Annotated in this window: 48 protein-coding genes and 1 pseudogene (2 of these 49 only partly in view); 27 read left to right on the top strand and 22 right to left on the bottom strand. The window is 60.3% G+C overall.

Annotation, left to right across the window (positions count from 1 at the left end):
- The 5 genes from J0663_RS28175 to J0663_RS28155 all read left to right on the top strand — a co-directional run.
- Window positions 1–215 carry the final stretch of a transporter substrate-binding domain-containing protein gene (locus tag J0663_RS28175; RefSeq protein WP_207245718.1) on the top strand. 628 nt of this gene lie to the left of the window's left edge, so only the last 215 of its 843 coding nucleotides appear in the window; the start codon falls outside the window, past its left edge; the stop codon is at window positions 213–215.
- A gap of 105 nt (window positions 216–320) precedes the next feature.
- Window positions 321–1,046, top strand: a complete 726-nt coding sequence (locus J0663_RS28170) for an ABC transporter permease (RefSeq protein WP_207245717.1) — start codon at window positions 321–323, stop codon at window positions 1,044–1,046.
- A gap of 10 nt (window positions 1,047–1,056) precedes the next feature.
- Window positions 1,057–1,761, top strand: a complete 705-nt coding sequence (locus J0663_RS28165) for an ABC transporter permease (RefSeq protein ID WP_207245716.1) — start codon at window positions 1,057–1,059, stop codon at window positions 1,759–1,761.
- A gap of 27 nt (window positions 1,762–1,788) precedes the next feature.
- Complete coding sequence (locus J0663_RS28160) at window positions 1,789–2,565, top strand: ABC transporter ATP-binding protein (protein ID WP_207245715.1); 777 nt, start codon at window positions 1,789–1,791, stop codon at window positions 2,563–2,565.
- Window positions 2,562–4,055 (top strand): HAL/PAL/TAL family ammonia-lyase, encoded by a 1,494-nt coding sequence (locus tag J0663_RS28155; protein WP_207245714.1) that lies wholly within the window; start codon window positions 2,562–2,564, stop codon window positions 4,053–4,055. The genes J0663_RS28160 and J0663_RS28155 overlap by 4 nt, the downstream gene beginning before the upstream one ends.
- A gap of 14 nt (window positions 4,056–4,069) precedes the next feature.
- Here the strand turns inward: J0663_RS28155 and J0663_RS28150 are convergent, their stop codons facing one another.
- Window positions 4,070–4,615 (bottom strand): hypothetical protein, encoded by a 546-nt coding sequence (locus J0663_RS28150; RefSeq protein WP_207245713.1) that lies wholly within the window; start codon window positions 4,613–4,615, stop codon window positions 4,070–4,072.
- 192 nt (window positions 4,616–4,807) lie between these two features.
- Between J0663_RS28150 and J0663_RS28145 the strand changes: the two genes are divergently transcribed.
- The gene (locus tag J0663_RS28145) at window positions 4,808–5,545 is read left to right on the top strand and encodes a phosphatase PAP2 family protein (RefSeq protein ID WP_207245712.1); all 738 of its coding nucleotides are present in this window, start codon (window positions 4,808–4,810) and stop codon (window positions 5,543–5,545) included.
- A gap of 151 nt (window positions 5,546–5,696) precedes the next feature.
- On the opposite strand, the gene J0663_RS28140 is transcribed toward J0663_RS28145, so the two are convergent.
- The 4 genes from J0663_RS28140 to J0663_RS28125 form a co-directional block, all read right to left on the bottom strand.
- Window positions 5,697–8,258: a GcvT family protein gene (locus J0663_RS28140; RefSeq protein WP_207245711.1), complete on the bottom strand. Its 2,562-nt coding sequence runs from the start codon at window positions 8,256–8,258 to the stop codon at window positions 5,697–5,699.
- Between the two features lie 264 nt (window positions 8,259–8,522).
- On the bottom strand, window positions 8,523–8,762 hold the full coding sequence (locus J0663_RS28135) for a hypothetical protein (protein ID WP_207245710.1): 240 nt from the start codon (window positions 8,760–8,762) through the stop codon (window positions 8,523–8,525).
- A gap of 10 nt (window positions 8,763–8,772) precedes the next feature.
- The gene (locus tag J0663_RS28130; RefSeq protein ID WP_207245709.1) at window positions 8,773–9,033 is read right to left on the bottom strand and encodes a hypothetical protein; all 261 of its coding nucleotides are present in this window, start codon (window positions 9,031–9,033) and stop codon (window positions 8,773–8,775) included.
- Window positions 9,034–9,354: a helix-turn-helix transcriptional regulator gene (locus J0663_RS28125; RefSeq protein WP_207245708.1), complete on the bottom strand. Its 321-nt coding sequence runs from the start codon at window positions 9,352–9,354 to the stop codon at window positions 9,034–9,036. It abuts the gene before it with no gap.
- A 269-nt stretch (window positions 9,355–9,623) separates the two neighbouring features.
- Here J0663_RS28125 and J0663_RS28120 point away from each other — a divergent pair, with 269 nt between their 5' ends.
- Window positions 9,624–10,685 (top strand): class I SAM-dependent methyltransferase, encoded by a 1,062-nt coding sequence (locus tag J0663_RS28120; RefSeq protein WP_207245707.1) that lies wholly within the window; start codon window positions 9,624–9,626, stop codon window positions 10,683–10,685.
- 21 nt (window positions 10,686–10,706) lie between these two features.
- On the opposite strand, the gene J0663_RS28115 is transcribed toward J0663_RS28120, so the two are convergent.
- Entirely contained in the window at window positions 10,707–11,549 is an 843-nt protein-coding gene (locus J0663_RS28115) for an AraC family transcriptional regulator (protein ID WP_207245933.1), read from the bottom strand.
- A gap of 244 nt (window positions 11,550–11,793) precedes the next feature.
- Here J0663_RS28115 and melA (J0663_RS28110) point away from each other — a divergent pair, with 244 nt between their 5' ends.
- The 6 genes from melA (J0663_RS28110) (at window position 11,794) to melA (J0663_RS28085) (ending at window position 20,844) form a co-directional block, all read left to right on the top strand.
- Window positions 11,794–13,260 (top strand): alpha-glucosidase/alpha-galactosidase, encoded by a 1,467-nt coding sequence (gene melA / locus J0663_RS28110; protein WP_207245706.1) that lies wholly within the window; start codon window positions 11,794–11,796, stop codon window positions 13,258–13,260.
- 121 nt (window positions 13,261–13,381) lie between these two features.
- Window positions 13,382–15,469 carry an ABC transporter substrate-binding protein gene (locus tag J0663_RS28105; RefSeq protein ID WP_207245705.1) on the top strand — a complete coding sequence of 696 codons (2,088 nt, stop codon included), beginning with the start codon at window positions 13,382–13,384 and terminating at the stop codon, window positions 15,467–15,469.
- A gap of 158 nt (window positions 15,470–15,627) precedes the next feature.
- Window positions 15,628–16,635, top strand: coding sequence for an ABC transporter permease (locus J0663_RS28100; RefSeq protein ID WP_207245704.1), 1,008 nt, complete (start codon window positions 15,628–15,630; stop codon window positions 16,633–16,635).
- A 1-nt stretch (window position 16,636) separates the two neighbouring features.
- Window positions 16,637–17,773 carry an ABC transporter permease gene (locus tag J0663_RS28095; RefSeq protein WP_207245703.1) on the top strand — a complete coding sequence of 379 codons (1,137 nt, stop codon included), beginning with the start codon at window positions 16,637–16,639 and terminating at the stop codon, window positions 17,771–17,773.
- 10 nt (window positions 17,774–17,783) lie between these two features.
- Complete coding sequence (locus J0663_RS28090) at window positions 17,784–19,451, top strand: ABC transporter ATP-binding protein (protein WP_207245702.1); 1,668 nt, start codon at window positions 17,784–17,786, stop codon at window positions 19,449–19,451.
- A 22-nt stretch (window positions 19,452–19,473) separates the two neighbouring features.
- Window positions 19,474–20,844 (top strand): alpha-glucosidase/alpha-galactosidase, encoded by a 1,371-nt coding sequence (gene melA, locus J0663_RS28085; RefSeq protein ID WP_207245701.1) that lies wholly within the window; start codon window positions 19,474–19,476, stop codon window positions 20,842–20,844.
- Between the two features lie 124 nt (window positions 20,845–20,968).
- Here melA (J0663_RS28085) and J0663_RS28080 read toward each other — a convergent pair whose 3' ends face one another.
- The 7 genes from J0663_RS28080 to J0663_RS28050 form a co-directional block, all read right to left on the bottom strand.
- Window positions 20,969–21,982 (bottom strand): methyltransferase, encoded by a 1,014-nt coding sequence (locus tag J0663_RS28080; protein WP_207245700.1) that lies wholly within the window; start codon window positions 21,980–21,982, stop codon window positions 20,969–20,971.
- Between the two features lie 257 nt (window positions 21,983–22,239).
- Window positions 22,240–22,986 carry a ribonuclease activity regulator RraA gene (locus tag J0663_RS28075; protein WP_207245699.1) on the bottom strand — a complete coding sequence of 249 codons (747 nt, stop codon included), beginning with the start codon at window positions 22,984–22,986 and terminating at the stop codon, window positions 22,240–22,242.
- Between the two features lie 21 nt (window positions 22,987–23,007).
- Window positions 23,008–24,168, bottom strand: coding sequence for a mandelate racemase/muconate lactonizing enzyme family protein (locus tag J0663_RS28070; RefSeq protein ID WP_207245698.1), 1,161 nt, complete (start codon window positions 24,166–24,168; stop codon window positions 23,008–23,010).
- Between the two features lie 34 nt (window positions 24,169–24,202).
- Window positions 24,203–25,300 carry an ABC transporter ATP-binding protein gene (locus J0663_RS28065; protein WP_207245697.1) on the bottom strand — a complete coding sequence of 366 codons (1,098 nt, stop codon included), beginning with the start codon at window positions 25,298–25,300 and terminating at the stop codon, window positions 24,203–24,205.
- 11 nt (window positions 25,301–25,311) lie between these two features.
- Window positions 25,312–26,202 carry a carbohydrate ABC transporter permease gene (locus J0663_RS28060; RefSeq protein ID WP_207245696.1) on the bottom strand — a complete coding sequence of 297 codons (891 nt, stop codon included), beginning with the start codon at window positions 26,200–26,202 and terminating at the stop codon, window positions 25,312–25,314.
- Window positions 26,199–27,158, bottom strand: coding sequence for a carbohydrate ABC transporter permease (locus tag J0663_RS28055; RefSeq protein ID WP_207245695.1), 960 nt, complete (start codon window positions 27,156–27,158; stop codon window positions 26,199–26,201). The genes J0663_RS28060 and J0663_RS28055 overlap by 4 nt, the downstream gene beginning before the upstream one ends.
- Before the next feature lie 72 nt (window positions 27,159–27,230).
- Window positions 27,231–28,709 (bottom strand): ABC transporter substrate-binding protein, encoded by a 1,479-nt coding sequence (locus tag J0663_RS28050; RefSeq protein ID WP_207245694.1) that lies wholly within the window; start codon window positions 28,707–28,709, stop codon window positions 27,231–27,233.
- 204 nt (window positions 28,710–28,913) lie between these two features.
- Between J0663_RS28050 and J0663_RS28045 the strand changes: the two genes are divergently transcribed.
- The 4 genes from J0663_RS28045 to J0663_RS28030 all read left to right on the top strand — a co-directional run bounded on the left by J0663_RS28045 (window position 28,914) and on the right by J0663_RS28030 (window position 33,483).
- On the top strand, window positions 28,914–29,624 hold the full coding sequence (locus tag J0663_RS28045) for a GntR family transcriptional regulator (protein ID WP_207245932.1): 711 nt from the start codon (window positions 28,914–28,916) through the stop codon (window positions 29,622–29,624).
- Between the two features lie 52 nt (window positions 29,625–29,676).
- Window positions 29,677–30,843: a mandelate racemase/muconate lactonizing enzyme family protein gene (locus tag J0663_RS28040; protein ID WP_207245693.1), complete on the top strand. Its 1,167-nt coding sequence runs from the start codon at window positions 29,677–29,679 to the stop codon at window positions 30,841–30,843.
- Window positions 30,844–30,904: 61 nt separating this feature from the next.
- On the top strand, window positions 30,905–32,266 hold the full coding sequence (locus J0663_RS28035; RefSeq protein ID WP_207245692.1) for a mandelate racemase/muconate lactonizing enzyme family protein: 1,362 nt from the start codon (window positions 30,905–30,907) through the stop codon (window positions 32,264–32,266).
- Window positions 32,267–32,283: 17 nt separating this feature from the next.
- Entirely contained in the window at window positions 32,284–33,483 is a 1,200-nt protein-coding gene (locus tag J0663_RS28030; protein WP_207245691.1) for a mandelate racemase/muconate lactonizing enzyme family protein, read from the top strand.
- 91 nt (window positions 33,484–33,574) lie between these two features.
- On the opposite strand, the gene J0663_RS28025 is transcribed toward J0663_RS28030, so the two are convergent.
- Window positions 33,575–33,874, bottom strand: a complete 300-nt coding sequence (locus tag J0663_RS28025; RefSeq protein WP_207245690.1) for a hypothetical protein — start codon at window positions 33,872–33,874, stop codon at window positions 33,575–33,577.
- A gap of 232 nt (window positions 33,875–34,106) precedes the next feature.
- Here J0663_RS28025 and J0663_RS28020 point away from each other — a divergent pair.
- The 4 genes and pseudogenes from J0663_RS28020 (at window position 34,107) to J0663_RS28005 (ending at window position 38,244) form a co-directional block, all read left to right on the top strand.
- A pseudogene (locus J0663_RS28020) lies at window positions 34,107–36,229 on the top strand (carboxy terminal-processing peptidase).
- A gap of 81 nt (window positions 36,230–36,310) precedes the next feature.
- Window positions 36,311–36,607, top strand: coding sequence for a type II toxin-antitoxin system TacA family antitoxin (locus tag J0663_RS28015; RefSeq protein ID WP_207245688.1), 297 nt, complete (start codon window positions 36,311–36,313; stop codon window positions 36,605–36,607).
- Complete coding sequence (locus J0663_RS28010; protein WP_207245687.1) at window positions 36,604–37,098, top strand: GNAT family N-acetyltransferase; 495 nt, start codon at window positions 36,604–36,606, stop codon at window positions 37,096–37,098. The genes J0663_RS28015 and J0663_RS28010 overlap by 4 nt, the downstream gene beginning before the upstream one ends.
- 249 nt (window positions 37,099–37,347) lie before the next feature.
- Complete coding sequence (locus J0663_RS28005) at window positions 37,348–38,244, top strand: GGDEF domain-containing protein (RefSeq protein ID WP_207245686.1); 897 nt, start codon at window positions 37,348–37,350, stop codon at window positions 38,242–38,244.
- Between the two features lie 175 nt (window positions 38,245–38,419).
- Here the strand turns inward: J0663_RS28005 and J0663_RS28000 are convergent, their stop codons facing one another.
- Window positions 38,420–38,839, bottom strand: a complete 420-nt coding sequence (locus J0663_RS28000) for a hypothetical protein (RefSeq protein ID WP_207245685.1) — start codon at window positions 38,837–38,839, stop codon at window positions 38,420–38,422.
- A gap of 246 nt (window positions 38,840–39,085) precedes the next feature.
- On the opposite strand from J0663_RS28000, the gene ybiA reads away from it, so the two are divergent.
- From ybiA to J0663_RS27975, 5 genes are read left to right on the top strand one after another with little or no spacing between them, the layout of a single operon-like run.
- Window positions 39,086–39,634 (top strand): riboflavin biosynthesis intermediates N-glycosidase, encoded by a 549-nt coding sequence (ybiA, locus tag J0663_RS27995; protein WP_246590467.1) that lies wholly within the window; start codon window positions 39,086–39,088, stop codon window positions 39,632–39,634.
- Window positions 39,631–41,568, top strand: coding sequence for a hypothetical protein (locus J0663_RS27990; RefSeq protein ID WP_207245683.1), 1,938 nt, complete (start codon window positions 39,631–39,633; stop codon window positions 41,566–41,568). The genes ybiA and J0663_RS27990 overlap by 4 nt, the downstream gene beginning before the upstream one ends.
- The gene (locus J0663_RS27985) at window positions 41,565–42,692 is read left to right on the top strand and encodes a phosphoribosyltransferase-like protein (RefSeq protein ID WP_207245682.1); all 1,128 of its coding nucleotides are present in this window, start codon (window positions 41,565–41,567) and stop codon (window positions 42,690–42,692) included. Before J0663_RS27990 ends, J0663_RS27985 begins: the two co-directional genes overlap by 4 nt.
- Entirely contained in the window at window positions 42,692–44,611 is a 1,920-nt protein-coding gene (locus J0663_RS27980) for an ORC-CDC6 family AAA ATPase (protein WP_207245681.1), read from the top strand. Before J0663_RS27985 ends, J0663_RS27980 begins: the two co-directional genes overlap by 1 nt.
- A complete protein-coding gene (locus tag J0663_RS27975; RefSeq protein WP_221163061.1) occupies window positions 44,568–45,782 on the top strand; it encodes a hypothetical protein in 1,215 nt (404 codons plus the stop codon). The genes J0663_RS27980 and J0663_RS27975 overlap by 44 nt, the downstream gene beginning before the upstream one ends.
- Before the next feature lie 43 nt (window positions 45,783–45,825).
- On the opposite strand, the gene J0663_RS27970 is transcribed toward J0663_RS27975, so the two are convergent.
- The 7 genes from J0663_RS27970 to J0663_RS27940 form a co-directional block, all read right to left on the bottom strand.
- The gene (locus J0663_RS27970; protein WP_207245931.1) at window positions 45,826–46,584 is read right to left on the bottom strand and encodes an ABC transporter ATP-binding protein; all 759 of its coding nucleotides are present in this window, start codon (window positions 46,582–46,584) and stop codon (window positions 45,826–45,828) included.
- A 47-nt stretch (window positions 46,585–46,631) separates the two neighbouring features.
- Window positions 46,632–47,621 carry an ABC transporter ATP-binding protein gene (locus J0663_RS27965; RefSeq protein WP_207245679.1) on the bottom strand — a complete coding sequence of 330 codons (990 nt, stop codon included), beginning with the start codon at window positions 47,619–47,621 and terminating at the stop codon, window positions 46,632–46,634.
- A 1-nt stretch (window position 47,622) separates the two neighbouring features.
- Window positions 47,623–48,480, bottom strand: a complete 858-nt coding sequence (locus J0663_RS27960) for an ABC transporter permease (protein ID WP_207245678.1) — start codon at window positions 48,478–48,480, stop codon at window positions 47,623–47,625.
- 3 nt (window positions 48,481–48,483) lie between these two features.
- A complete protein-coding gene (locus J0663_RS27955) occupies window positions 48,484–49,488 on the bottom strand; it encodes an ABC transporter permease (protein ID WP_168296525.1) in 1,005 nt (334 codons plus the stop codon).
- 117 nt (window positions 49,489–49,605) lie between these two features.
- A complete protein-coding gene (locus J0663_RS27950) occupies window positions 49,606–51,510 on the bottom strand; it encodes an ABC transporter substrate-binding protein (RefSeq protein WP_207245676.1) in 1,905 nt (634 codons plus the stop codon).
- A 174-nt stretch (window positions 51,511–51,684) separates the two neighbouring features.
- The gene (gene arfA / locus J0663_RS27945; protein WP_207245675.1) at window positions 51,685–53,193 is read right to left on the bottom strand and encodes an arabinosylfuranosidase ArfA; all 1,509 of its coding nucleotides are present in this window, start codon (window positions 53,191–53,193) and stop codon (window positions 51,685–51,687) included.
- Window positions 53,194–53,403: 210 nt separating this feature from the next.
- Window positions 53,404–54,330, bottom strand: coding sequence for an ArsR/SmtB family transcription factor (locus J0663_RS27940; RefSeq protein ID WP_207245673.1), 927 nt, complete (start codon window positions 54,328–54,330; stop codon window positions 53,404–53,406).
- Window positions 54,331–54,716: 386 nt separating this feature from the next.
- Between J0663_RS27940 and J0663_RS27935 the strand changes: the two genes are divergently transcribed.
- Window positions 54,717–57,671 carry the 5' portion of a toxin TcdB middle/N-terminal domain-containing protein gene (locus tag J0663_RS27935; RefSeq protein WP_207245668.1) on the top strand. It continues 2,544 nt past the right edge of the window, so only the first 2,955 of its 5,499 coding nucleotides appear in the window; its start codon is at window positions 54,717–54,719; the stop codon falls past the right edge of the window.

Below are 57,671 nucleotides of genomic sequence, written 5' to 3'. Positions count from 1 at the left end.
CCAACGCCTTCCAAGCCGCTAACGGCGCACTCGCCTTCACCGGCCCTGAGATCGCCGGCTCGATCTGGGGCGAGGGCGAAGGTCTCGGCATCCGCAAGGCCGATACGGAACTGCGCGACAAGTTCAACGCGGCGATCAAGTCGGCTCTTGCCGACGGCACGGTCAAGACCCTTTCGATGAAATGGTTCAAGATGGACGTCAGTCCGCAGCAATAAGCCTCCGGCCATTTGGCCGCGGGCACCGGTCTCCGGCTTTATCGCCGGGGACCGCGTGTTATTCTCAAATCCATAAGACACTGCCACGGACGGGGAACGGACGATATGGCAAGCTTGGAACTGCTCGGCTTCGGCTCGACGGGATGGGGCGCGCTGCTCATCCTCGCCGCCTTAATGACGCTCGCCGTCACGGCGACGGCGCTTGCCATCGGCGCGGTGCTCGGCGCGATCGTCGCGGCGGCAAAGCTCTCCGGCAATCCCATTCTCGTTATGCTCGGCAATGTCTATACGACCGTCTTTCGCGGCGTGCCGGAACTGCTGATCATCTACCTCATCTATTTCGGCGGCTCCTCGGCCGTTACCTCGATCGGCAAGGCGATGGGTTACGAAGGCTTCCTCGGCCTGCCTTCCTTCGCCGCCGGCGCGCTTGCCGTCGGCATCATTTCCGGTTCCTATCAGGCGGAAGTGTTCCGCGGCGCCTTCCTCGCCATTTCCAAGGGCGAGCTCGAAGCCGCCTCCGCGATCGGCATGCATCGCGGCATGCGCTTTCGCCGCATCATCATGCCGCAGGTGCTGCGTCTCGCCATTCCCGGCCTCGGCAATGTCTGGCAGCTCAGCCTCAAGGATTCGGCGCTGATCTCCGTCACCGGCCTCGCCGAACTGATGCGCACCAGCCAGGTGGCGGCGGGATCGACGCGGCAATATTTCCTGTTCTTCATCGCCGGCGGCTGCCTCTATCTGATCCTGACCAGCCTGTCGGACCGCATTTTCAACGGCGCCGAACGCCGGGCCAACCGCAGCATGCCCGCCTCGGCCATGGGCCAGGCGTAAGGGGGCGACGATGGATTTCACCTTCCTCACCTCGACCATGGTCACGCTGCTCAAAGCAGTGCCGACGACGCTGATCCTGTTTTCGCTGTCGATCTTCTTCGGCGGCCTGCTGGCGCTCGTCATCGTCTGGATGCGGGTCAGCGGCAATCCGGTGCTGTCGGGCTTTGCCAAGGGCTATATCTTCGTCTTCCGCGGCTCGCCGCTCTTGATCCAGATGTTCCTGGTCTTCTACGGCCTCGGCCAGTTCGGCGTCATCCGTTATTCCTTCCTCTGGCCGTTCCTGCGCGAGCCGATGGTCTGCGCCATCCTGTCCCTGGCGCTCTGCACGGCCGGCTACACGGCGGAGATCTTCCGCGGCGGCATCCGCGCCGTCTCGCCGAAGGAGATCGAGGCGGCGCGCTCGATCGGCATGTCCGGCTTCCTGCTGGTGCGCCGCATCCTGGCGCCGATCGCTTTCCGCCACGCGCTGCCGGCCTATTCCACCGAGATCGTGCTGATGATGAAGTCGACGGCGCTCGCAAGCCTCGTCACCGTCTGGGAGGTCACCGGTGTGGCTCAGCGGTTGATCTCGCAGACCTACCGTACGATGGAAGTCTTCCTCTGCGCCGCGATCATCTATCTCATTTTGAACTTCATCATCCTGCAGGGCATGGCCCTGCTCGAATATTCGCTCTCCCGACACCGCCGTGCGATTCCGCAGGCGCTGAAGGCGTAAGCGGCTTTTGACCCGATTGGAGCTACCATGCCAGGCGTCACCCGACTTTCGGTCCGCAATATCCGCAAGAGCTTCGGCACGCATGAGGTGCTGCGCGGCATTTCCCTCGATGCTCAGGATGGCGATGTGATTTCGCTGCTCGGCGCCTCCGGCTCCGGCAAGTCCACCTTCCTGCGCTGTATCAACCTGCTCGAAACCGCAAGCGACGGCGAGATCTGGGTCGACGGTGAGCATATCGAGATGATTCACAAGAACGGCAAGACAAGGCCGGCCAGCCAGAAGCAGGTCGACCATATCCGCTCCGAACTCGGCATGGTGTTCCAGTCCTTCAATCTCTGGTCCCATATGACAATCCTGCAGAACGTCATCGAGGGTCCGATCCATGTTCTGAAGCGGCCGCGCGCCGATTGCATCGCCGAGGCCGAGGCCCTGCTCGAAAAGGTCGGCATCGCCGATAAGCGCCACGCCTATCCCGCCCATCTTTCCGGCGGCCAGCAGCAGCGCGCCGCGATCGCGCGCGCCTTGGCGATGAAGCCGAAGGTCATGCTGTTCGACGAGCCGACATCGGCGCTCGATCCGGAACTGGTCGGCGAGGTGCTGCGTGTCATGCGCGCGCTGGCTGAGGAAGGCATGACCATGCTCGTCGTCACCCATGAGATGAGCTTTGCCCGCAACGTCTCGAACCGCGTCGTCTTCATGCGCGAAGGGCTGATCGAGAGCAGCGGCACGCCGGACGAGATGTTTGCCGGCGGCGCCACACCCGCCTTCCGCCAGTTCATCGGACATTTCGGAACGGGTCAATGACCATCACTCTCGATAAGCTGCTGAGCTGGCGCGATGTCGCCCGCGTCGGCGCAGGGGAAAGTCTTGTCTTGTCGCCGGCTGCCTGGGCGCGGGTCGACGAGGCAAGCCGCATCGTCGCGCGCATCGTCGAAACTGGCGTGCGCGCCTATGGCGTCAACACCGGTGTTGGGGCGCTGGCCGATACGGTGGTCGACCGCGCCTCGCAGAGCCTGTTGTCGCGCAGCATCGTGCTCAGCCATGCCTGCGGCGTCGGCCCGCTTCTGCCCGCCCGTGAGGTGCGCGCCATCATCGCTGCTCAGATTGCGAACTTCGCCCATGGTCATTCCGGCGTGCGGCGCGAGATCGTCGAGCATCTCGCAGCCATGCTGGAACATGATTGCATTCCGGACGTGCCGTCCAAGGGCTCGGCCGGGTATCTCACCCATAATGCCCATACGGCGCTCGTCTTGATCGGCGAAGGCAGCGCGACGCTCGGCGGGCGGCGCATCAGCGGCCGCGAAGCGCTTGCGGCGATCGGCCTTGCACCGCTGGTGCTCGGCGCCAAGGAAGGCTTGAGCCTGGTCAACGGCACGGCCTGCGCCACGGGATTGACGGCAGTGGCGCTTTTGCGCGCCGAGCGGCTGCTCGACTGGGCCGATGCCATCGCGGCGCTGACGCTGGAAGCGGCCGGCTGCCAGATCGCCGCCTTCGACGCGACGGTGCTGGCGCTTCGGCCGTCTGCCGGAATCGAAAAGGTGGGCGCTGCGCTGCGCGCTCGGCTGCTGGGCAGCGGGCTTGTCGCCGCCGCCTTCGGCCGGCGCACCCAGGATGCGCTGAGCCTTCGGTCGGTGCCGCATGCCCATGGCGCGGCCCGCGATGTCTTCGACAATTCCGCCCGTATCGCCGATCAGGAACTGGCCTCGGTGACGGACAATCCCGCCGTCTCAGGCACTCCGGAAGAACCCGTCGTCTCCTCCGAGGCGCATGCGGTTGCCCCGGCGCTCGGGCAGGCGGCTGACAGCCTCGCCGTTGCAATGGCCCAGCTCGGTGCGATCAGCGAGAGGCGCATGGACCGGCTCGTCAATCCGCTGGTCAGCGGCCTGCCGCCGTTTCTCGCAAGCGATGCCGGCAGCCATTCCGGCTTCATGATCGCGCAATATACCGCCGCCGCCCTCAGCAACGAGAACCGCCGGCTTGCCGCGCCCGCTGCCATGGATGGCGGGCTGACCTCCGGCCTGCAGGAGGATTTTCTCGCGCATCCCACAGCCGCCGCCGGCAAGCTGCTCGCCGTCATCGACAATGTCGAATATATTCTGGCGATCGAACTGATGGCCGCGGCCCAGGCGCATGATTTCCTGGCGGCGACGGCGCCGCGGGCGGCCGGCACGGACCTCGTTTACAAGGCCGTGCGGGAGCAGGTTTTCCACTACGGTGACGAGCGGCCGCTCAATGGCGATATCGAGGCGGTGCGCAGCCTGATCCAGTATACCATGCCGCCGCCGATCAGCTGAGCTGGACGAGACTCTCAGAACGGCTTGCTGGTTGCCGAATCCTCTTTGGCCTTTTCGCCGGCCTCCAACCGCTTGAGGCATTGAGAGAAGGTTGGATAGAGCTGATCCACCCGCGAAAGCGGCAGCGTCCAGTCGCCTTCGTCGCCGGCAAAGGTCAGTTGCACGTCAGGGGTTCCGGCAAAGGAATTCTTGATGATCTTTTTCAGCCCGGCGCTTCCCTTGCTGCCGATGGGCCAGAGCCGAAGCGTGTTCTTGTCGAAGAATTCGGCGGCGACCACCTTCGTCACCTGGCGATCGATCAGCGTCACCTCGGTTTTGGTATCGGCCGGGATGTCCCAGCTGTTCTTCGCGACGAGCCAGAAGGTCTCGTTCGCGCTCTGGCGGAATTCCATGGTCTTGCCGATCTCGCTGTCCCAACGCAGACGGCAGTATGGCTGCGGGCCGGCGCTTTCAAAGCCGACCGACCATTGCCTTGCGCCGCCCATCCATTCGGTCTCGCCCAAGGCTGAAACCGGCTGCAGGACGGCTGCCATCAGAACCATCGCGGTCAGGATTTTCATCGCCGAAACCATCTCCAGGACAATCGGCTTTAGCCATAGCAAAAGAAGGTTGAGCTTTTGCTACCGTGCTTCCGAGACCTGCCGACGACATCGCCTCGAATTGTTCCCAAGTGCCGCAAAGCCTTGAATTTACGGCTTGCATTGCCAATCTGGCGGAGATCGACATGATGCGAAGGGAGTTCGATGGTCGGGATGAGTGAGATTCAACGACGCGGATTTTTGGCGAGGCTTACGGCATATGAGCCGCTGACGCTGATCACGCTGGCGTCGGTCGCGGGCGGGCTGTTCGTGCTGCAGCGGCTGACGAGCGAGGTTCTTGAGGGCGAGACCTTTCGTTTCGACGAGGCGATCCTGCTGGCGCTCAGACAACAGGGTGATCTTGCGGTGCCGATCGGTCCCGCCTGGTTGACGCATGCGATGGACGACATCACCAGCCTCGGAGGCGTCACCGTACTCGCCTTGCTGACGGTTCTCATCACCGTCTATCTTCTGCTCGACCGGCGCTGGCAGATCGCGATCTTCGTCTTTTCCTCGGTGCTGACAGGCTGGCTCGCGAGCACGCTCCTCAAGATCCTCGTGGCGCGTCCGCGTCCGGACATCGTGCCGCATCTCGTTGAGGTCAGCGATCTCAGCTTCCCCTCCGGACACGCCATGGTCTCGGCGGTGACCTATCTGACGCTCGGCGCGCTCGTGGCGCGCACGCAGCGTTACCGCTCGACGCGGATCTTCGTCATGGTCGCCGGCGTCTTCCTTGCCGTCATCATCGGCCTCAGCCGGATCTATCTCGGCGTCCACTATCCCACGGACGTCTTCGCGGGATGGTGCGCGGGCGCGCTCTGGGCGCTCGGCTGCTGGCTGATCTCGAAGCGTTTAATTCCGAGCCGCGCCTCTGAGGATGGCGTGGAAACCGAAAACGGCGACAGCAAATAGCGCTCGCCGGGGGGAACGGCGGTCCTTGCGGCGCCACCGTGCTTCAGTAGGTAGAGCGCCCGTGCATTCTTTCGGACGCACGGCGCTTCAACACTTTCAATTCCCGTATAGGGCTTACCGAAAATCGATTCCGATTTTCGGGCCTGTGCGCTTAGGTGCGCGGCTTCAGGTTTTCTGGGTCGTAGATCGGCTTGTAGCCGACGCCGACAACCTCCACCGGATAGCTCTCGGCGAAATACTCTACCTCGAGCTTGCGGCCGACCTGGCAATGCGACCACGGCAGATAGGCGAGGGCAATGTTCTTGCCGACCGTCGGGCCGTAGGCGATCGAGGTCGTGTAGGACCGGCGGCCAAGCTCGTCGACCAAGACCTCTCCCGTGGCGGGATCGACGACCGGCAGGTTGCCGACGGGATAACGCTTAACGCCCGTCTTGTCGGTATTTTCCGTCATCACAAGCGTGCATAGCATGGCCGGCTGGTGCTCACGCGCCTTGTATTCCAGATGTTTTGCCTTGCCGCGGAAATCGGCTTCCTTGACCTTCGGACGGGCGAGATCGGCTTCGATCAGGTTGTACTGGGTCAGGAGGTCGGCATTCTGAAGGCGCAGGCTCTTTTCCATGCGGCGCGAGTTTGCATAGGTCTCGACGCCGAAGGCCATCACGCCGGTCGCGCGCAGCGCATCCCAGACGGCGAGGCCGTCCTCGTATTTCATGTGCAGTTCCCAGCCCTGTTCGCCGACATAGGAGATGCGGAAGGCGGTGACTGATTTGCCTGCGATCTCGATCGGCTTGATCGCCGCAAAGGCGAAGTTTTCCTGATCGAGCCCGGCCGGATCGGCGACGGCCTTCTTCAGCGTGTCGCGTGCGTTCGGACCCCAGATACCGATCGTCACGAATTTTTCCGAGACATCGGTGATGGTCACGTCAAGGCCGCGGTCCTGGGCGACGCGCTTCATGTAGTGCAGGTCGCGCGGGCCGGCATCGGCGCCGTTTACGAGACGGCAGCGGTCGGCCATGCGGAAGACGGTGAAGTCGGCGCGCACCATGCCTTCGTCGTCGAGGAAATGGGTGTAAATGCCCTTGCCGATGTTGGCATCGCCGCCGATCTTGGCGGCGCAGAGCCATTCCATCAGCTCGACATGGTCAGGTCCCTCGATATCGACCATGTGGAAGTGGCTGAGATTGACGATGCCGCAATCCTCGCTCATCGCCAGATGTTCGGCATTCGACACGCGCCAGAAATGGCGGCTGTCCCATTCGTTCTCGCGAACCGGAACACGGTCGGCATATTTCTCCAGAAGGTGCTCGTTGGCGGCATAGCCGTGCGCACGCTCCCAGCCGCCGAGTTCCATGAAGTAGCCGCCAAGCTCCTTTTCGCGCTCGTAGAAGGGCGAGCGCTTGACGTTGCGGCCGGATGCATAGGGTTCGCGGGTGTGAACGGCCGGGAAATAGATCTTCTGGGCGGCTTCGAAGCAGCGGCCCTCGATGAACTCTTCCGTCAACTGATGCGGATAGAAGCGGGCGTAGTCGATGCTGTTGTGATCGATTTCAGTACGGCCATCGGTCATCCAGTCGGCGATCAGCTTGCCGTAGCCAGGGCCGTCCTTGACCCAGATGGCAACGCAGTACCAGAGACCGCGCACCTTCTGGCTCTCGCCGCAGGATGGGCCGCCGGCGGCGGAAACCTGCAGAAGACCGTTGAAGGAGTGGCCTTCGTTGTAGCCGAGTTCGCCGAGGATCGGCGTCAGTTCCATGGCGCGCTCGAGCGGCTCGAGGATCTGCTCCATCTCGAGGTCACGCTGCGAGGGCGAAAGGCGAGCTTCGTGTTTTTCGAGAAGATCGCGCGGATGGCACATCCGCGGATTGGTGGCTTCGTAATAGCCCCACTCAATCTGTCCCCCTTCCGTCGTCGCCGGGTCGCCGGTGTCGCGCATATAGGCGGAGTTGCCCTGGTCGCGCAGCAGCGGGAAGCCGATTTCCTTGCCGGTGCCTTCAAACTCGTTATAGGGGCCGAAGAAGGTGAGCGGATGGTCGACCGGCATGACCGGCAGGTCTTCGCCGACCATCTCCGCGATCAGGCGACCCCAGAGGCCGGCGCAGACTATGACGTGGTCGGCCATGATCGTGCCGCGGTGAGTGACGACGCCCTTGATGCGGCCGCCTTCGACGATCAGCGACTTCGCCGGCGTGTTGCCGAACACCTTGAGCTTGCCTGCCTTTTCGGCGGCATCGACCAGCTTGCCGGCAACGGTCTGCGAGCGCGGAATGACGAGGCCGGCATCCGGATCGAAAAGCCCGCCCATGACCTGATCTTCCTCGATCAGCGGGAACTTCTCCTTGATCTCGGAAGGGCTGACATAATGGGCGCGCGTGCCGAAGGCGCGGGCGGAGGAAAGCTTGCGCTTGATTTCCTCCATCCAGGCATGATCGCCGGTCCGCGCCACTTCGAGGCCGCCGATGCGGGCGTAGTGGCCCATCTTCTCGTAAAAATCGATCGAATATTGCGTGGTCCAGACCGACAAATAGTCGTGGCTCGTGGTGTAACAGAAGTCCGAGGCATGGGCTGTCGAGCCGATATCGGTCGGTATGCCCGACTTATCAATGCCGACGATGTCGTCCCATCCCCGCTCGACGAGATGATGCGCGATGGAGGCGCCGACGATGCCGCCGAGCCCGATGATGACGACCTTTGCCTTTTCCGGAAATGCTGCCACGTGCTGTTCCTTCTACTGCCGCACGAATTAAAACTACCGAGCCACGCTTGGCTTACGCTTCGCCGGAGATGCAGGGAGTCGTGTCAGCCTCGTGCGTGTCACATTGCCGAAGCTGCAAAACTCCCAGACCTCCATGCGAAGCTGGATAAGCCATTATGCATAAGGCTCGCAATCGTCATTGGTCCTACGCCGTCGAGTAACGACGTAAATGCGCCAGTCGGGATCGCAGCTGAAGTTATTCCAGGTAGAACACGCCTGCCCGGATCACGGCGCTGAAATCGCGCTGAGGCGGTCGATGTCTCCCAGCACTATATCGTCGGAAACCGGCTCGCGATTGTGCAGGCGAAACCATTCAGCCGCTTCGCGCACGCGGTCTCCATGCGGCGGGGGATAGGCGCCCAGCCGAAGGACCCATTCCCGGACGGTCTCGCGCTCCATTCGGCCGGCCCGGTATCGCTCGCAAACGGTTTTCGCCGAGGTGACGAGATCATTGATGCTTTTCACGGGCTACCCCTCAATGCACGGAAGGTTCTTCGTCGTCGAGAAAGGATCGGATGCCGTCCCGCGCCACGACCGCGAGGAATTCGTCGAAAGCTTCGCGGTCGGTCGCGAAAGGCTCGTCCCACTGGATCAGGTCCTCTGCCTGGGTGACGACTTCCATCGTCCAGTCTCCATTGCTGCCGGCGGCTCGAAAGATATCGACGAGCACCGTAACCCCGTCTTCGGTGAATTCCCCCGCCAACTCGGAGTGCTCAAGCTTCTGTTTCTTTGCCATTCAACCGCCAGCGCCGGGAGGGGCGTCGTTTTTGAGATATTCTTCGTATTGGACCATCTCGGTCTCGTCAGTGTCTATAGAAGCCGATGCCGGTCTTGCCAAGCGAACGCCGGCGCCGCCGCCATTCTCCGGGATGAAAACCACGCCGGCATCCTCCAAATTCTGCTTCATGGCCTGCAGGGTCTGCGCGTCAGGGGAAAGCGTCCCTGCCTCGAAACCGGCGATCGTCGCCCTGGCGATTGCCGAGGCTGACGACAGATCGTCCTCAGACCACGCGATGAGGGCGCGTGCCGCGCGGCACTGTGCTGGGGATAGATACAAATCGCTACCTGGCATTGAACCACTGATTGTTGCTCTGGGTTGGCAATATGAGAGATGTAACCGGCGGGGAAGAAAGCAAGCGAGCGTGCTTCCGACGCGGAACAGGGATCGCTGTCCGCGTCCCCCATGCCGGGTGGAATCCGTGCCTTGTCCAGTCCCGAGATTTTCGACCTCTGACGTCTACCCTCATTGGGCGATAGGGAGGTTGATTGACTGAATATCATGAAAGCCTAATTCAAGGCCGCGTTGTCCCACGCCGGGAGGTAACAATGCGTGAGCCAGATATGCAGAAACTCGATGCGCTTGTTGGTCGGCTTGTCGGCGACGTCGGCGCGGCGATGTCAGGCGCCTTGGTGGTGCTCGGCGATCAGGTGGGAATCTTCAGGGCGATGGCCGACGGAAAACCCATGAGCGTCAAGGACCTTGCCGCGAAGACGGGGATGAAGGAGCGCTATCTCAGGGAGTGGCTGAGTGCCCAGGCGGCCGCGGAGTATGTCAGCTACGACGAAAAGTCGGATCGTTTCAGCCTGACGCCGGAACAGGCGATGGTCTTCGCCGATGAAAACAGCCCCGCCTTCTTCGTGGGCGCTTTCGAGGTCGTCCAATCCATGTGGATGGACGAGCCCAAAGTCGCCGAAGCCTTCCGCACCGGCAAAGGTCTCGGCTGGCACGAACACAGCGCCTGCTTGTTCCGGGGAACCGAACGGTTCTTCCGGCCGGGCTACAACAGCCATCTCGTCAACGAATGGATTCCGGCTCTTTCGGGAGTGGAGGAAAAGCTCAAGGCCGGCGCCAACGTCGCCGATGTTGGCTGCGGTCACGGCGCCTCGACCATCCTGATGGCGCAGGCCTATCCTGCCTCCCGCTTTACCGGTTTCGACTATCACGGTCCGTCGATCGAGAAAGCAAAGGCCGCCGCCAAAGATGCCGGTGTTGCCGATCGCGTGACCTTTGAGCAGGGCTCGGCGGCGGAATTTCCGGGGCGCGGCTACGATATGGTCGCCATGTTCGACTGCCTGCACGACATGGGCGATCCGGTCGGCGCCGGCCGGCATGTCAAGGAAACGCTTGGTCCAAACGGGATCTGGCTGATCGTCGAACCCTTTGCCCATGACCATCTGAAAGACAATCTCAATCCGGTCGGCCGCGTCTATTACGGCGCATCGACGATGATCTGCACGCCTGCATCACTATCCCAGGAGGTGGGGCTCGGGCTCGGCGCCCAGGCGGGAGAAATGAAGCTGCGGAAGGTCGCGCTCGACGCCGGCTTCACGCATTTCCGCCGCGCAACGGAAACGCCGTTCAACATGGTGTTCGAGGTCCGGGCGTGAGGAAAGGGGCCTGGCGTTAAGCTATCTCGGCCTGCCGATGCTGGCATACATGCCGGTCGTGCGGAATTCCGTGGGATTGGTGCCGTAGACGCGGCGGAAGACCTTGGAGAAATAATTGGCGTCTTCGAAGCCGCACATGATGGCGACTTCCTTGACCGGCAGGAAATCCGCCTTGGTCAGAAGCTTGACGGCGCGCTGCAGGCGCTGCTGCAGCACGAATTCGGCCGGCGGCATGCCCTCGCTCTCGGCGAAGCTGCGCGAGAAATGGGCGCGGCTGAGCCCGACGATGCCGGCAAGCTCGCTGACCGGCAGCGGCTTGTCGAGATTGGCGTTGATATGGTCGATCACCGGCTGCATCAATCTGAGTTCGGCGGTAAAGGCTGGCGAGCCGAAGACGTCGTCATAGAGCGCCATTGCCGCTTCATAGGCAATGGCCGAGGCCGCGCCCGGCGATGTCGCCCCTTTGAGGAGGCGCAGACTGCAGTCGGCGAGGTGGTCGATCGTCGAGGGCTGCAGCTTCAACACCGGGCCGGCGGTCGCAAGCACCAGCTTGTGGATGCGCAAGGTCTCCTCGCCGTTCATCGAGATCCAGAAATATTCCCACCGGTCGCCCTTTTCCAACCAGTAGCGGTGATTGTGCGGCACCAAAACGAGCAGCGTATCGCCGCCTTGGAGGCGGTGGTTGCGGTTCTGGTAACGCAGCCGGCCGGTGCCGCTGATCGTGTGCTGCAGCACGGTGAAAGGCGTCTGGCCGCGCCTGCGGCCGTCCCAGTCATAGGTTTCGTTCTCGCGTACCTCATAACCGGCGCTGGTCGGCATGGCATGCAGCCGCTGACCGCCGCGGGGCAGCGAAACCGTCCTCATCGACTGTCCGTTGGCAATCAAATCCTGCAGCACAAAATTACCCCTGAAAGCATAATCCTTCTCTGGTCGGCCTGTCGATTTCGGGCATAATCCCGCTCGACAAGAAAGAAGAGACCGCGGCCGATGGAGCGGCCGGGAGGAAAACAGGCAGTTTTACGGCTTTTTCAACCACATGCGCCGGCATGCGGCTTGGTCCTCCATATCAATCTTTTCTCTAGCATTCGATTGAGCCGAGGTGAAGATCATGAGTTTCAAAATCGCTATCATCGGTGCGGGCAGCGTCGGCTTCACCAAGAAGCTGTTTACCGACATATTGTGCGTTCCCGAGTTTCGCGACATCGAATTCGCGCTGACCGACATAAGCGAACATAACCTCGAGATGATCAAGGCGATCCTCGACCGTGTCGTCGAGGCAAACAAGCTGCCGACCAGGGTGACGGCGACGACCGACCGCCGTAAGGCACTGGAAGGCGCGCGTTACGTCATCAGCTGCGTCAGGGTCGGCGGGCTCGAGGCCTATGCCGACGATATCAGAATTCCGCTGAAATACGGCATCGACCAGTGTGTCGGCGATACGATCTGCGCCGGCGGCATCCTCTACGGTCAGCGCAACATTCCGGTCATCCTCGATTTCTGCAAGGACATAAGGGAGGTCGCCGAGCCGGGCGCCAAGTTCCTCAACTACGCCAACCCGATGGCGATGAACACCTGGGCGGCGATCGAATACGGCAAGGTCGACACCGTCGGCCTCTGCCACGGCGTGCAGCACGGCGCCGAACAGATCGCCGAGGTGCTCGGCGCCAAGTCGGTGAGCGAACTCGATTACATCTGCTCCGGCATCAACCACCAGACCTGGTTCATCGACCTTCGCCTCAATGGCCGCAAGATCGGCAAAGACGAGTTGGTTGCCGCCTTCGAGGCGCATCCCGTGTATTCGCAGCAGGAGAAACTGCGCATCGACGTGCTGAAACGTTTCGGCGTCTATTCCACCGAAAGCAACGGCCATCTCTCGGAATATCTGCCCTGGTACCGCAAGCGGCCGGAGGAAATTACCCGCTGGATTGACATGTCCGACTGGATTCACGGCGAGACCGGCGGCTACCTTCGTCACTCGACGGAAATCCGCAACTGGTTCGAGACGGAATTCCCGCAATTCCTGGAATCCGCATCGAAGCCGATCGATCCCGCCAAGCGCTCGAACGAACATGCGAGCCATATCCTCGAGGGGCTGGAAACGAACCGGGTCTATCGCGGCCATTTCAACGTCAAGAACAATGGCGTCATCACCAATCTGCCGTCCGATGCGATCATTGAATCGCCCGGTTTCGTGGATCGCTTCGGCATCAACATGGTTTCGGGTGTCACCCTGCCGGAAGCCTGCGCTGCCACCTGCATTGCCTCGATCAACGTCCAGCGCATGTCGGTGCACGCGGCGATTTCGGGCGATATCGACCTGTTGAAGCTTGCGGTGCTGCACGATCCGCTGGTCGGCGCCGTCTCGACGCCCGAGGAGGTCTGGCAGATGGTGGACGAGATGGTCGTTGCGCAGGCCCGCTGGCTGCCGCAATATGCCGATGCCGTGCCGGCCGCCAAGGAGCGGCTGTCGAAATCGAAGGTGCAGACCCGCGACTGGGCGGGCGCTGCCCGCCGCAACGTCCGCTCGATCGAGGAGCTGCGTGCCGAAAAGGCCGCTCTGAAACAGGCCGTGTAAATTCGTGAAGGATGGATCGTCATGGGTTTCCGGGAGGGAAATCCATGACATCAAACCCGCTTTCACAATCGTGCGAGGAAAGGAGCCGGCGTGACCGCGCTCCGAAACAGAGGGAGAAACGATGATGAATTTCCGCAAAACAGGCATCCTGGCCGGCTTGGCGCTCGGCGTCTCCGTCATGGCGCTGAACGCCTATGCCTCGGAGCCGACTGTCCCGCCGGTGCCGCCGAACTTTCCGGCCGAAGGCAAGATCAATTATGTCGCACGCGACTCCATTCTGGAGTTCAAGGCGCTGCCCGAATATCACGAGCCGGACTGGGTCACCAAGAATTTCGTCGCCGCCGGCAAGCTGCCGCCGGTCAAGGACCGGCTGCCGAAGGAGCCGCTGGTCTTTAAGACCGGCAACATGCCCGACGGCATCGGCGTCTACGGCGATACGATGCGCCATGTCATCGGTGGCCGGCCGGAGGGCTGGAATTATGGTGCCGGCCAGACGCAGGGCTGGGGCGGCATCGATATCGGCCTTTCCGAATGCCTGACGCGCACCGCACCGCTCTTCCAGGTGGAAGCCAAGGATACGGAGCCGCTGCCGAATCTCGCCAAGGGCTGGGAGTGGTCCGAGGACGGCCATAAGCTCACAATGCATCTGATCGAAGGCGCCAAATGGTCCGACGGCGCGCCGTTCAATGCCGACGACATCATGTTCTATTGGGAGGACGAGGTCATCGATCCCAACGTCTCGCCGCTCGGCGGCGGCGCCTCGCCGGAAGCCTTCGGTGTGGGCACGACGCTGAAGAAGATCGATGACTACACCATCGAATGGACCTTCAAGGAAGCCTTCCCGAAGCAATATCTCTACACGATGTCCTACCCGAACTTCTGCCCGGGTCCGTCGCATATCCTCAAACCGCAGCATCCGAAATATTCGAAGAACACCTACGACCAGTTCAAGAACGCCTTTCCGCCGGAGTTCATGAACATGCCCGTGATGGGCGCCTGGGTGCCTGTGGAATATCGCCCCGACGACATCATCGTCCTGCGTCGCAACCCCTACTACTGGAAGACCGACGAGAAGGGCAACCAGCTGCCCTATCTCAATGAGCTGCACTACAAGCTCTCGACCTGGGCCGACCGTGACGTTCAGGCGGTGGCCGGATCCGCCGATTTCTCCAACCTCGAGCAGCCGGAGAATTTCGTCGCTTCGCTGAAACGCGCCGCCGAAAAGACCGCGCCCGCCCGTCTTGCCTTCGGACCGCGCCTGATCGGCTATAACTTGCGCATGAACTTCTCCGCCAATGGCTGGGGCAACCCGGACGAGCGCGGCCAGGCGATCCGCGAGCTCAACCGCAACGAGGATTTCCGCAAGGCCGTCACCATGGCGCTGGATCGGAAAGCGATCGGCGACTCGCTGGTCAAGGGGCCGTTTACGGCAATCTATCCGGGCGGGCTTTCGTCCGGCACCAGCTTCTACGACCGCAACTCCACCGTCTACTATCCCTATGATCTCAAGGGCGCCAAGGCCGAACTCGCCGAAGCCGGGCTCAAGGACACCGATGGCAACGGCATCGTGAACTTCCCGGCCGGCACGGCGGGCGGCAAGGATGTCGAAATCGTCATGCTGATCAACAATCAGTACACGACCGACAAGAGCCTTGCCGAAGGTGTCGTCGGCCAGATGGAGAAGCTCGGCCTGAAGATCGTCATCAATGCCCTCGATGGCGCCAAGCGGGACGACGCCCATTATGCCGGCCGCTTCGACTGGCTGATCCAGCGCAACACGACGGAGCTGTCGTCGGTGGTGCAGAATACCGAGCAGCTTGCCCCCGTCGGTCCGCGCACCAGCTGGCATCACCGCGCCGGCAAGGATGACCAGCTCGATCTGATGCCCTTTGAAACGCAGCTCGTCGATGTCGTCAACAAGTTCAGGACGAGCCAGGACAATGACGAGCGCGTCGATCTGATGAAGCAGTATCAGAAGATCTCGACGGAACACGTCAATACGGTCGGCCTGACGGAATATCCGGGCGCGCTGATCATCAACAAGCGCTTCTCGAACGTGCCCCAGGGGACGCCCATCATGATGTTCAACTGGGCTGAAGATTCGGTGATCCGCGAACGCCTGTGGGTGGCTGCCGACAAGCAGGGCAAATACGAGCTGTTCCCCGAGCAGTTGCCCGGCAAGCCCGGCGACAAGGGCCCGATCAATTGATGTGAAACAAAAGCGCGTCGCTGATCGGGCGACGCGCTGGAGAGTTCCCTCCCAGCTGAAACGAGATCCAGGCCGCGCGTGACGTGCGGCCTGATATGACCAACGAGCCGGCCGCGCTGACAAGGAGCGACTGGCGGCAGAGAGAAGCGAACCGTTCGATGTTACGATTCCTGCTCGTGCGCATAGCCTCCGCGATCCCCGTTCTCTTCATCCTGAGCGTGGTGACCTTCGCGATCATCCAGGCGCCGCCCGGCGACTATGCCGATTACATAAGATCGCAGCTGATCAATCAGGGCGGCGCATCCTATGCCCAGGCCGAAGCGCAGGCGCAGGCCTACCGCGTCGAGCACGGCCTCGACAAGCCGATGGTCGTCCAATACGTCAACTGGATCGGCGGCATCGTCACACGCGGCGATTTCGGCTACAGCATGTTCTACAACAAGCCGGTCGCCGACGTCGTCGGCGAGCGCCTGCCGCGCACCTTGCTGCTGGCACTCGTCTGCCACATCTTCGCCTCGGTACTCGGCATCGGCTTCGGCATCTGGGCGGCGACGCGGCAATATAGCTGGATCGACAGCACGCTGTCGGCAGTCTCCTTCCTCGGCATGACGGTGCCGCGTTTCCTGATGGCGCTGATCATCGTCTATCTCCTGGTTTTCCAATTCAACGTGACTGAGATCGGCAGCTTCTTCTCGCCGCAATATGGCGGGGCTCCGTGGTCCTGGGCGAAATTCGTCGATCTCGTCAGCCATGTCTGGCCGGTTGTCGCGATCGCCACTTTCGGCGGGCTCGCCTACAACATGCGCGTCATGCGCGGCAATCTGCTCGATACGCTGAATGCGCAATATGTCGAGACGGCGAAGGCCAAAGGTCTTCCCGGCGGCGCAGTGGTGATGCGCCATGCGGTGCCGAACGCGCTGCATCCGCTGGTCATGTATCAGGGCGTCGTGCTGCCCTACATGCTGACCGGCGAGATCGAAACCGCGATCATCTTTGCCCTGCCGACCGTCGGCCCGGCGATCGTCGGCTCGATGGCGATCGGTGACGTCTATGTCACGGCGACCTTCATGATGGTGCTGTCGGCAACGCTGATCGTCGGCAATATCATCGCCGACATGTTGCTCGCCTTGCTCGATCCGCGCGTGCGCCAGTTCGGAGGAGCCTGAGATGCTTGCTTTCGATTCGTCCGACACGCCTCCGACAACCGAACCTGCGATCAGGAAGCCTTCGCATGGCAGCGAAAGTTATCTCGCCCTCGTTTGGCGCCGGCTGCGGCGCTCCTGGACCGGCGTTGCCGGGCTCGTGCTCGTCGGGCTCTTGCTCATCATGGCCGTCTTTGCCGATTTCTTCGCACCGATGGACCCGAAGGCGACCGATGTCGGCTTCGCGCCGCCGCAGGTGATGAGCTTCCACGACAAGGACGGAAACTTCGTCTTCCAGCCGCGCGTCTACGCGCTGTCGGATTCCGAGGAGCTGGATCCGGTCACCTTCCAGCCGATTGTCGGCATGGATTACGACAATCCGCGGCTGCTCGGCTTCTTCGTCGAAGGCGCGGAGTATAAGCTGTTCGGCCTCATTCCGGCGAACCGGCACTTCTTCGGTTCGACCGATGGCCAGCCGGTGCATTTCCTCGGCACCGACAAGTTCGGCCGCGACGTGCTGTCGCGCGCCATCATCGGCTCGCGGATTTCGCTGATGATCGCGCTGACAGTGGTCTTCATCGTCACACTCATCGGTACGACGGTCGGCATGGTCTCGGGTTATTTCGGCGGCACCTTCGATAACTGGCTGCAGCGCTTCGTCGAGCTGGTGCTCGCCTTCCCACAGCTGCCGCTCTATCTCGCATTGACCTCGCTGATCCCGGTGACGGCGCCGACCAATGTCTTCCTGGCCTTCGTCATCGTCGTGATGTCGGCGCTTGGCTGGGCGCAGATGTCGCGCGAGGTGCGCGGCAAGACCCTGGCGCTTGCGCGCATCGATTATGTCCGGGCGGCGATGGCCGTCGGCGCCACCGACCGGCGCATCATCATCCAGCATATCCTGCCCAACGTGATGAGCCACGTCATCGTCGCGGTGACGCTGCACATACCGAGCGTCGTGCTGTTGGAATCCTTCCTCGGTTTCCTGGGCTTTGCCGTCAAACCGCCGCTGATCTCCTGGGGGCTGATGCTGCAGGATACGGCGACCTATTCGGTCATCGGCTCCTATCCCTGGATCCTCTCCCCTGTCGCCTTCGTGCTTGTCACCGTCTTCGCCTTCAATGCGCTTGGCGACGGACTGCGCGATGCGGTCGACCCCTATTGAGGTGATTGATATGGCTCTCGCACTGGTCAATTCCTTCGCCCCGCCGGTCCGTCACGATCATGGTGGCCGCTCGGAAATGCCGATCATCGACGCCCGCAACGTGGCGGTGAATTTCAAGGTCGAGGACGGCATGGTCGAGGCCGTCAAGGACGTCTCCTTCCAGCTCTATCGCGGCGAGACGATCGCCATCGTCGGCGAATCCGGCTCCGGAAAATCGGTGACGGCGCGCACGGTGATGGGGCTGCTGTCGAAACGCGCCGTCGTATCCGACAAATCGACGGTCTCCTATGACGGCAGCAACATCCTGAAGTTTTCCGAGCGGGCGCGCCGCAAGCTGCGCGGCGACCGCATCTCGATGATCTTCCAGGAGCCGATGAGCTCGCTGAACCCGATCTATACGATCGGCAGCCAGATCGTCGAGGCAATCCGCGTCCATCGGCGGATGAGCCGGAAGGATGCGGAAAGGCGGGCGCTCGAGCTGCTCGAACATGTGCAGATCCCCGATCCGGCCGCGCGGCTGAAACAATATCCGCATCAGCTTTCCGGCGGCCAGCGCCAGCGGGTGATGATTGCGATGGCGCTCGCCAACGATCCCGATGTCCTGATCGCCGACGAGCCGACCACGGCGCTCGACGTCACCGTGCAGGCGCAGATCCTGAACCTCATCCGCAACCTGCAGAAAGAGCTGGGGATGGCGGTCATCCTCATCACCCATGATCTGACGGTGGTGCGGCAGTTCTCCGACTACGTCTATGTGATGCAGCATGGTGAGGTGCGCGAACACAACGTCACCGAGGCGCTCTTTGCCAATCCGCAGCACCCCTACACCCGGCATCTGCTCGCCTCCGAGCCGCGTGGACAAGCCAATCCGCTGCCGGAGGGCTCCGACATCATCCTCGATGCCAAGGGCGTGCGGGTCGGCTTCATGCTGCGTCACGGCACCTTCCTGAAACCCGAGATGCGCGAGCTTGTCGCCGTCGACAGCCTGAGCCTGACGCTGCGCCGTCACGAGACCCTCGGCCTCGTCGGCGAATCCGGCTCCGGCAAGACCACCTTCGGCCAGGCGATCTTGCGGCTGAACACGCCGCAGGCGGGCGAGATCCATTTCGACCGCCAGCCGATCCACGGGCTTTCCAGGGCCGAGATGCGGCCCCTGCGCGCCCGCATGCAGGTGGTGTTCCAGGACCCGTTCTCCTCGCTCAATCCGCGCATGACGATCGGCCAGATCATCGAGGAAGGCCTTGTCGTCAACCGGCTCGGCGCGACGCGGGCCGAACGGCAGGACCGAGTGCGCGAGGCGCTTGTTGCCGCCGGCATGCCCGGCAATATCCTGTCGCGTTTCCCGCATGAATTTTCCGGCGGCCAGCGACAGCGCATTGCGATCGCCCGCGCCATAGCGCTGGAGCCGGAATTCATCCTGCTCGACGAGCCGACATCGGCGCTCGACCTTTCGGTCCAGGCCCAGATCATCGAGCTCCTGCGCAAGCTGCAGGACGAGCGGGGCTTGAGTTACCTCTTTATCTCCCACGACCTCAAGGTCGTCCGCGCTCTCTGCCATCGCGTCATCGTCATGCAGCATGGCAAGATCATGGAAGAGGGGCCCGTCAACGAAGTTCTCACCAATCCCAAGACCGCCTACACCGAACGGCTCGTCAAGGCCGCTTTCGAGGTAGCATGATTATCGAATGCCGGAGGCTATAATGGCAGGAAATCCCAAAATTACTTTCATCGGAGCAGGCTCCACCGTCTTCATGAAGAACATCATCGGCGACGTGCTGCAGCGCCCCGCGCTGTCGGGCGCGACGATCGCTCTGATGGATCTCAATCCGCAGCGATTGGAAGAAAGCGCCATCGTCGTCAACAAGCTGATCTCGACGCTCGGCGTCAAAGCCAAGGCCGAGACCTATTCCGACCAGCGCAAGGCGCTTTCAGGCGCCGATTTCGTCGTCGTCGCCTTCCAGATCGGCGGCTATGAGCCCTGCACCGTCACCGATTTTGAGGTGCCGAAGAAATACGGCCTGCGCCAGACGATCGCCGACACGCTCGGCGTCGGCGGCATCATGCGGGGCTTGCGCACCGTGCCGCATCTCTGGAAGGTGTGCGAGGACATGCTCGCCGTCTGCCCCGAGGCGATCATGCTGCAATATGTCAACCCGATGGCGATCAACACCTGGGCGATATCGGAGAAATATCCGACAATCCGCCAGGTGGGCCTCTGCCACTCGGTGCAGGGCACAGCGATGGAGCTGGCGCACGATCTCGATATTCCCTACGAGGAAATCCGCTACCGCGCCGCCGGCATCAACCACATGGCCTTCTATCTCAAATTCGAGCATCGCCAGGCCGACGGCTCATACCGCAACCTCTATCCCGACCTCCTGCGCGCCTATCGCGAGGGCAGGGCGCCGAAGCCCGGCTGGAACCCACGCTGCCCGAACAAGGTGCGCTATGAGATGCTGACGCGGCTCGGCTATTTCGTCACCGAAAGCTCGGAGCATTTCGCCGAATACACGCCCTATTTCATCAAGGAGGGCCGCGAGGACCTGATCGAGAAATTCGGCATTCCGCTCGATGAATATCCGAAGCGCTGCATCGAGCAGATCGAGCGCTGGAAGGGCCAGGCGGAAGCCTATCGCACCGCCGACAAGATCGAGGTGAAGCCGTCGAAGGAATATGCCTCCTCGATCATCAACTCTGTCTGGACCGGCGAGCCCTCGGTGATCTACGGCAATGTCCGCAACAATGGCTGCATCACCTCGCTGCCGGAAAATTGCGCCGCCGAAGTGCCCTGCCTGGTCGACGCCTCCGGCATCCAGCCGACCTTCATCGGCGACCTGCCGCCGCAACTGACGGCGCTGATCCGCACCAATATCAACGTGCAGGAACTGACGGTGCAGGCGCTGATGACGGAAAATCGCGAGCATATCTACCACGCCGCGATGATGGACCCGCATACGGCGGCCGAACTCGACCTCGACCAGATCTGGTCGCTGGTCGATGACCTGCTCGCCGCCCACGGCGACTGGCTGCCCGAATGGGCCCGCACATCCAAGAAAGTTCAAGCCGCCTGATCCCCTCTCCCGGGTGAGGCGTCGAGAGCCCCGCGGTGGCAACGGCCGCGGGGCTTTTGCGTGAAAAATTTTCGCGGGACGTGAGTCTTCGCGAGAAAAACAAAGTCGAACGAGCGTTGGGCGCTCACCCGGGCTTGATTCCGATCACCATCGAGTCCGGCCCCAGCAACGGCTCGACGCGCGTGGACACAAACCCGGCGTCGCGCATCCAGGCTTGGCAGTCGGCGCCGGTGTAGTCGAACCCTCCGCGGGTCTCGATCAGCATGTTCAGGCTCATCAGCAGGCCGAAGGCGTTGCTGCGACGCTCATCGTCGATGACGGCGTCGTAGACGATCAGGGCGCCGCCTTTCGGCAGCGCGGCGAAGGCTTTTTCCAGCAACATCCTCTTCTCGGCAAGATCCCAGTCGTGGAGGATATGCCCCATCACGATCACATCCGCATTGGGCATCGGGCCTTCGAAGAAGTTGCCACTTTGGAAGCGGATGCGGTCGGCAAGGCCGTGCCGGGCGACGAACTCGTCAAATATTGGCTGCACGGCGGGCAGGTCGAAGCCGAGGCCTCGGAGATGTGGATGAGCTCGGGCGATCACCACCGGTACCATGCCCTGCGCCGCGCCAACATCGGCGAAGGTTGTGTATTTCGACCAGTCGAACTTGGCGGCGATCGCCTGCGCCGCACCGGCGCTGACCCCGCTCATCGCCTCGAGGAACCCGCGCAGACGTGCCGGCTCCGCATAGATCGCCGCGAAGAAGTCCTCGCTGTGCTTGGCTTCGTTCTGCGGCTCTCCCGTGTGCAGGGCTTCGGTAAGCGAGCCCCAGAAACCGTAGAGCCGGGCATTGGCCATTTCGAGGATGCCGCCGATATAGGATGGCTTCGCCTTGTCGAGGAAGAGGTCCGTATCAATGGCATTGCGATAGCGGCCGTCCTCGCGTTCGAGCAGCTTCAGGGCCACCAGGGTGTCGAGGAAGTCGCGGGCCGAGCGGGGATGCAGTTTCAGCCTGGCCTGCAGTTCGGGCAGGTCGGCCGAGCCGGCTGCGAGCTCGGTGAAGACGCCGAGCTCGACTGCGCTGAGCGTGGCTTTGGAGGCCCAGAACCCCATGCCAAGCTGCATGATGTTGTCCGGCGTCGCTGCGGCCATCGCTCGTCTCCTCACAGATCGCGTCGTCGACCGGCACCGGGCATTGGTACGGTAACCGAAGTGGTCCGACGGCGCTGCGAAGCAGAACGTTCCGTCTCGTCGAGGCATCCCGCAAGAAAAATAGAGCGTTTTACGATGGGGGACAATTAATCAAGAATCACTAGCCAAGAGCCCGCGGTTGAGCGGTGATTCCGACATCTGACCTTCACTGCGACAACGCCTCACAAAGTTCGTCGCCCTCTGGAGCAATCCATTGTCTAGATTGTTCCAAGGCGATGTATTTTGCGCCACTCTTCGTATTCTGTGCGGGCATCGTCATGCAGCGGATAGTAGCGCTGCAACGACCCGCCCTCCATAAGCTTCGCCCGCGAAAACTCCTCCCAATCGTGATGCTTTTGCGATTCTTCGATGACCTTCGGGGCCATTGCGACTGGAAGAACCACCACCCCGTCATCGTCGGCGACGATGATGTCTCCGGGGATGACCGTGACACCGCCGCAGGCAATCGGAACGTTGACGGCGTTGGGATAGATGCTGGTCTGGACATGGTAGTTGGGTGTCCAGCCGCGCAGCCAGAGGGCGAGATCGAGCTTTTCGACATTAGGCCGATCGCGCATGCAGCCATCGATGACGATGCCAGCGCCGCCTCTGCCCTTGAAATAGGTCGACATCATATCGCCGAAGACGCCCGAGCTCATATCGCCGCGCGCGTCGACCACGACCACGTCGCCCTCCTGCACATGATAGAGCACGTGCCGGTGCAACTGCGTCTCCGGATCGGCATATTCTCCCTCGGTGAAAAGGTCCGGCCGCTGCGGCAGGAACTGAAGCGTCAGGGCCGGGCCGACGATCGACTTCCCGCGGCTCTGCGATACCGGGCCGACCATATGCGGATTGCGGAAGCCCATATGGCCAAGCGTTCCGGCAATGGTCGCGGCGCCGATCTCCTTCAGCGCGTCGATCATGTCTCTGGGCGGTCGCGTAATATCGGGCGTATGCGTCATTTTAGGCTCCGGTGATTGAAGCTACCAATTAGTGACAGAACCGTCGCGGCGCTTCAGGTGAGGCGCTTCCCAGAAACGAAAGCTTTCCGCCTTGACCGCCTCTTCATTGACCTCGACGCCGAGCCCCGGCAGATCGCTGACTGGATAGTCGGGGCCGTCGAGCCGTGGTTGCACGGGGAAGAAGTCGGAATTGTCGAAGCCGAGCTTTGCTTCGGGAGCCCTGGTCTCGAGCCAGGCGAAATTCGGGACCGCGGCGGCGAGATGGATGGTCGCCGCCGTGCAGATTGGGCCGAGCGGATTGTGCGGCATCAGATCGACATAGTGCGCCTCGCTCCAGCCAGCGACCTTCATCGCTTCTGTGAGCCCGCCCACGTTGCAGACATCGAGCCGGTTGAACTGATGAATGCCACGTTCGACATAGGGCAGGAATTGCCACTTGCTGGCAAATTCCTCGCCGATCGCAAACGGGATGTCGGTCATCCCCCGCAGGGATTCGTAGGCTTCGGGTGTCTCGTCTCGTATCGGCTCCTCGAGGAAATCCAGGACGCCACGGCCGAGCTTGTTACAGAAGCTCGCCGCCTCTGCGACCGACAGCCGGTGATGATAGTCGATGCCGAGGACGACGTCGTCGCCGAGCGCCTCGCGCGCCTTGTTCAGCATCCGTGCGGTAGGTCCGATCGACTCCCGCGGCTCAAAGATCTCCTTGCTGCTTTGCCCGATGGGGAAGAAGCGGATCGCCTGCCATCCCTGCGCACGCAGTTCGCGGGCTCGTTCGATGGCAACATCGCCCTCGGCCTCGTCGCCGGTCGAGGCGAAGGTCGGAATGCGGTCGCGCTGCTTGCCGCCCAAGAGGTCGTAGGCCGGCACCCCCAGCGCCTTGCCCTTGATATCGTGAAGGGCAATGTCGATAGCGGAAATCGCCGCCTGCAGAACGCGCCCGCCTTCGAAATATTGGCTGCGATAAATTTCCTGCCAGATCCGACCGATCTGCATCGCGTCACGGCCGATGAGAAATTCGCGATAGTGCTCGATCGCACCGGCGACGGCCTTCTCGCGACCGCTCAAGCCGCTCTCGCCCCAGCCGAAGATGCCATTGTCGGTTTCGACCTTGACCAGCATCTGGTTGCGCGTTCCGACCCATACCGGATAGGGCTTGATCGCCGTGATGTTAAGCTTCGTCATCCACGCCCTCGTTTCACCCGCATCCGCCAGGGTCTCAGTTGGCCTTCAGCGCCATTTCCGTTTCGCCGTCGAACAGGTGCATCCGCTCCTGATCGAACTCGAGCCAAATCTGTTCGTCGGGTGCGACGGCAATGGTCGGCGGCACGCTGACATTGACGACGGCGCCTGACAGGAACGCCTGCACGAAGGTGACGTCTCCGGTCGGCTCCACCGTGTAGGCCTTGGCGGGGACGCTTCCAGGCGTCGCACTCTTGTGCAGCTTGATCGTCGAGTGGCGTGCGCCGAGCACGACTTTCCGGGTTGTTGCCCTCGCGACCTTCTGGGCGTTCTGCGGCGAGAGCTCGAGGTGCCAGCCCTCCGCGCCGGTCAAGACGGTGTTACCGTTTGCCGTTGATGCCTGCAGCGGAATAAGGCTCATCGCCGGGCTGCCGACGAAGCTCGCGACGAACATGTTCACCGGATGGGCAAAGACCTGCGCCGGTGAATCATATTGCTGCAGATAGCCGCCATTCATCACCGCCATCCTGTCGGCCATGGTGACCGCTTCGAGCTGGTCGTGGGTCACGTAGATGATCGTCGCCTTGAGGTCCTGGTGAAAACGTTTGATCTCGGAGCGCATCTGCACGCGCAGCTTTGCGTCGAGATTGGAGAGCGGTTCATCCATCAGGAACACCGCCGGATCGCGAACGAGGGCACGCCCAAGCGCCACGCGCTGCTGTTGCCCGCCCGAAAGTTCGCGCGGCTTGCGCTCGAGCAGCTGCGTCATGTCGAGCACGCGCGCTGCTTCCTTGACCTTCCTGTCGATCTCGTCCCGTGGCAGTTTTCGCATCTGCAGCGGGAACGCCAGATTCTTGTAGACCGATTTCTGCGGATAGAGTGCGTAGTTCTGGAACACCATCGCGATGTCCCGGTCCTTGGGGTCGAGGTCGTTGACCACCCGGTCGCCGATGACGATGTCGCCGGAGGTGATAGGGATAAGCCCCGCCACAAGATTGAGCGTGGTTGTCTTGCCGCAGCCGGACGGGCCGACGAGCGCAACGAATTCGCCGTCGTTGACCGTCAGCGAAACATTGTTGACAGCTTTGAAGCTGCCGTAGGTCTTGACCAGATCTTTGAGGACCACGTGGGCCACCGCAAACTCCCCTAGTGCTTGACTGCGCCTTCCGTAAGCGCCCGTACGAAGTATCGCTGCAGGACGAGGAACAGGACGACGACGGGCACGCTCATCATGAAGCTGGCCGCCATAAGGCCTGGAAAGTCCGTTGTATTTTCCGAGAAGAAGCGCTGGATGCCGACCGGCAGGGTCAGCTGCTCGTTCTTGGAGAGGAAGGTGTAGGCGTAGATGTACTCGTTCCACGCGCCGATAAAGGAATAGATCGCCGTGGCGATGATTCCTGGCGCCGAGAGCGGCATGACGATCAGGAGAAACGCCTGGAACCGCGTTGCCCCGTCAATGCGTGCCGCCTGCTCCAGTTGCACCGGGATGTTGTCGTAGAAGCCCTTGAGGAGCCAGATTGCCAGCGGCAGACCGAATGTAAGGTAGGTGAGGACGAGCGACCCATGTGTGTTCACCAGCCCGACCGCGCGCATTAGGATGAAGAGCGGCACGAGAAAGATCACTGCCGGGAACATGTTGCGAAGCAGGACGGCGAAGAACAGGAAGTTCCGGCCAGGGAAGGTGAAGCGCGAAAAGGCGTAGGCCGCAGGAACTGCCACGATCACCGAAAGGATGGTCGTGGCGGTGGAGACGAAAAGGCTGTTCCAGAAGAAGCGCAGGAAGTCCTGGCCGACGCTGTTTTGCGGATCAAGCAGCTTCTGGTAGCTGTCGAGGGTCGGTTGGTCCGGCCACCATTGCGGCGGGAATTGCATGGCCGCGAAGCCGGATTTGATCGAGGTGATCAGCATCCAGATCATCGGCAAGGCGGTGTAAAGCAGCATGAACACGAGGAAGATGCGTCCGCCCCACCGCCATCCATCGATGCGCATACGGCGATGGGTCAGGCGTCGATGCGTGGTCTCGGCAATGGTGCTCATGCGCTCCCATCCTTCCGTTCGTTGCCGCTCAGCGCACGGACGTAGAAGTAGCCAAGCGCCATCAGGATCAGGAACAGCAGCACCGAATAGGCCGATGCCACCCCCCAGCGCTGACGGCCGAAGGCAAGTTCATAAATGTGAGTGATCCAGATATGCGATGCGTTCGAGGGTCCGCCGCCGGTCATGATCCAGGGGATGATGAAAGAATTGAAATTGGCCACTGCGAGCAGAAGGATCGTCACCGTCGAGACGTTTCTCAAGTGCGGAAAGGTGACGTGCCAGAACCGCTGCCATGCATTGGCGCCGTCGACTTTTGCGGCGCGCAGCAACTGGTCGGGAACCGTCTGCAGGCCAGCCATCATCATGATCATTGCAAAGGGAAACTCGCGCCAGATATTGACGACGATCAGCGAGGGCAGCACCGTGCCGACACTGTCGATAAAATTCGGCGGCCGGTCGGCCCATCCGAGGCCGACCAGCACGGCGCCGATTATTCCAAAGTCCGAATGGTAGATCCACTTCCAGATATAGGATGCGGCGACCGCGCTGATGACCCAGGGAATGATCAGGATGGCGCGCAGGATGCCCCGGCCGACAAACTCGCCATGGAGCGCGAGCGCACAGGCAAAGCCAAGGACAAATGCGATCAAAGTGGATGCCACTGTCCATATGAGAGTGTTCGAGGTGACTTTCCAGAACACCGGACTTTTGAGGATGGCGGTGTAGTTGTCGAGGCCGATGAAAATCTTGTCCCGGAGCTGCAGGCCGGGCGGTGTGTTAAAGAACGACAGCTCGATCGTGTAGTAGATGGGGTAGGCGATGACGATGAGCATCACGGCGATCGAGGGAAGCACATACGCGTAGTCGGCGCGATGCTCCCAGATCTTTCGCAGCACGCCGGACCGATCGGATTGCAGTCTTGGGTGAGCCTCGGCCTTGCCAGTCAAGATCGTCACTGTGCGGTGCCCTTGTTCTTCGGAATGAACCGGCTGCAATCGAGGTGCAGCCGGTCAGATCGTCAGGATTGACTAGAGACCGCCATCCATCAGGGCTTTGACCTTGTTGGCCGCGTCGTCGGCTGCTTGGTCGACGGACATCGCCCCGGTCAGGGCATTCTGCAGCATGTCCGGTATGATGATGTTCATGATTTCCGGCGACTGTGGCAGCGCCGGGAACGGAATGCCGTAGGGCAGCATCGAAGTCGTGACATCAAGGAACTTGATGCTATCAAGACGTTCCTTCATCCATTTGGTCTTGAAGCCGTTGAGGTTTCCCGGGTTAGAGCCGGCATAGGCCATCTTCAGCGACCATTCGGGGCTCGTCCACATGCAGATGATCGCCTTTGCAGCCGGCTCGTCCACCTTGCCGCCCTCGACATATTCGGGCTTCAGGATGTGAATGTTGGAGCCGCCGAACACGACGGCACGCTTGCCATCGGGACCAGTCGGGATCAGGCCGTAGCGCATATTGTCGATGACGGTCTGCGCCTTGTCCTTGTCGCTGCCCGTCGTCTTCTTCTGCAGGTCGAGCATGACGTTGTAATCGGACGGGTGCGAGATCATCATGCCAAGCTGGCCAGCGAGGAAGAGGGGCTGGTTGTCGGCCTGCTGGTTGGTGAGCGCCGAGACCGGAACCGACTTGTCGCGAACATACATATCGTAGGAGGCTTGCAATGCCGCCTTGCTCTGCGGGCTATCGAGCTGGACCTCTTTATAGGTCGGGTTGGCAGTGGCCTCGTCGAAGACGCCGCCGCCATAGGCCCACAGCTGCGGCATGAAGCGGTACGGCGTATTGCCGGCATTCTTGCGAGCCACGAGGCCGTAACCGGCAACGCCGAGCTTGTCGTGGATCTGCTTGGAATATTTGACGACGTCGTCCCAGGTTGCCGGAGCCTTGTCCGGATCGAGGCCTGCACGCTTGAAGATGTCGGCGTTCCAGATGAACGCCATCGTCTCATTGTTGGTAGGGATGCCGTAGGTCGTCCCTTCCCAGGTGACGGCCTTCATCGCGCCGGGCCAGAAATCCTCGGTCGAATAGCCCACATCCTCGGGTTTGAGCGGCTCCAGATAGCCCTTTGCGGCGAATTCGGTGCCGCCGAGGATTTGCAGGCGGACCGCCATGGGCGCTGCATTGCCGAGCAGCGCGGTGCGGAACTTGTCCAGCAGGTCGTTATAGGTGAGGGCTTGTTCTTCAAGCTGGATGTTCGGATAGGTCTTGCGGAAGGTCTCGAAGAACTCCTTGTAATACTGGCGCAGGAGGTCGGGGTCGCCCTCGAACACGCCCTGATACCAGAAAGTCAGTCGCCCCTTGTAGTCGAGCGGGGTGACCTTGCCGCAATCGCCCGCCGTGTCGAAATCCTGCGTGCCGGCAATGGAGCGCACATATTCCGGCGACCACTTGCTCAAGTCGACCGGCGCAGCCAGCGCCGAGGCGGACATCAACGAAACCATCAAAGCAGTCGAGACAGTGCCGCGCAGAACGGCACGGCCGAGTGAAATCCTCGTCATAGGTAACCTCCCAGGTTCTCTCCCATGCCGCTCAGCGTCAGGCGAGCGGTCTTTGCTCCCGGCCGAGGGACCCTCCCAATGTATCCCTTTGACCTGATCATACGTTTTCAGATCATAGATTAGCTGTCAATGAAAGAAATCGTACATTGTTTGCGGAAGCTTGGCATGATATCCGAGAAAGACGTGTATGGATTGGAGACAGCTTTGGCCGAAACAAGCGATTTTAAAGCACAGCCACCTGAAGGGATCGACGCGACCGGGGCCTCCAGCGAGGGCGCCTCGCTTTATCAGCTGATCAGGGAAGACATCATCGAAGGGCGGCTCGCTGCCAACGAGCGGCTTGTGATCACCGATCTCGCCCGGCGCCACGGCACCTCGACCAACCCGGTGCGCGAGGCTCTGCAACTGTTGCGCGGGGAGGGCTTTGTCACCTTCGTTCCCAACCGCGGAGCGCGTGTGAGGCCGATAGATCAGGATTTTGTTCGCGACATCTACGAGATCGGTGTCTTGATCGAACCGGCCCTGACGCGATGGTTCGTGAATATGGCCACCGCCGAGGACATTGCTGAACTCGAACGCATCCAGGGCCTGATCGAAGAGAACGATTTTGCCGACACGTTCAGGCACAGCGAACTGGACACCGCCTTTCACACCGTCATGTACCAGAAGCACTACAACCGCCATGCCGCCGAGCTTTGGTGGAAGCATCGCGAAGTGCTGCGCGCCGTGAGCCGGCGTTTCAACTTCACGCTCGCCCGCCGTGCCGCGATCCTGAGCGAGCATCGCGAGCTCATCGCGCATGTCAAAGCGGGAAATGCGAACGAGGCAGCCGACCTCATTGCACGCCATGTCGAGGGCTCCGGCCGGCACATCCTCGAGCACATGCGTGCGCGTAACGCCGCTCGGGCAGGATAGATACCCAGCCCGGAATTCGCTTTCCCGACCACTTCAGACAAAGGCAGTTGAGATGAAAATCACCAGCGTTCGACCGTGGCTGATCAAGTCCGATGCTTCCTATTGGGGAGAGTTCCTGTTCGTCGAAGTGACGACCGACGAGGGGGTGAGCGGCTGGGGAGAGATCACCACCACGACGAGGCTCGCCAATCGCGCCCTCTGCACGATCCTGCGGCAGATCGGCGCCGCCGTGACCGGCGAAGACCCGGCGCGTATCGAGTATCTATGGCACAAGATATTCCGCAGCTTCACCTACATGGGCAGTCGCGGCGCAGCAGTCGAATGCGTCAGCGCCATAGACATAGCCCTCTGGGACATCCGCGGCAAAGTCCTTGGCAAGCCGATCTACGAGCTGTTGGGTGGCGCGGTGCGCGATGAAATCGCGCTCTACACCCATCCCGACCAGCGCAAATTCACCGGCAAGGAGGCTGTGGTCCGGGAAATTCGCGACATCGTCGAGTCCGGCCACACTGCGCTCAAGTTCGATCCTTTCCCCTACCAGGGCCGCTCGGCGGATGGAATGCCGCGCGAACAGCGGGACGGCTACCTCGATGGCAGCATGACCCGCAAGGATGAGCGCGAAGCCGCCGAACTCACGGCCCTGATCCGCGAAACGGCGGGCGCCGATGTCGACATCCTCATCGATGCGCATGGCCGCTTCGACGTTCCCACCGCCATTCGCCTTTGCCGGAGCCTCGAGGAGGCTGGTCAGATCGACTGGTTCGAGGAGCCCTGTCCACCCGAGAGCCTCAACGCCCTCAGGCAGGTCCGAGAGAAGGTCAGCGCCGCGATCTCGTGGGGCGAGCGCGGCCACACGAAGTGGGATTTCGTGCCGGTGCTCGAAAACAGGCTCGCCGACTACATCATGCCGGATGTGACCTGGACCGGCGGCATTACCGAACTCAAGAAGATTTCTGCCCTGTGCGAAGCCTACTACATCCCGGTCTCGCCGCATGACGCCGCCGGGCCGATCAACGTCGTTGCCGGAGCGCAGGTGATGATGACCGTTCCCAACTTCTACAAACTCGAAACGTCGGAGTGGAACCTCGGCAAATACGATCACCTCATCGACAGACCGCTCGATGTTTCGAACGGCAGCCTGAAGCTTACGCCGAAACCCGGTCTCGGCGTCGAAATGAACCGAGACTACCTTCAAAGCCACGAGATAGAGCTGGACTAGCAACGCTCTCTGCCGCCCCAGCGTGCGTGCCGAGCCCGCCCCACCGAAACGAGGATAAATCATGCCAGAGGCATATGGAGCCGACGAGGCGCTCAATCGGGTGAATACGCATTCCAGGCCTTCCGACCTTCGCATCACCGACATGCGGGTCGCCGAAATACTCGACGCGCCGTTCACCTCGGTGCTGCTCAAGATCTATACCAACCAGGGCATTGTCGGGCTTGGCGAGGTGCGCGACGGCGCCAGCGCCACCTACGCGCTGATGCTGAAGAGCCGGTTGCTGGGTGAGAACCCTTGCAATATCGATCGACTGTTTCGCCGGATCAAGCAGTTCGGCGGCCACGGCCGGCAGGGCGGCGGCGTATCGGCGATTGAAATCGCCTTGTGGGATCTTGCCGGCAAGGCCTATGGCGTCCCTGTCTACCAGATGCTCGGCGGCCGTTTTCGGGAGAAGGTGCGCGTCTACTGCGATACCGACGCCACCGTGCCGAGCGGCACCGAGACCGGCAAGCGCCTCAAGCAGCGCATGGAACTCGGCTTCACCTTCCTCAAGATGGATTTGGGACTGATGCAGATCGCGGATGTGCCCGGTGCGGTCGTATTTCCCGCCGGCTCACTGGAAGGATACCGCGACCGTCCCAGTCGCGGGCCGCTGAAGACCATCGAAGAGCGGCTTGTCCGCAACGCTTCCTACGATCTGCATAACGTCCAGCACCCGTTTACCGGACTCCATTTTTCCGACAAGGGCCTCGACCTGCTCGAGCAATATATCGCCGAGGTTCGTGAGGTGATCGGCATGCAGGTGCCGCTGGCGATCGACCATATCGGCCATATCTCGATGCAGAACGGCATTCGCCTTGCCCGGCGCATCGAGAAATACGTGCCGGCCTGGCTCGAGGATGTGATCCCCTGGCAGTATACCGAGCAGTACCGACAACTGCAGGACTCCACCACGGTGCCGATCTGCACCGGCGAGGACATATACCTCAAGGAGGGCTTCGAGCCGCTGCTCAGGAGCGGCGGCGTCTCCGTCATCCACCCGGACCTGCTCACCACCGGGGGCATCCTCGAGACCAAGAAGATCGGCGACATGGCGCAGGACCGTGGTGTCGCCATGGCCATCCACATGGCGGAAAGTCCGATCGCCGCAATGGCCGCCGCACACGTCGCGACGGCGACCGAAAACTTCATGGCGCTCGAATACCACGCCTGCGATGTCGGCTGGTGGGACGATATTGTCACCGGCCTTCCCAGGCCGCTGGTGAAGGACGGCTTTATCACCGTTCCCGATAAGCCGGGGCTGGGGATCGACGACGTCGTCGACGAGGTGATCTCGCAGCATCTGCAGCCCGGGGTTACCGGCATCTGGCAGCCGACGGATCACTGGGATGATGAGTATTCCTGGGATCGCACCTGGAGCTGAGGCTGACGGAGCTTAAGATGAAGATCACCGACCTGCGCTGTGCCGTTATCGGCAGACACCCGATCGTCCGCATCGTCACCGACGAGGGCCTCTACGGCCTGGGCGAAGTCGAATTCACCAAGACCTATCTCAAGCCCTTTGTGCTGCATTTCCGTGAGGCGCTGATCGGCGAGGATCCGACCGATGTCGAAAGAGTGATGCTGAAGATCCGCCAGCGTGGCTCCTTCAAGCCGTATGGCGCGGCGGTGAGCGCGATCGAGCATGCGCTCTGGGATATCGCCGGCAAGGCTGCGGGCGTGCCGGCCTATAAACTGCTCGGCGGCAAGGTGCGGGACAAGGTGCGCGTCTACAACGGCTCGGTCCGCCAGAAACGCACCGGTGACCGCCCGGAAGATTACGCCGCTGACGTCAAATGGATGATGGAGCAGCCGCAGAACTTCTTCATGATCAAGCAGGGAATCTCCTTCCATTCCAACATGAAGGACACCATCGAGGACTTCCATTACGGCGTGACGCAGAAGAAGGCCGGCTATCACGGTGCCATGGACCAGGGCGTCATCAGCGAGCGCGGCTTCAACCACATGCTCGACTGCGTGATCGCGATGAAGGAAGTGCTGGGCGACAAGGTCAGCCTGGCGCTCGACTGCGGCCCGGGCTGGATGCTGCCGGATGCGATCAGGTTCGCTCGCGCCGTCGAGAAGTACAATTTGATGTGGCTCGAGGACATGCTGACAGGCGACTACGTGCCATGGGTCAACCCGCAGGCCTATCGGGAGCTGACAACCTCCACGTCGACCCCGATCCATACCGGTGAGCAAATCTACCTCAGGCACAATTTCAAGGAGCTGATCGAGACGCAGGCGGTTCGCGTCATCGGCCCCGATCCGGCCGATATCGGCGGCATGGCCGAGCTCAAATGGGTCGCCGAGCACGCCTACATGCACTCGATCCTGATGGCGCCGCACGGCACCGCCAACGGCCTGCTCGGCCTCGGCGCACTGATCAATGTCTGCGCCACCTTGCCGGCAAATTACGTCGCCTTCGAATATCCGACCGCGTCTGACCCGTGGTGGGAGGATCTCGTGATCGGCCTGCCGCCGCAGATCGTCAAGGACAGCATGGTGGATCTGCTGGAAGCGCCGGGGCTGGGGCTCGACATCGACGCCGAAGGCGCCAGGAAATATCTCATGGAAGAGGATGCGGGCTTTTTCGACTAAACCGCCCTCCACCTGCCGTGCCGATCTTGTCGGTCGCCAGGAACAGGGCTTGCCGAAGTCGCAGGACGATTCTTCTGTGGCTGCCGAGTCTTCAAATTCCCGACCCGTCCAGCTGCTCGTCTTCGTCGCCTTCCCAGGGCGAAGGCATCGAGGTGCGGTTGGCCGAGGGCATCGGCATCCAGCACTTCAACTCCGGTTCGGCATATTCGATGATGTGGCCGGGCGAGGAATCCGACGCCCGCCAGCCTTCGGCACCGAACTGATCGCCATGCGACCAATAGACGAGGTCGACTTCCGCCGGCCCCTGTTCGGAGGCGCGGATCGTCACCAGGATCCGGCTGCCGTCTTTCGGTGCGCTTGCCATGTGGCGCCAGCGGTCTTGCTCGTCCATCGTGCTCCTCCTGCCTTGCTGCGGATCAACTGTCGCTTCGCCATCGAAAGCGGTCAACCCAAACTTTGCCGCGCCGGTGGGACGGTCTGTGCCCGACGCCGCAATATTCATGGCCGGATGGTTTTTTCCCGGCTTGACCGGCCAACAATTCTCCCCTGCTTGCCAAAAAACCACAATTGCCTCACTTAGTTCACACATCCACCCTCGGCATTAAGAATTGGATCAAGACTGAATGCGCATAGCCTATGTTATTCTCGGTGCATTTCTTGCACTCGCCCCGTCCGCCTATGCCGAGGTCGCATCGCCGCCTGCTTTGAAACCGTTGACGCGGCAGGCGCAGGCCGCCGAGTTGAGTGCGCAGTTTCTCTCCCGCTACAGCTACAAGCCGGTTCCGCTCGACGACGCCCTGTCGGCGAGGGTCATGGACGGCTTCATCAAGTCGCTCGATCCGGACCGCATGCTCTTCCTGCAGGCCGATATCGACAAGTTCATGGCCGACCGCAGCGAGATCGACGATGCCATAGAGCGGCAGGACCTCAAGATCCCCTTTGCGATCTTCAACGCCTATCAGGACCGCGTCGTCGACCGCATGACCTATGCCCGCAGCCTGCTGAAGCAGGGCTTCGATTTCAGCGGCAAGGAAGAGTATGCGGTGCTGCGCGACAAGGCGCCCTGGCCGCAGTCGGAGGCCGAGAGCAATGATCTCTGGCGCAAGCGCGTCAAGAACGACTGGCTGCGGTTGAAGCTCGGCGGCAAGGACGAGGCGGCCATTCGCGAGACGCTCGACAAGCGTTATGAAAACACGCTCGAGCGCGCCTACAAGTTCAAGAGCGACGACGTCTTCCAGTCCTTCATGGACGCCTACTCCAATGCGATCGACCCGCATACGGACTATTTCGGCGCGGCCGCCTCGGTCGATTTCAACGTCTCGATGAAGCTTTCGCTGTTCGGCATCGGCGCGGTGCTGCAGGAGCGCGACGACTACACGACGATCCGCGAACTCGTGCCCGGCGGGCCGGCGCAGCTCTCCGGCAAGCTCGCCGTCGGCGACCGCATCACCGGCGTCGGCCAAGGCAAGGACGGCCCGATCAAGGAGGTGGTGGGCACGCGCCTTGACGAAGTCGTGCAGATGATCCGCGGCAAAAAGGGCACCGTGGTGCGCCTCGACATTCTGCCGGCCGATGCCGGCGCCGATGGCGTGCATCGCGTCATCAGCCTGGTGCGCGACAAGATCAGCCTGGATAAGCAGGCGGCCCGGAAGACCGTGCTTTCCGTCAAGGCGGGCGAGACCACCCGCAAGATCGGCATCATCACCCTGCCGGTTTTCTATGAGGATTTCGAAGCCAAGAACAAGGGCGACAAGGATTACAAGAGCGCCAGCCGCGACGTCGCCAAGCTTCTCGGCGAACTGAACGAGGAGAAGGTCGACGGCGTGCTCATCGATCTGCGCAACAATGGCGGCGGTTCGCTCGACGAGGCTATTGATCTCACCGGCCTCTTCATCGGCAAGGGCCCGGTCGTCCAGCAGCGCGCCAGCAACGGCAAGATCGAGGTCAAGAGCGCCGACCTTAGAACGCCTGCCTGGACCGGCCCGTTGGGGGTCCTGATCAACCGCGGCTCGGCCTCGGCCTCGGAGATTTTTGCCGCGGCCATCCAGGATTACGGCCGGGGCGTGATCATCGGCGAACCGAGTTTCGGCAAGGGCACGGTTCAGACGGTCGTCGATCTCGACCAGATCGTGCACAACAGCAAGCCCGAATTCGGCGAGCTGAAGGTGACGATCGCCCAGTTCTTCCGGATCAACGGCGGCACGACGCAGCTGCGCGGCGTCACTCCCGATATCAGCCTGCCCGGACTGTCCGATCCCACGAATTTCGGCGAGACGAGCTATGACAATGCCCTGCCGTGGGCCGAGATCAAGCCTGCAAAATATGCGCCCGAAGGCGATGTCACGGCCTTGCTGCCGGCCCTGCAAAGCCGCCACGACGCGCGGGCCAAGGCCGATCCGGATTTCCAGCGTCTGCTGCAGGACATTGCCGATCTGAAGGCGCAGCGCGAGAAAGGCGTGGTTTCCCTCAACGAGGCCGAACGCCGCAAGGAAGCGGCGGCGCGCGAGGCGCGGTTCAAGGCGCGCGCCGAAGCCGGCGATGACGAGAGCCCTGCCGGCGACGATGGCCTGCAGGCGGACGAGCGCAGCCTGAGCGCCGATATCGCCATGGAAAATGCCCGGAAGAAGGCGAAAGACGTCCTGCTCGACGAATCCGCCGCCATTGTTGCCGACGCGGCGGATTTGGGGAGGACGCCGTAAAGGCAGCCGCACGGCCAGTCGGGAAAGCCTGCGCTGCGGCGGTATGACGGAATGCGTAACGACGATATCTTTACGATCCTTGTAAAGATAATGTCGTTACGCTATATCGCTCCAGACAGGAGTTTCCGATGCCGACATCCACCACGAACAAGAGCCCGGACGCAAGCGTGCCGCTGAATATGCGCATCAAACCTGCGACCCGCAATTTGATCGACCGCGCCGCTGAGCTGCTTGGCAAGACGCGCACGGATTTTATGCTGGAGGCTTCCGAACGGCGGGCTGAGGAAGTACTGCTCGACCGTGCCATCGTTACGGTCAGCCCCGAAATCTATGCTGAATACCTTGCCCGCCTCGACGCGCCGGCTAAGCCCAATGAGCGTCTGAAACGGACCATGTCGACCAAAGCACCATGGGATGAGGCGTGACCCTCAGCCCTCCGGCGCCATTGGCCGATCATCACGAGCTGGTCGAATTCGGTTCCGGCGTGCCTGAACTGGATGATTGGCTGCGTCGCCGCGCCCGCGCCAACCAGGCGAGCGGCGCATCGCGCACCTTCGTCGTGTGCGAGGCAAACCGGGTCGTCGCCTACTACGCGCTCGCCTCGGGCGCAGTGCGGCAGCCGGAAGCGCCCGGCCGTTTTCGGCGCAACATGCCCGATCCGATTCCGGTTGCCGTGCTTGGCCGTCTCGCCATAGATCGATCGTACCAGGGGCGGGGTCTCGGCAGGGCCCTGGTGCGCGACGCGGGCCTGCGCCTGCTCAACGCCGCAGAGATCATCGGAATCCGCGCTCTGCTGGTGCATGCGATTTCCGACGAGGCGCGAGCCTTCTACGAGGCGGTCGGCTTCCTGCCCTCGCCATCCGATCCGATGATGCAGATGGTCGGCTTGCATGATCTCGACAGCGCGCTGCGCTGACACACATCGCGGGCAATCCGCGCACGTCCAACAGTGAGGGCGATCCGCATCAGCGCGGTATCCGCTGCGCGAAGCGTGCGAATTTGCTACTCCAGCGTTTATCGCCTACAATTCTTGGGCAGCGCCCCCGCGAGGCCGTCTCGTTGATATCTCCGGAATCACCGAAGGCGCCTTTGCTTGCTGCCGCCGGCTCTTTTCTCGTGGGATTTCTGCGCCATGTCATGCCAGGGCAACCAGACAGGGTTCGGTATGGACGCACTCATCGAACAGCTTCTCAACCTTTCCGCACAGACCGAAACGCTGATGGCGCTCTACGATGGGGATGACCGGCTGCGCTATGCCAACAGCGCCTTCCGCTCGGCCTATTTCATCGAGCCGGAGGAAACGCCGCTCTGGCCGGATCTGATGCGGCGCAATTTTCATCTCGGCCGCGGCACCGTCATCCGCACGGAGAATTTCGAGGAATGGCTGCGCTCGACCCAGTCGCGCCGAGGCAAGATCGGCTATCGCGCCTTCGAGACGGATCTTTCCGACGGCCGCTGGCTGTGGATGACCGAGGCAGTGCAGAAGAACGGCTGGATGCTCTGCATCGCCAGCGACATCACCCGTCTCCGAGCGCACGGCCGCACCGTCCGGCAGGATCGCGACCAGGCGATCAAGGCTTCCTACACCGACGAACTCACCGGCGTTGCCAACCGCCGCTTCGTCATGGCCCGCGTCGAAGACATGCTGGCCGCTGTCCGGCATGGCGGCAGCGGCTGCCTCGCCGTCTTCGACATCGATAATTTCAAGCACATCAACGACCGGCTCGGCCACCACGCCGGCGATCTCGTGCTGCGCGATTTCGCCCACCGCATCCATCAGAATGTCCGCCGCAACGACTGCTTCGGCCGCGTCGGCGGCGAAGAATTCCTCCTCGTCATGCCGGCCACCGGGCCGGAGGACGCGCTTGCCATGGTCGAACGCATGCTGACAGTGATCCGCTTCTCCCGACCGCTGCCGGACTCGCCCGACTTCAGCTACACGTGCTCCGCCGGGATCGCGACGTGTGTGCCGACGGACAGCGCGTCGGAGCTTTATAGGCGGGCGGATCAGGCGCTTTATGATGCGAAGATGAGTGGTCGGGACAGGGTGCGGGCGGCGTAGAGCATCGGCGTTTCAGATGTCACCCAGGGGCAATGACACTCGTTTCGGCGCTAGAGCGCATAGCGATCTTTCAGATTCGCTTTAGGTCATTGCTTTTGCGCGTGGCGCAAAATCGCGGACAGTTTTGCGCGACGACATGCCTGAACGCCATGACGGATGCATAGAGGCCAATTAGTCAGCTCTTGTTAACGACGTGTGAGAGGTTGAATGCAGTAAAGGCGCCGAGTGCACTCACTCCCAATGTAAACCCTACCATTTGAACGAAAAGGGCAACCCGGCGCCATTTCGTTAACGCGTCCCGATATTGATCGCCGTCTAGGCCCTTCCTCTCGAAACGCTGGTAGCTCGCATAGATCCGTTCCCATGCAGCAAGCTGCCCAAAGCCGCCCACCATCGAAGCGGCCAGAGCGATCCACGAAATCCAAAACAGGTACGAAAAAACGGGCTGCTGAAGTTGCGGCCTAAAAGAAACTGAAAATGCGAAGAGCGCGCCAGCAACAAGAATAAGCGTTTTGATGAACTCCTGTCTGTAGGCATTCGCCAATGCCAAATCACGATGCACGGTCTCAAGGGTGTGTTCGGAAGTCTTTTCCATCGTGTGACGTCCATCCTCGGCGTTGATTAAACTTTGCGATTGCAAGACCCGGGGGAAAAGGTTCAAGTCTCGCGTGGCGCCTATTGGAGCATGACGATCAGCATGCGAAATGACAACTGAGAGGCCGAGATTTCCCCGGGAATCAAGTCTCTACGTGAGGACGTTAAGGGTCGTGACGAAATGAGGACTACAAGAACAACCTCGAAGGTGCGAGAAATCGGTGGTGACATTGATCGGAAAGGCTCCGTGGACACAACGGGTGTCATCTCGTTCTATCGAGCCAACGAGCGCCCCTATGGCGTGCTGAGTAATCTCTACCGGCGAGAGATCGAGTTTGAAGGACGGATTTTCCCTACCTCCGAACACGCGTATCAAGCCGGAAAGGCACTCAAACCTGCCGTTCGCGAATGGATCCAGGCTGCGCCAAGTCCTTCACTTGCTGCCATGGCTGCCCACGGCCTGTATACCTGGGACGTCGTCCCCGACTGGGCGAACATAAAATTTGATCGCATGCGGGCGGTCCTGCGGGCGAAGTTCACGCAGCACCCGGATCTGGCGGAGATCTTGATTTCCACCGGCACGAAAAGGTTGGTTGAAGTCGGTTCTGTGAATAACGCTGTCAATCGACTTTGGGGCGAGGTCAATGGCAAGGGCAAAAACATGTTAGGTGTCATGCTTATGGAACTGCGCGAGGAGATTTCGAACGGCTTAATCGAACAGGATTCGTGGTTAAGGCGCGATGAAGTATCCCTCGACAATAGGTCGCTCAATGAAATGCGTGCTGATTCTCAATGACGCCATATGAAATCGAGCTTGAAGAACTGCAAGGGAGTCTCGACAAGGCGCTCGCTGCTTCCATTGAGCCTCTCAAATTGGCGATTGCCGGCGCAAGTCAATCGAGTGTCATCGCCGTCGGTTCAGGCGGTTCCTATACAGTTGCCTCCCTGCTGTGCAGCCTTCACGAGGCCTACACAGGCCGTATATCACGACCCATTACTCCGCTTGAACTTATCTGCAACCCTACGTTAGCTTCAACCAGCCCGATTTTTATTTTTTCGGCAGAAGGTAAGAACCCGGACATACTCGAAGCATTGCAGCGAGCACGTCAGCACAGTTCACGGGCTGTCCACGTCGTTACCAACAGACAGGACAGCCCATTGATGGATCTGGTCCGATCAATGAACGACGTAGCCCCACACGTGTTTGATCTCGCTCATAAGGACGGATATCTCGCCACCAACAGCCTTGCTTTGAGCGCCTCTTTAATCGCACGGGCATTTGGTGAATTAGATCAAGATGGTCCTCCTGATTTTTTCAGGATGTCCGACATTCGATTCGATCAGCTATCGCTCTTCGAATGGGTGGAGAGCGCGTCCGAGTTTGCCAGTGAAGCCGTCGCGCGAAGGAGTGTAATAATCGTCTTCTCTCCGCGTCTTCGGCCAATCGCCGAGGACCTTGAATCGCGGTTTGCGGAATCTGCACTGCTTTTCATTCAACTGGCCGACTTCCGTTCCTTTGCGCACGGGCGACACCTTTGGCTCACCGAACGATCCAAGGACACGGCCCTCCTGGTGATTACCGAGCCGAGCGTTGGAGGGCTTTGGCAAGATATGCGTGCGCAAGTTCCCGATGAGGTCGCGACGTTCGAAATGCCCCTCAATGGATCCACTCCCCCGGACTTAATCGCCGGCTTATTGGGTGGTATGCATCTGGTGTCTAAAGTGGCCAATGCGGCCGGCAAGAACATTGCCAGGCCTCCCCTCTCCGAACTTGGCCGGAAACTGTACTATGCGAAGCTGGGAGAGCTGGTCCCTCCTCCAGACGAAGAGCGAATTCGAGGCGAACATTCCAAATACGAGGTTCTTGGCGCCAGATGGCCCAGCCGGCGCAGTAGCGGGAAAATTCGGCGCGCGCGATTGGAGGCAGAGGCGTCGCTGGAAAACCAGAAGTTCCGTGCAGTTGTCTTCGACTATGATGGTACGCTGTGCAGTTCAAATGCGTTGGATACACCGCCACCAGAGGCGATTTGCGCGCATCTCCGGCGTCTGGCCGAGGCGGGTATCATGATCGGCATTGCCTCAGGAAGGGGCGGCTCCATTGCTGAACGCTTTGAACCGATTTTTGATATGTCAATCTGGCCCAGAATCCGGCTGGGGCTGTATAATGGTGGTTGGATCGGTGAGCTCGGTCACCGTCCACCTGCACAGTCTGAGTTGAGCGACTTTCTTATTCACGCCAAGCGGGTCGTGACTGGTCTGAAGTCATGCGGCGTGCCAATTCACCTTGTCCGGGAAAACCCACCCTTTCAATTGAGCGTGCGCTTCGAGAACGGCGTTAGCACCGAGGACATGTGGTTCGTTGTTACTGACGCAATGAAGCAATCGGGGCTTGAGACCGGCATTATTTTGCGAAGTAAACACTCCGTTGATATTTTGGCGAGCGGCGTCAGCAAATCGCATGTCGTCGCCGATATCGTCCAACGCGATCGAATCGATCCCTACGAGATCATTACCATGGGGGATCTTGGTGCTTGGCCGGGTAACGACTCATCTTTACTGCAGCACCGCTTCTCCTTGAGCGTTGATCTACCGTCGCGACGCCTCGACCGCGGCTGGAAGTTGGCGCCGCGGTTTAAGAGAGATGTCGATGCAACCTTGTGGTATCTATCTCGCATGCAGACCTCCGGCGACGGGAGTTTCAGATTGTTTCTTTCCGGTGAGGAAGAATGAAAGACATCAATGCGCAGGCCCTTCTTGCCCAAGTGATGGACTGGAAGGATCCCGAAGTCGTGGGGCAAAATGCTTCTATTTTGCAATTGCTGGCGGATTACAAATACAATCACTATCAACGGTTCGGACCGGGGAAGCAGTTCGTCGAAAGCCTCGCCCTTTGGCTCAACCAATTTGACAAGGCCGACCGGCCGGTAGCGCTCGGATTGGTTCGCGACAGGCTGATTTTCATCTCGGAGCGCGAGATTTCACACCTCGTCAAGCTGTCCTATCCCGATGTGATCGTGCAAGATCGACTTCGACTTGTCGCCGAGGAAAACGAGATAGCAGCCTACAAGGTTGCCGCGTTAGCGAGACACCGCCGTTTCGAGGAGCTAAGAATCCGCTCTCTCTATCTTGGTTTGAGCGACGGCGCGCATACGAACGAACTCCGACGTGCCAGCAATGGCGCGATCAGCAATGAACAGATCTGGCAGGCCTATGAACTCGGAGACGCGAAGGCGGAAGACATGCTGTCAGAGCTTCGCAAATCTCTGACAAACGGCAACTTCATTCCGTCTAGTCCCACTAGTTCTGGTGACAAGGAACGTTTCAGCCTCATCTGGCTTGTGGATGATTTCTCAGGAAGTGGCAATACGTATATTCGATATGATGCCGAAGAGCGTAAATTCAAAGGCAAGATCAAGAAGATTTATGAGCGGATCTATGAGGGTGACCTGATCAACCCTGATTACTACGAGGTATCTCTGCTGCTCTACGTCGCCACCAGGCAAGCGATCGACCACATCGAATACTGGTCGGAACGGTTTACGAATGAAAGGGGCTACAAACCGCTCAAAGTGCATGTGCTTCATCCGATTGAAAAATATTGCTCGCTTTCAGCTACCCACGATGGCCCGATTATTGAAATCGCTAAGCAGGACCGGTACTACGATGCGAGGGCCAGTGATGAACATATTAGAATTGGGGGAACCGACGATGCAAAGCTTGGATTTGCAGCCTGCGCGCTTCCGCTGATCCTCTCTCATAACACTCCGAACAATTCGATTTATGCTCTTTGGGGACCCGAAGATAAGTCTTTCTTTGGATTATTCCCTCGGGTGAGCCGGCACCGAGAGATGTAATGGCATATCGAGCAAACCCCTTTCTAGAACGGATGTCTGAACGGACCACGTCCGACCAGGATTTCGTTCATTTGTTCTCGCCCAAGATCTTGGAAAAGCTCCACGAGGACTGTTTCAAGGGCGCGGTGCATATTTTCCGAAGCCCGCCCGGCGGGGGAAAATCTACTATATTACGTGCGTTTACGCCCAATTCTTTAAGGGCCTTTTGGAATGCCGGACCCACTCAGTCAGAAACGTACAAATTCCTAGTCGAGCGCGGCGTGTTGGGCGAGGAGGATGGCCCTGTCGTTCTGGGTGTTATGTTGTCCTGCTCTTCCGGCTATGCGGATCTACCGCCGGGTGCGTCAAATGCCAGCACCGAACTTTTTCGAGCGCTCCTAGACTGCCGGATCGTTATGCGAACGTTGCGAAGCTTGTCGGAATTCCTCAGCAGTGGCATGCCGGATGCACTCGATGAGGTGCAATTGCAATATGATGCCCACGCGAGCGGATTAAGGGCGATTCCTCTTCACGACACCGCCGCTGCCATGATGAAATGGGCCGAGGACAGCGAACGGTCGGTCTACGAACATCTGGATATTTTGTCGTCCCAAAGGGCCGAAAGCCCACCACCTGCCCATGCTCGTTTTGAATCTATCCTGTGGCTACAATCCGTCCGTTTCTCCCATAAAGGTAGGGAGGTGGCTTCAACTCGGCTCCTAATGATCGATGACGTTCAGGCTCTGCGGAAGGCACAGCGTTCGCTGCTGATCGATGAATTGGTCACGCTGCGGCCGTCCATTCCCGTCTGGCTCGCGAGCCGCACCATCGCGTTCGGTGAGGAGTTCTTGTCCCAAGGGGCAAGAAGTGGACGAGATGTGCGAGAATATCCGCTCGAAGAGCTTTGGGGGAACGGGAGCAATAATCGTCAGTTCAACGCATTCGCACAAAGCATTCTGGACAGGCGGTTCCAAATGCAGACCGTCGTGCCTGGCCAAGCGTTCGGTCAGTATCTTCAGGAGAACTTCCCGCTCAATGAATTGAACGATGCCTATGTCCAAGCCCGCTCGCTGTTCGAAGTCTTCTCAGCGCGGTATAAGCGGAACATTCGTTATTCGGACTGGTTGGCCAATGCTACACACGGGCCGCCGACTCCTAGTCTAGATGCTATAATCAGCCTGTATGTGACTAGGATTTTAATCGCGCGTGACGAAGCCAATAGACAGCTCTCGTTTGAATTGACCCCTCTTCCAGCAGAGGAACTGCAAGAGCGCGACAGCGGCGCTACAAAAGGCGCTGCTGAAATCTTCATGAATTTCGAGCAGAAGTTTCCATACTATTACGGTCTCGACAGGCTTTGCACCCTGGCAACTAACAATGTTGAAGAGCTCCTCTCGTTAGCGGCGGCACTTTACGAGGGAATGAAGGCCAAGCAGGTTCTTCGGCAGAGAGCATCCCGAGAGCTGCTGCCGCAAGAACAGGAAAAGCGGTTGCAGGAAGCTGCCGCAAACAAACGCGACTTCATCACTCGGAACCACAAAGACGGCACTAGGGCGCAGCGGTTGCTCGATTCGATAGGTTTGTTCTGCCGGGATCGAACTTTCCAGCCGAACGCTCCCTATGCTCCAGGAGTCACCGGTGTGCGCCTATCCAACTCGGAACTATCAAAGTTTGAGCGCATCCAAGACCAGACAAATATTGGTAAGTTGAAGAAAGTGCTCTTTGAGTGTGTTGCAGAGAACCTCTTGGTAACGCGCGAAAGCGCCGCAAGCACTAATAGAGAAGGAGGAACGGTATTCTATCTCAACAGAACCCTTTGCGCTCACTTCTCCCTCCCGCTCCAATATGGCGGATGGCAGGAAACCACGATCCAAAAACTGTCGGACTGGATGGAGGGTGGCTACCAGCCTGCAGCGAAACTCAGCCTTGGAGGTGGATGACTTGATCTGGGAAAACTATGTATTTCGCCGCGGCGTTGCGGTGGAAGACCTTTGGGACGATATGTATGCGGATCGCAAGAAAAATAACCGTCCGATGCGGCTGTTGTATATTGCCGGTCGGGGGTTTGACGTACGGGCCAAAGATGTCATTTCGAAATACGTCGAGCGGCTGAATGCGTCTGGATGCCAGATCCAACAAGCGACCCTTCTCCTAATAGGTTTCAGCGGCTATCAGTTGTCGCCCGAACTCGAAGACCTGACGAGCGAAAATGCAAGCATATTGGAGGATATTTTTGGCCAGATTGGCAAAGTGGAGACTTATTTTATCGATGAAACGGAAGATGACGAAGAGCTGAATGCCACCATCATGCTTAGGCTCGGCGCAGCCAAGATTCTCAATTTTCTGGATGACGTCACGGATATTGTTCTCGACGTCAGTTCGCTTCCTCGAATTGTTTATCTCACGATTCTTCTCTCCGTACTTGCTCGGATCGTCCCCGCAGCAACCGATCAGAACCAACTAACGAGCCACGGTGTAACATTCCAGGTATTGGTCGGCGAGGACCCCGAACTGGATAGCAAGATCGCCGCCCAAGATCCTAGCAATGATCTCGTCTTGATTCCGGGATACTCGGAAGCATTTCAGTCTGAAGCGTTGCGCGATATGCCGATGGTTTGGTTTCCTATTCTTGGGGAAAACCGCCTTGCGCAAGTGCAGAAGGTAGAAAGCAATATTCCTGATTGGGCGGAAATCTGCCCCGTTCTGCCGCATCCGTCGAAAGATCCACGGAGAGGTGACAAGCTCCTGACAGAGTATGACAACACGCTTTTCGCCAAGCGACAGACGCCACTCAGCAACATTATCTATGCGCACGAGGGGCATCCATTCGAAGTTTACAGGCAACTGCTGGAGGCCATGTTGCGCTTTCGTAATACATTGTCGGTTATTGGAGGAAGCCGCCTTGTCGTGACGCCGCTCGCGAGCAAGCTGATTACCGTCGGCAGCGCATTAGCTTGCTTCGAAATGAAAATGCGGTCTGTTGACAGCACGTCCGGTGTCGCGATCCCCTATGCGGAGCCGAAGCGCTATGTTGTCGAGGTCGGCGCGCTGAGATCATCAAAGGCCGATCTGTCGGTCCTCGTTCTTACCGGGGATCCTTTTCAGGGTTGATCCGCAGACTATCGGCATAGCCGCTGAACCATTCGCTGCCCACTCACCCCACCTCACCAAACTCCGCCGCCAGCACCGCATCCTTCAGCGCCCGCGAATAAGCATGCTGCGGATCATCCAACACCGCCCGCGCCCGCCCGCGCTCAACAATCTCCCCCTTGCGCATGATGATAATATTGTCACTGACATAATAAGCCGTCGCCAGATCATGCGTGATGTAGATGATCGAAAGACCGAGCTCGTTTTTCAGCCTGCCGAAGAGGTTGACGATCGCCATGCGTAGCGACGCGTCGACCATGGAGACCGGTTCGTCGGCCACCAGCAGGCGGGGCTCAGGGATCAGCGCGCGGGCGATGGCGACGCGCTGCAGCTGGCCGCCGGAGAGTTCGTGGGGGAAGCGGCCTTTCACCTCTTCCAGCGTCAGGCCGACATGGTGGAGGGCGGCGTCGGCCATCTTCTCCACCTCCCGCCGGTCCGGCCGCTTGCCGGAGGCGGAAAAGTTGCGGGCGGTCTCGAAGAGATAGCGGTCGACCCGCTTCAGCGGGTTGAAGGCTTCGAAGGGGTTCTGCAGCACCGGCTGCACCTCCTTCATGAAGGCCTTGCGTTCGGCCCGGCTGTGGATCGCGACGGTCTTGCCGGCAAATTGCAGCTCGCCTTCGGTCGGTTCCGTCTGGCCGAGGATCATTGCCGCCACGGTCGATTTGCCCGAGCCGGATTCGCCGACGATCGAGAGGATCTCCGGCTCGTCGCCGATCTCGAAGCTGACGTCGTTGACGGCGGTGATCAGCCGCCGGCCGAGCATGCCGCCCTGGCGGTAGATTTTCGTCACATGCGAGAGGCTAAGCAGAGTCAAACCTGATCCCCCGTAACCGCAAAACACGCCACCCGCCGCTCCGGCGCGACGGTGACCAGAGGCGGAACCTTCTGTGAGCAGATCTCCATGCGCTTCGGGCAGCGCGGGTGAAAGCGGCAGCCTTCCGGCGGCATGGCGAGGTTCGGCGGCCGTCCCTCCAGCGAGGGCCGGGTGGTGGGGTCGCCGATCTTCGGCAGGCTGCCGACAAGATGCTGCGTATAGGGGTGGAGCGGCGCGCTGAAGAGCTTGGCCGTCGGCGCCTCCTCGACCAGCCGGCCGGCATAGACGATGCCGATGCGGTCCGAGACAGTCGCATGCACGCCCATATCATGGGTGACGAACAGAAAGGACGAGCCCATCTCGCGCTGGATGTCGCGGATCATCGACAGCACGTCGCGCTGCACGATCACGTCGAGCGCGGTCGTCGGCTCGTCGGCGATGATTAACTCCGGCGTCAGGATGGTGGCGAGCGCAATGGTCATGCGCTGGCGCATGCCGCCGGAGAGTTCGTGCGGATAGGCGTCGAGCAGCTGCGGATCGAGCTTCAGCCGCTGCAGGTGGTTGGCGACCTTCTCGAAGAACACCGGCTTGCTCACCTTCATGTGGCGGAAGGCAAAATCGGTGAAGGAATGGCGGATCCGGCGCACCGGATTGAGCACATTCATCGAGCCCTGCATGATGTAGGAGAGATGCTTCCAGCGCAGCGCCACGCGCTCCTCCGGCGTCATCGCGTAGAGATCCTGGGTGCCGCCGCCGAAATGGAATTTGACGCTGCCGGAGACGACCCTGAGCGGCGGCCGGATGGCGCCGGCGATGGTCTTGATCAGCGTCGTCTTGCCGCTGCTCGATTCGCCGGCGACGCCATAGACCTCGCCGCGGCGGATCGTCAGGCTGATATCGTCGACGGCCCGCACCTCGCGATCGACGCCATAGAGGAAGGCGCGGTAATAGGCTTTCAAGTTGTCGATTTCGACCAGATTCTCCATGCTAATTTCCCATCCGGTTCAGCCGGCTGCGCGGATCATTGTATTCGTTCATCGACATGGAGAGCAGGAAGAGCGCCAGGAAGAGAATGACGATGACGGCGACGGGAGCGGCCACCCACCACCAGATGCCCGAGATCAGCGCCGAATGCGCATTGGCCCAGTAGATCATCATGCCCATGGTCGGCGTCTCGATATCGGTGAAGCCGAGCACCGAAAGGGTGATCTCCATGCCGATCGACCAGATCATGTTGTTCATCGTCGTGGCAAAGACGATCGGCAGCACGTAGGGCAGGTGCTCCTCCACCAGGATCTTGCGCATCGTCATGCCGGAATAGACGCTCTGGGTGGTAAATGGCCGGCTCTTCAGCCCGAGCGCCACGGAGCGGATCAGCCGCGCATCATAGGACCAGCCGAGCGAGGCCATGATGACGATCAGCGCCACCCAGGTCATGTTGTCCTTCAGCACGAAATAGAAAAGGATCAGCAGCGGAAATTGCGGGATGACCATGACGCTGTCGTTGATCGCCATCAGCACCCGGTCGACCGCGCCACCGGCATAACCGGCGACCAGCCCGACCACGAGCGAGATGATGCGCGAGAGAAAGGCGACGCCGATGCCGAAATAGAGCGTGTTGCGAAGGCCGATCGTCAGCTGCCAGAACACGTCCTGGCCGCGCGATGTCGTGCCGAGCCAATATTCGCCGTCCGGCGGCATGTCGGGCGGCAGGAGATAGATGTCGGTCGCGCCATAGGGCGAGAAATAGGACAGGATCACCAGGCCGACGATGACGGCAAAGAGCAGCAGGCCGCAGAGGAATTCCATATTCTGGCGGGCGAGGTCGCGGATGATGGTAAACATGGCCTATTCCACCTTGATGCGCGGATCGATCAGCGGGCTCAGCACGTCGATGATGAAGACGGCGGCGGCGACGCCGACGATCGACAGCGCGCTGAGGCCGAGCACCAGGCTGTAGTCGCCGGCATGCACCGCTTCGATCAAGAGATTGCCGATGCCGGGATAGCCGAAGACGATTTCGGTGATGACGGTGCCGTTGAAGATCGCGCCGAGCGACATGGCAAGCCCGGTGAATTGCGGCACCATGGCGTTGCGGGCGATGTAGGAGCGCAGGATCTTTCCCTTCGGCACGCCGCCGAGCTCGGCAAAGACGACATAGTCGTCGGTGATGATGTTGGAAACCAGTGCCCGCATGCCGATCAGCCAGCTGCCGGCGCCGACCAGGATCAGCGACAGGGCGGGCAGGATGGAATGTTTGAGGATGTCGAGGACCAGGGCAAAGGAAAGATCCAGATTGGCGTTCATCTCATAGCCGCCATTGATCGGCAGCACCGGCCAGATGAAGCCGAAGACGATGAGCAGCACGAAGGCGAGGATATAATAGGGAATAGGCAGCATCGCGATGAAGACCAGGCTGACGGCCTTCAGCACCATGTCCTTGCGATAATAGCCGGCAAGCGCGCCGATCGCATTGCCGAGCACGAAGGTGATCAGCGTCGAGACCGTCATCAGCCCGATCGTCCAGGGCAGCGACCGCAGGATGATGGTGGAGACGGGGGTCGGGAAGGCCGAGAGCGAGGGGCCGAGATCGCCGGTCGCCAGCCGCAGCCAGAAATGAAGATATTGCTCCCAGATCGAGCCCTGCATGCCGTAGAGCTCGCGCAGCGACTGGCGCATCAGTTCGATTGCATTGGGATCGGACTGACCCATCTGGGTGATGGCGCCTATGCTTTCTTCGACCGGGTCGATCGGGGTCAGGTGGGTGACGAAGAAGGTGATCGTCACGCCGAGAAAGACGACGAGCAGAAACTGACCGAACCGCTTCAGCACAAAGATCAGATAGGGCGTCATAAGGCGAAAGTTCCTCTCTGCTTCCTTTCTTGAAAGGATCGACGAGCATGGCAGCTGGGGCTCATGCCCGCCGATGAGGGGGCCGGCGCGGTGGCTTACGCGCCGGCGTTGGGAGGGTTATTGCGGCTGAGCCGGCTTCAGCTTGACCATCATCAGCCGCGAATTCGCCCAGTTCGGCACCGGATCCGTATAGGGGTCCTTGATGGTGGGATAACCGGTCCAATAGGTCGTATCCATCGAGGTGAAGACGTTATAGGACATCAGCGGGATCGTCGGCATTTCGCGGGCGACCAGCTTCAGATAGTCCTTGCCGAGCTCCATGCCCTTCGGATCGTCGGCGCTGATGCCGCGGATGCTCTCGATGATCTTGTCGAGCTCCGGATTGGACCAGCGCTGCCAGTTGCGCGGCGGCTGAACCTCGCCCTTCTTGGCGACGAACTGGGAGTGCCAGCTGTCGAGGAAGAAGGAGAGGTCGGGATCGCCGCCCCAGGTTTCAACGCTCCAGGCGATCGCCACCTGGAAATCGCCGGGCTGCAGCGCCGTCTGCCAGAGTTTGGCTGCGGGCACGGCTTTGGCGTCGATGCCGAAGGCCGCCCATTGCTGAGCGATCAGCGTGCCGGCGCGGGTGAAGACCGAGCGTGTGTCGCCTTCGACCGTCATGCGGATCTTGAAGGGCTGACCATCCGGGGTCAGCCATTTGCCGCCTGACTTTTTGAAGCCGGCCTTTTCCAGAAGTTCGCCGGCCGCTTTCGGGTCGGGTTTCCACCAACCATAGCCGAAGGCAGCGGTGATCGCTTCCGGATCGGTCGGGATCTGGTCCTTGAACTTCGGCTGCTTGCGCAGGATATCGGCGATCTGCTGCCCGACTGTCGGGTCATAGGGCTTGATCTTGCTCTTGCCGGTATCGATCTCGAAATTCTTCAGCCAGTCCTGCATCGGCGCCTGATAGTCTTTCATCGTCGCCGCCGTCGGCGGCACGCCGAGCGCCGAAAGCGTCGCCGCCCCGCGGTAGCTCGCCATGTCGACGGCCTTGATGTCGATCAGGAGGGCCAGCGCCCAGCGCACATCGGCATTGTCGAAGGGCGCTTCCTGGGTGTTGAAGATCACGGCCGGCAGCGTCGGATCCGGATGGGCGAAGGGGAAGCCCGGGAACCAGGTCTCGATCGTCTTCGACTTTTCCTTGAGGGTGAACATGCCCTCCGGCGTATTATCGTGGATGATATCGAGATTGTGCTCGAGCTGGGCGATCGTGCGCTTATCCGGCGGGCCGGGATCGGTATAGGTCACATATTTCGGGGCCGGCTCGCCGAAACGGGCAAGCGAGGTGCGCTGCCAGTCGTCGCGCTTCTCCCAGGTATACCATTTGCCCTGCGGATCGTAGGCCTTCAGCTTGTAGGCGCCGAGCGAGACGGGATTGGCGAAATCGTAGCGAAGCGGATCTTCGACCTTCTCGAACACGTGCTTCGGCATGATCCAGGCGCCGTTCCAGCGCACGGTGAAGATCGCATGGAAGCGCGAATTCGGCTTCTTCAGCTTGAACACCACCGTCTGGGGATCGGTCGCCTCGACGCTGGCCACCTGCACCGAGAAGGCAGCGCTCCAGACCATGCCGGGATGGTCCATCTGGGTCTTGACGGTATAGACGACGTCGTCGGCGGTGAACTCGACGCCGTCGCTCCAGTAGAGCCCCTTGCGCAGTTTCACGGTCATTTCGGTGAAGTCGGCATTATATTGCGGCTTGTCGGCGGCGAGCGAATTGTCCCAGCTCGCGCCGCCAAGCCCCTGTTCTGGGTCGATATACCAGAGCGTATCCATGGTCAGCTGCTGCAGACCGGTGGAAACCCCGCCGCCGCCATTGACCCAGATATTGAACCAGCCGGGATTCTTGATCGTCCCTTCCGGATTTTCGACGATGAGCGTCTCCTTGCGCGGCAAGGACGTGTAGTCTTGGGCTCCGGCCACCGCTGTCAGGCCGAGCGTGGCCAGCACGAAGCCGAATGCAAACCTCTTCCACTTTTGCATGAACTCCTCCCTTTTAAAGCGACGATGCGGCGGCCTTCGAGGCACGCAGGGGCATGTCGCGGTTGTCGGTTCGCAGAAGCGGGCTTAGGAGCCCTGAACTTCGGCGAACCATCCATTCGGCCGCCTGCCTCCTCGCAAGCGACCGATCTCTCCGCCGGGTCTATCCGGCGGCTGTCACACCGACAGCCGGATGACGTTGTAGGACAGCGGCTTCAGCGCCGCCCGCACCCGCCCATCCTCAATCCTTGCCGTCTCGACCTTGGCGGGCACCACCGTCTCCGGCCGCCGCGCCGTGTTGACAGCTTCGAGATCGCCATGGGTCATTTCCACCTGATCGATCAGCCGGGCGCCGCCGAAACCTTCCAGCCGCACGTCGAGATCGAGCGCCGTATCCGGATGGCGGTTGACGGCAAAGAAGGTCAGGCTCCTGCCATCCTCGGAATGCACCGCGGAGACGTCGAGATAGGGAACCTCGTTCTCCTCGTCGCTGTCATAGGTCGGGCCGTCGACGACGAGCTGCAGCGCCGTGCCGCGGCCATAGCGCGAGGCGTAATAGAAGGGATAGTAGATCGTCTGGCGCCAGGCCGCGCCGCCGTCCTCGGTCATGATAGGCGCGATGACGTTGACGAGCTGGGCGATGCAGGCGATGCGCACCCGGTCGGAGCGGCGGATGAAGGTGTTGAGGATGCCGCCGACCTGCAGCACGTCCTCGAAATTATAGACGTCTTCCAAGAGATGCGGCGCATCCGGCCACTCGTCGCGCGCCAGGATCTCCTTGTCCTGCTGGTTTGAGTGATACCAGACATTCCATTCGTCGAAGGAAATGCCGATCGTCTTCTTCGAGCGCTTCTTCGCCTTGATGTAATCGATCACGCCGCCGATCGTGGTGATGTAGCGGTCGAGCTTCGTCGCCCGGGCGAGGTAGTTCAGCGTGTTCTTCTCGCGGTTGGCGAAATACATATGCAGCGAGATGTAGTCGGCGCTGTCGTAGCACTGTTCGAGGACCTGGGCCTCCCAATCGGGATAGGTCTTCATGTCGGAATTGGAGGAGCCGCAGACGACGAGTTCCAGCGACTTGTCGAAGCCGCGCATGGCTTTCGCCGTCTCGTCCGCCAGCCGGCCATATTCATAGGCCGATTTGTGGCCGACCTGCCAGGGGCCGTCCATCTCGTTGCCGAGGCACCAGAGTTTCACATCATGGGGATTGGACCAGCCGTGTTTGCGGCGCAGGTCCGACCAGTAGGTGCCGCCGGGATGGTTGCAATATTCGAGGAAGTTGCGGGCAGCGTCGAGGCCGCGTGATCCCAAATTGACCGCCAGCATCGGCTTGGTATTGGCCTTCTTGCACCAGTCGACGAATTCGTTGACGCCGACCTGGTTGGCCTCGCGGGTGCGCCAGGCGAGATCGAGCCGCACCGGACGCTCCGAGCGCGGACCGACGCCGTCTTCCCAATTATAGGCCGAGACGAAATTGCCGCCGGGATAACGGCAGTAGGGCGTGTCGAGCTCGCGCACCAGCTCGAGCACGTCGCGGCGGAAGCCGTCTTCATCGGCTGTGGGATGTCCGGGCTCGTAGATGCCGCCGTAGATCGCTCTGCCGAGATGCTCGAGAAACGAGCTGTAGAGCCTGGCGTCAATGGTCGCGATGCGAAAATCGCGGTGGGCAACGACATTCGTCTTCAACGGATCCTCCCGTTTGTATATCAGGAATTTTGTTTTCTTGCCTCTAACTTGATATCAGCAATGCCGATCTGTCAACCAAGTTCCGGCTTTCATCATACTAATAGAAAACCCGAATAAAATTATTTTATTTCAGTAGGTTGTAGAAATTCAGCTGTTGCTGAAATCGGAAATAATCGTGTTATTTAAATCAGGATTTCCGATATCATTTAGTCAGACGTGCAGCCGCATGATGATGTCGCGGCCGTGATTCCCGAAGCCGCGGCCGAAAATATTGACGCCGCCGGTATGGCCGGCATTCTCGGCGATGCCGACGCGCAGCCGGATGGACGAATGCTGGCCGAGCGCCAGATCGCTGAGCGTGACATTCGACGCCGCCACACCGTCGATGAAGGTGCCGCGCGTCGAAATCCGCCAGGTCTTCATCATTCCATATTGCGAACCCTCGAGCTTCCACCAGGCCGGCGTGAAGGCGCCGCGCTTGTCGCCGTAATCGCCGGGCGACGTCCAGGTGCCGATCGCCATGCCGTTGACCCAAAGCGTGATGTCGGACGGCCAGTCCGGATTGGTGCCCGGCACCTCGGACGACAGCTCCAGCGCAAATTCGATGGCCCGGATATCCTTGTTCAACACCTTGGCATTGTTGGGAAATTTATATTCGACATAGCCACGCCCGAACCAGACGAGCCCGGCCTGCATGCGCTGCGGATCGAGGAAATAGTCGGGCACATCGAGCGGGCCGATGACGCTCTCAGTCGAGCACAGGCCGCAGGGCGCATGCACGTCGCAGCTCGTATAAAGCCCGACCGGCATCTCCACTTCGATGATGTTGTTTGCCCGCTGGGCGGCGCTCTCCTCGAAGCTGATCAGGATTTCGCTATAGACCGCCGAGCAGATCTTCTGGTTGCCCTTGCGCGCCTTGGCCAGCCGGGAATCAACGAGGCCGGCATCCTCGAGGATCTGGATGCCGGTCGCGACGGTGGATTGGGGAAGCGAAAGCGCCTGGGCAATATCGTTGATATTGAGCGGCCCCTTGGCGCAGAGCAGCTTGAGAATCTCGATCCGCGCCGGCGCCGAAAGCGCCCGTATCGCCTCACTATTCTCCCCCGCGGCAATCGTCAAAAACGAACGTTCCATCATTTCCCCATAATTTCCGATGTAATGATGTATATCGGAAATTATGATACGGCAAGTGGGTGGCGCGGAAAGAGACCCGTCGGCGAGAGGACAGTGCCTCACAGACCTCATTGCGAGGAAGTCGCTCAATTGAGCAGGCAGGCCAACGTATGGTATGCACGATCCTGGTCGGCAAAAGTACGGAATCATGAGTATTTCTTCCACGGCAAACAATGCTTGGCTCGTTGCAGCCTAGCGGGGCGAGCACCGATTTCTTTTAACAATTTCTTTGTGTGGTTGTTGACGCCCGCTTATTTTCATCTTCTTGGCGAGGCTCCTACTTGCAATTGGAAATATTTACGACTTTAAAACGCGTACATTTCAGCACGTCTTGATTCACTGGGGGATTCATGCGTCAGTTTCGTTCGGGTGTTGCGGCTTCTGCTGCAGCGGTTCTCTTTGTGTTGTTTGTTGCGCCGGGCATAAACCCTGCCGTTGTCGGAATTGCCGTTGCGGCCGATGACGAGAAAACCGCTGACAGTGGCTTTAGCAATGGAAGCAAGGGACTCGGCGGGACAGTCACCACTGTTCCGCCGACGACGGCTCTTGCGTCCGATCCTGCTGCTGTTTCTCCGCAGCCGGACAAGGCGGTCGATCGGACCACGCTCGGGAAGACCGCTTTGGCGCTCACTGACGGCGCCGCAAATGGCGAGATGTCGACCGTTGACGGACGAACCCAAAATGCAGCAGTGAAATCGGACGCGACCGAACCTGTCGGCGCCACCACGCTTGCGGCGACGGCCGCGGCGGTTGAACCGGATTCACCCGCGGTCAATGCCCCCGAAAAGGCATCAGTTCCTGAAGTCTCCGGCAACGGTTCGATGACGCAGACAATCGAGATCGACGCGCCGGCCTATCACGGCATCGCCCCTAAGCTCAGCCTCCAGTACGACTCAGCGCGCAAGTCTCGGCTCGGCGGCCTCTATCAGGGTTGGCTGGGTTTTGGCTGGGGCATGGACGGCTTCGACATTATTGAGAAAGTTAGCGCCGGTTATGGCGTTCCCGCGTGGGATTCAACTGACATCTACATGTTGAACGGGGAGCCGGTAGTCCCCTGCTCGTCGCAAACTAACTGCGAGGCCGGTTCCACCCATACGACTGAACGTGAATCGTTTCTCAGGATTGTTGCTGCTAACCATGAGTGGACCGTCACCGACAAAATGGGGGTGGTCAAGGCATTCAAATCGGTTGCGGATATTGCGGGCGTTACTTTATCGATGACCGATATAGCAAACCATCCGAAAAATTTTGGACGTTATCTTATCACCTCTGTCACCGATCCGAACGGCAATCAAATACGATACTCTTATACCTGCCCGGATCTGCCGATGTGTTACCCGGCAAGGATCGACTACGGCAGCCATGCTCAGATTGCCTTTGCTTATGAACGGCGGCCGGACTACCAGCCGATGGCCGACGGCTCGGGTATTACATGGACCCGATTCCGGATCAAATCGATCTATTACAGCGCAGCAACCGATGCGGGCATCAGTGGTGGTTATTCCCTCACCTACGACCAGGCACCATTTTCCAACGCCTCTCGCCTTGTGAGAGTCGATCGATATGGGCGGGATGCGGTTTTGGATTCATCCGGCAATATATCCGGCGGGACATACAAGACGCTGCGCTCGATGGTGTATGATAACATCAACTACAGTTACACTAGGCTGAGCAACCAATTTCCGTCGGCAACGCCTGGCGATGGCGCCAAACAGCTTTCGTATTTCCTCTCCCGGCAGACCGGCGACCTTAACTTCGACGGCAGGGACGAGTTATATGGCTCACTATTGACCTATTCCTATAATTCCGATTTGCGGACTTATAGACCAGATCCTATAAAATTTACGATCACGAAGTTCAGCGTAGGAAGTGGGGCCGTCGCTGGCACCTCCTCGGCAATGCTACCACGTGCAAATCTGACATATGATAATCTGCCGGTCCCTAACTACATTGCTGGTCGGTATTATTCGAACAAAGCGACTAAATATCTCGCATTCAGTTACAACACCACTTTTACCGGCAGCAACGGTAACGTCACTAGAACGCGCACCAATGGCGTTATCACAACCGACCCTTCGCTGAATATATCGACCGCGCTTTGCTCAGACACTTATGTTGATATCTGCAAAGCCATTCCCACCAACTACGACAGCAGCAATATGGTCACGGATGCCTCGGTGGACCCGGATGGCAATGGAATCGACCAGCTATGGAATGTTGGCGATTACATCCGTGGCGTTGCGGATTTCCGCGGCAATGGTCGCCAGGGAGTAGTCAGGGGTAAGGACCTCATGGCCTTCACATACGTCAGCGGCAATTGGACGCCTCAGGCCTTGGGCATCGATTGCAATTCAGTATCTGCGTATTGTGCTTTGGCGGATATGAATGGTGACGGCACGACCGACGTGGTAAGGGCGTCGCTTTCCGGAACGAGCTATGTTGCGACAGTCTGGCTCGGCACTGGTCGAAATTTCGTCCAAGTAGCGAGCGGCTTGGCGCTCGAAGGAACGCCGATCCTTCGCGACATGGACAATGACGGCAAGGTGGACGTTGTCGCTGCCAAGGACCGCAAGGATACTGATCCCTTCAAGGATCTCAGAGCCTATGGCCTGTGGTTTGGAAGCTCCGGCAACAGTCTGGTCGTCTCACCTTTCCTGCAAGTTGGCTCAGCCTTGTCCGGTGATTTTAACGGGGACGGCCTTCCCGACTTCGTCGCTTCGCAAACGGATACGGCGATCTCCAATGCCGGTTCGGGTAATCCCAATCTGCTCCGTAAGATTGTCCTGGAGACCGGTGGAACGATTTCGATCAACTACGCCCCTTCCACAAGCTTTACGAACAGCTTCATGCCGATTGTCATGCACCCGGTGACTAGATTGACAGTCGACGACCAACGGGGAAATGTTGCCGTCACCAGCTATTCCTATTCCGGGGGGGTATATAACGCTGGATGGCGCAAATTCTTCGGTTATCGCACCGTCACCGCCACAAAACCTTTGGCGGCAGGCGAGATCTCTAACACGATCGTTGAAACAACATACCGTCAGGACCCGGCTAGCTATGGTTTGCCAGAAGAAACGACGATCCGCAACGCAACGAACACGGCATCCAAGACAATCACCGAAACCTACGACGCCAGCATCGCCTCGAAGCCTTACAAGGCCAGAAACATTGCGACGGCGACGACACTGACGGAGGGTGGCACGACGGCCTACCTGCGGACGGATCGCAGTTTCGATGTTTACGGCAATGTGACCGAGATCAAGGACCGCGGCCGCACGGTGGATGCCGCCGGCACGGAGAAT

It is taken from the genome of Rhizobium lentis (assembly GCF_017352135.1).
Taxonomy (GTDB): Bacteria; Pseudomonadota; Alphaproteobacteria; order Rhizobiales; family Rhizobiaceae; genus Rhizobium; species Rhizobium lentis.
The sequence above is the reverse complement of the archived record's forward strand: the minus strand, read 5'-3'. Positions and strand labels throughout refer to the sequence as shown.

What these genes read in the sequence shown, in the direction of transcription:
- J0663_RS28170 (WP_207245717.1), top strand. Translation starts at nt 321, where the DNA reads ATGGCAAGCTTGGAACTGCTCGGCTTCGGCTCGACGGGATGGGGCGCG.
- J0663_RS28165 (WP_207245716.1), top strand. Translation starts at nt 1,057, where the DNA reads ATGGATTTCACCTTCCTCACCTCGACCATGGTCACGCTGCTCAAAGCA.
- J0663_RS28160 (WP_207245715.1), top strand. Translation starts at nt 1,789, where the DNA reads ATGCCAGGCGTCACCCGACTTTCGGTCCGCAATATCCGCAAGAGCTTC.
- J0663_RS28155 (WP_207245714.1), top strand. Translation starts at nt 2,562, where the DNA reads ATGACCATCACTCTCGATAAGCTGCTGAGCTGGCGCGATGTCGCCCGC.
- J0663_RS28150 (WP_207245713.1), bottom strand. Translation starts at nt 4,615, where the DNA reads ATGAAAATCCTGACCGCGATGGTTCTGATGGCAGCCGTCCTGCAGCCG.
- J0663_RS28145 (WP_207245712.1), top strand. Translation starts at nt 4,808, where the DNA reads ATGAGTGAGATTCAACGACGCGGATTTTTGGCGAGGCTTACGGCATAT.
- J0663_RS28130 (WP_207245709.1), bottom strand. Translation starts at nt 9,033, where the DNA reads ATGGCAAAGAAACAGAAGCTTGAGCACTCCGAGTTGGCGGGGGAATTC.
- J0663_RS28120 (WP_207245707.1), top strand. Translation starts at nt 9,624, where the DNA reads ATGCGTGAGCCAGATATGCAGAAACTCGATGCGCTTGTTGGTCGGCTT.
- J0663_RS28115 (WP_207245933.1), bottom strand. Translation starts at nt 11,549, where the DNA reads ATGAGGACGGTTTCGCTGCCCCGCGGCGGTCAGCGGCTGCATGCCATG.
- melA (WP_207245706.1), top strand. Translation starts at nt 11,794, where the DNA reads ATGAGTTTCAAAATCGCTATCATCGGTGCGGGCAGCGTCGGCTTCACC.
- J0663_RS28105 (WP_207245705.1), top strand. Translation starts at nt 13,382, where the DNA reads ATGATGAATTTCCGCAAAACAGGCATCCTGGCCGGCTTGGCGCTCGGC.
- J0663_RS28100 (WP_207245704.1), top strand. Translation starts at nt 15,628, where the DNA reads ATGTTACGATTCCTGCTCGTGCGCATAGCCTCCGCGATCCCCGTTCTC.
- J0663_RS28095 (WP_207245703.1), top strand. Translation starts at nt 16,637, where the DNA reads ATGCTTGCTTTCGATTCGTCCGACACGCCTCCGACAACCGAACCTGCG.
- J0663_RS28090 (WP_207245702.1), top strand. Translation starts at nt 17,784, where the DNA reads ATGGCTCTCGCACTGGTCAATTCCTTCGCCCCGCCGGTCCGTCACGAT.
- melA (WP_207245701.1), top strand. Translation starts at nt 19,474, where the DNA reads ATGGCAGGAAATCCCAAAATTACTTTCATCGGAGCAGGCTCCACCGTC.
- J0663_RS28080 (WP_207245700.1), bottom strand. Translation starts at nt 21,982, where the DNA reads ATGGCCGCAGCGACGCCGGACAACATCATGCAGCTTGGCATGGGGTTC.
- J0663_RS28075 (WP_207245699.1), bottom strand. Translation starts at nt 22,986, where the DNA reads ATGACGCATACGCCCGATATTACGCGACCGCCCAGAGACATGATCGAC.
- J0663_RS28070 (WP_207245698.1), bottom strand. Translation starts at nt 24,168, where the DNA reads ATGACGAAGCTTAACATCACGGCGATCAAGCCCTATCCGGTATGGGTC.
- J0663_RS28060 (WP_207245696.1), bottom strand. Translation starts at nt 26,202, where the DNA reads ATGAGCACCATTGCCGAGACCACGCATCGACGCCTGACCCATCGCCGT.
- J0663_RS28050 (WP_207245694.1), bottom strand. Translation starts at nt 28,709, where the DNA reads ATGACGAGGATTTCACTCGGCCGTGCCGTTCTGCGCGGCACTGTCTCG.
- J0663_RS28040 (WP_207245693.1), top strand. Translation starts at nt 29,677, where the DNA reads ATGAAAATCACCAGCGTTCGACCGTGGCTGATCAAGTCCGATGCTTCC.
- J0663_RS28035 (WP_207245692.1), top strand. Translation starts at nt 30,905, where the DNA reads ATGCCAGAGGCATATGGAGCCGACGAGGCGCTCAATCGGGTGAATACG.
- J0663_RS28030 (WP_207245691.1), top strand. Translation starts at nt 32,284, where the DNA reads ATGAAGATCACCGACCTGCGCTGTGCCGTTATCGGCAGACACCCGATC.
- J0663_RS28025 (WP_207245690.1), bottom strand. Translation starts at nt 33,874, where the DNA reads ATGGACGAGCAAGACCGCTGGCGCCACATGGCAAGCGCACCGAAAGAC.
- J0663_RS28015 (WP_207245688.1), top strand. Translation starts at nt 36,311, where the DNA reads ATGCCGACATCCACCACGAACAAGAGCCCGGACGCAAGCGTGCCGCTG.
- J0663_RS28005 (WP_207245686.1), top strand. Translation starts at nt 37,348, where the DNA reads ATGGACGCACTCATCGAACAGCTTCTCAACCTTTCCGCACAGACCGAA.
- J0663_RS28000 (WP_207245685.1), bottom strand. Translation starts at nt 38,839, where the DNA reads ATGGAAAAGACTTCCGAACACACCCTTGAGACCGTGCATCGTGATTTG.
- J0663_RS27990 (WP_207245683.1), top strand. Translation starts at nt 39,631, where the DNA reads ATGACGCCATATGAAATCGAGCTTGAAGAACTGCAAGGGAGTCTCGAC.
- J0663_RS27985 (WP_207245682.1), top strand. Translation starts at nt 41,565, where the DNA reads ATGAAAGACATCAATGCGCAGGCCCTTCTTGCCCAAGTGATGGACTGG.
- J0663_RS27980 (WP_207245681.1), top strand. Translation starts at nt 42,692, where the DNA reads ATGGCATATCGAGCAAACCCCTTTCTAGAACGGATGTCTGAACGGACC.
- J0663_RS27970 (WP_207245931.1), bottom strand. Translation starts at nt 46,584, where the DNA reads ATGCTCGGCCGGCGGCTGATCACCGCCGTCAACGACGTCAGCTTCGAG.
- J0663_RS27965 (WP_207245679.1), bottom strand. Translation starts at nt 47,621, where the DNA reads ATGGAGAATCTGGTCGAAATCGACAACTTGAAAGCCTATTACCGCGCC.
- J0663_RS27960 (WP_207245678.1), bottom strand. Translation starts at nt 48,480, where the DNA reads ATGTTTACCATCATCCGCGACCTCGCCCGCCAGAATATGGAATTCCTC.
- J0663_RS27955 (WP_168296525.1), bottom strand. Translation starts at nt 49,488, where the DNA reads ATGACGCCCTATCTGATCTTTGTGCTGAAGCGGTTCGGTCAGTTTCTG.
- J0663_RS27950 (WP_207245676.1), bottom strand. Translation starts at nt 51,510, where the DNA reads ATGCAAAAGTGGAAGAGGTTTGCATTCGGCTTCGTGCTGGCCACGCTC.
- J0663_RS27940 (WP_207245673.1), bottom strand. Translation starts at nt 54,330, where the DNA reads ATGATGGAACGTTCGTTTTTGACGATTGCCGCGGGGGAGAATAGTGAG.